The sequence below is a fragment of the Collinsella sp. CLA-ER-H7 genome, from assembly GCF_040092345.1.
Classification (GTDB): Bacteria; Actinomycetota; Coriobacteriia; order Coriobacteriales; family Coriobacteriaceae; genus Collinsella.
Genome location: NZ_JBBNLT010000006.1, coordinates 57672 through 115342, shown reverse-complemented (window position 1 = coordinate 115342; position 57671 = coordinate 57672). Strand labels below are relative to the sequence as shown.

The 57671-nt window shown below is 61.5% G+C and carries 41 protein-coding genes (1 of these 41 only partly in view); 7 read left to right on the top strand and 34 right to left on the bottom strand.

From position 1 onward, the window contains the following. The 5 genes from AAAX75_RS05170 to AAAX75_RS05150 all read right to left on the bottom strand — a co-directional run. Window positions 1–544: the 5' portion of a lipopolysaccharide core heptose(II) kinase RfaY gene (locus tag AAAX75_RS05170; protein WP_347478878.1), read on the bottom strand. Its footprint begins 1220 nt before the window's first position; 544 of the gene's 1764 nt are visible here — the first part of the coding sequence; the start codon lies at window positions 542–544; its stop codon lies off the left edge, out of view. A gap of 8 nt (window positions 545–552) precedes the next feature. Then, the gene (locus AAAX75_RS05165) at window positions 553–969 is read right to left on the bottom strand and encodes a hypothetical protein (RefSeq protein ID WP_347478879.1); all 417 of its coding nucleotides are present in this window, start codon (window positions 967–969) and stop codon (window positions 553–555) included. A 99-nt stretch (window positions 970–1068) separates the two neighbouring features. Then, window positions 1069–2592: a C69 family dipeptidase gene (locus AAAX75_RS05160; protein ID WP_347478881.1), complete on the bottom strand. Its 1524-nt coding sequence runs from the start codon at window positions 2590–2592 to the stop codon at window positions 1069–1071. Between the two features lie 352 nt (window positions 2593–2944). Further along, window positions 2945–3799 carry a bifunctional 5,10-methylenetetrahydrofolate dehydrogenase/5,10-methenyltetrahydrofolate cyclohydrolase gene (locus AAAX75_RS05155; protein ID WP_347478883.1) on the bottom strand — a complete coding sequence of 285 codons (855 nt, stop codon included), beginning with the start codon at window positions 3797–3799 and terminating at the stop codon, window positions 2945–2947. A 2-nt stretch (window positions 3800–3801) separates the two neighbouring features. Further along, window positions 3802–4434 carry a cyclodeaminase/cyclohydrolase family protein gene (locus tag AAAX75_RS05150; RefSeq protein WP_346978923.1) on the bottom strand — a complete coding sequence of 211 codons (633 nt, stop codon included), beginning with the start codon at window positions 4432–4434 and terminating at the stop codon, window positions 3802–3804. A 460-nt stretch (window positions 4435–4894) separates the two neighbouring features. Between AAAX75_RS05150 and AAAX75_RS05145 the strand changes: the two genes are divergently transcribed. Both AAAX75_RS05145 and AAAX75_RS05140 read left to right on the top strand, forming a co-directional pair. Then, complete coding sequence (locus AAAX75_RS05145) at window positions 4895–5488, top strand: hypothetical protein (protein ID WP_346978925.1); 594 nt, start codon at window positions 4895–4897, stop codon at window positions 5486–5488. Between the two features lie 305 nt (window positions 5489–5793). Beyond that, the gene (locus AAAX75_RS05140; protein WP_349091303.1) at window positions 5794–8277 is read left to right on the top strand and encodes a phosphatidylinositol-specific phospholipase C; all 2484 of its coding nucleotides are present in this window, start codon (window positions 5794–5796) and stop codon (window positions 8275–8277) included. A gap of 94 nt (window positions 8278–8371) precedes the next feature. Here AAAX75_RS05140 and AAAX75_RS05135 read toward each other — a convergent pair whose 3' ends face one another. The 3 genes from AAAX75_RS05135 to AAAX75_RS05125 form a co-directional block, all read right to left on the bottom strand. Next, the gene (locus AAAX75_RS05135) at window positions 8372–8641 is read right to left on the bottom strand and encodes a hypothetical protein (RefSeq protein ID WP_346978928.1); all 270 of its coding nucleotides are present in this window, start codon (window positions 8639–8641) and stop codon (window positions 8372–8374) included. A gap of 625 nt (window positions 8642–9266) precedes the next feature. Then, window positions 9267–9734, bottom strand: coding sequence for an SHOCT domain-containing protein (locus AAAX75_RS05130; RefSeq protein ID WP_347478887.1), 468 nt, complete (start codon window positions 9732–9734; stop codon window positions 9267–9269). A gap of 115 nt (window positions 9735–9849) precedes the next feature. Then, window positions 9850–11187, bottom strand: coding sequence for a hypothetical protein (locus AAAX75_RS05125; protein WP_347478889.1), 1338 nt, complete (start codon window positions 11185–11187; stop codon window positions 9850–9852). 218 nt (window positions 11188–11405) lie between these two features. Between AAAX75_RS05125 and AAAX75_RS05120 the strand changes: the two genes are divergently transcribed. Further along, window positions 11406–12587 carry a cation diffusion facilitator family transporter gene (locus AAAX75_RS05120; protein WP_349091302.1) on the top strand — a complete coding sequence of 394 codons (1182 nt, stop codon included), beginning with the start codon at window positions 11406–11408 and terminating at the stop codon, window positions 12585–12587. A gap of 12 nt (window positions 12588–12599) precedes the next feature. Here AAAX75_RS05120 and AAAX75_RS05115 read toward each other — a convergent pair whose 3' ends face one another. From AAAX75_RS05115 to AAAX75_RS05060, 12 genes are all read right to left on the bottom strand, one after another. Beyond that, complete coding sequence (locus tag AAAX75_RS05115; protein WP_347478890.1) at window positions 12600–13586, bottom strand: hypothetical protein; 987 nt, start codon at window positions 13584–13586, stop codon at window positions 12600–12602. A gap of 179 nt (window positions 13587–13765) precedes the next feature. Further along, window positions 13766–15433, bottom strand: a complete 1668-nt coding sequence (locus tag AAAX75_RS05110) for a formate--tetrahydrofolate ligase (RefSeq protein ID WP_347483834.1) — start codon at window positions 15431–15433, stop codon at window positions 13766–13768. 144 nt (window positions 15434–15577) lie between these two features. Then, the gene (gene ruvB / locus AAAX75_RS05105) at window positions 15578–16645 is read right to left on the bottom strand and encodes a Holliday junction branch migration DNA helicase RuvB (RefSeq protein WP_117769533.1); all 1068 of its coding nucleotides are present in this window, start codon (window positions 16643–16645) and stop codon (window positions 15578–15580) included. Next, the gene (gene ruvA, locus AAAX75_RS05100; protein ID WP_055310211.1) at window positions 16645–17265 is read right to left on the bottom strand and encodes a Holliday junction branch migration protein RuvA; all 621 of its coding nucleotides are present in this window, start codon (window positions 17263–17265) and stop codon (window positions 16645–16647) included. The genes ruvB and ruvA overlap by 1 nt, the downstream gene beginning before the upstream one ends. Further along, a complete protein-coding gene (gene ruvC, locus AAAX75_RS05095) occupies window positions 17265–17786 on the bottom strand; it encodes a crossover junction endodeoxyribonuclease RuvC (protein WP_035137351.1) in 522 nt (173 codons plus the stop codon). The genes ruvA and ruvC overlap by 1 nt, the downstream gene beginning before the upstream one ends. A 137-nt stretch (window positions 17787–17923) precedes the next feature. Next, window positions 17924–19909, bottom strand: coding sequence for a hypothetical protein (locus AAAX75_RS05090; protein ID WP_347478892.1), 1986 nt, complete (start codon window positions 19907–19909; stop codon window positions 17924–17926). Between the two features lie 117 nt (window positions 19910–20026). Continuing rightward, window positions 20027–20389 (bottom strand): desulfoferrodoxin family protein, encoded by a 363-nt coding sequence (locus AAAX75_RS05085; RefSeq protein ID WP_055285739.1) that lies wholly within the window; start codon window positions 20387–20389, stop codon window positions 20027–20029. Between the two features lie 165 nt (window positions 20390–20554). Next, complete coding sequence (locus tag AAAX75_RS05080; protein WP_349091301.1) at window positions 20555–24019, bottom strand: DEAD/DEAH box helicase; 3465 nt, start codon at window positions 24017–24019, stop codon at window positions 20555–20557. 161 nt (window positions 24020–24180) lie between these two features. After that, window positions 24181–27984: a DNA polymerase III subunit alpha gene (dnaE, locus tag AAAX75_RS05075; protein WP_349091299.1), complete on the bottom strand. Its 3804-nt coding sequence runs from the start codon at window positions 27982–27984 to the stop codon at window positions 24181–24183. 175 nt (window positions 27985–28159) lie between these two features. Continuing rightward, complete coding sequence (locus AAAX75_RS05070) at window positions 28160–31792, bottom strand: UvrD-helicase domain-containing protein (RefSeq protein ID WP_349091297.1); 3633 nt, start codon at window positions 31790–31792, stop codon at window positions 28160–28162. Between the two features lie 3 nt (window positions 31793–31795). Next, the gene (locus AAAX75_RS05065; protein WP_349091296.1) at window positions 31796–34894 is read right to left on the bottom strand and encodes a PD-(D/E)XK nuclease family protein; all 3099 of its coding nucleotides are present in this window, start codon (window positions 34892–34894) and stop codon (window positions 31796–31798) included. Between the two features lie 184 nt (window positions 34895–35078). Next, window positions 35079–35378: a YerC/YecD family TrpR-related protein gene (locus AAAX75_RS05060; protein ID WP_022094855.1), complete on the bottom strand. Its 300-nt coding sequence runs from the start codon at window positions 35376–35378 to the stop codon at window positions 35079–35081. 324 nt (window positions 35379–35702) lie between these two features. On the opposite strand from AAAX75_RS05060, the gene AAAX75_RS05055 reads away from it, so the two are divergent. Further along, window positions 35703–36068 carry a phage holin family protein gene (locus AAAX75_RS05055; protein WP_035137358.1) on the top strand — a complete coding sequence of 122 codons (366 nt, stop codon included), beginning with the start codon at window positions 35703–35705 and terminating at the stop codon, window positions 36066–36068. Window positions 36069–36209: 141 nt separating this feature from the next. On the opposite strand, the gene AAAX75_RS05050 is transcribed toward AAAX75_RS05055, so the two are convergent. Then, window positions 36210–36638 (bottom strand): Rrf2 family transcriptional regulator, encoded by a 429-nt coding sequence (locus AAAX75_RS05050; protein WP_022094857.1) that lies wholly within the window; start codon window positions 36636–36638, stop codon window positions 36210–36212. Window positions 36639–36891: 253 nt separating this feature from the next. Here AAAX75_RS05050 and cysK point away from each other — a divergent pair, with 253 nt between their 5' ends. Both cysK and mnmA read left to right on the top strand, forming a co-directional pair. Then, on the top strand, window positions 36892–37830 hold the full coding sequence (cysK, locus tag AAAX75_RS05045; protein WP_152068307.1) for a cysteine synthase A: 939 nt from the start codon (window positions 36892–36894) through the stop codon (window positions 37828–37830). Window positions 37831–37888: 58 nt separating this feature from the next. After that, window positions 37889–39112 (top strand): tRNA 2-thiouridine(34) synthase MnmA, encoded by a 1224-nt coding sequence (gene mnmA / locus AAAX75_RS05040; protein ID WP_349091312.1) that lies wholly within the window; start codon window positions 37889–37891, stop codon window positions 39110–39112. A 136-nt stretch (window positions 39113–39248) separates the two neighbouring features. On the opposite strand, the gene AAAX75_RS05035 is transcribed toward mnmA, so the two are convergent. The 3 genes from AAAX75_RS05035 to AAAX75_RS05025 all read right to left on the bottom strand — a co-directional run bounded on the left by AAAX75_RS05035 (window position 39249) and on the right by AAAX75_RS05025 (window position 42944). Then, on the bottom strand, window positions 39249–40292 hold the full coding sequence (locus AAAX75_RS05035; RefSeq protein WP_349091294.1) for a M42 family metallopeptidase: 1044 nt from the start codon (window positions 40290–40292) through the stop codon (window positions 39249–39251). Window positions 40293–40896: 604 nt separating this feature from the next. Next, on the bottom strand, window positions 40897–42063 hold the full coding sequence (gene fucO, locus AAAX75_RS05030) for a lactaldehyde reductase (protein ID WP_347478906.1): 1167 nt from the start codon (window positions 42061–42063) through the stop codon (window positions 40897–40899). Window positions 42064–42227: 164 nt separating this feature from the next. Beyond that, entirely contained in the window at window positions 42228–42944 is a 717-nt protein-coding gene (locus AAAX75_RS05025) for a YoaK family protein (RefSeq protein WP_052044066.1), read from the bottom strand. Between the two features lie 253 nt (window positions 42945–43197). On the opposite strand from AAAX75_RS05025, the gene AAAX75_RS05020 reads away from it, so the two are divergent. Then, entirely contained in the window at window positions 43198–45339 is a 2142-nt protein-coding gene (locus AAAX75_RS05020) for a YgiQ family radical SAM protein (RefSeq protein WP_347478908.1), read from the top strand. Here AAAX75_RS05020 and AAAX75_RS05015 read toward each other — a convergent pair. From AAAX75_RS05015 to AAAX75_RS04970, 10 genes are all read right to left on the bottom strand, one after another. Beyond that, window positions 45336–46247 carry a type II CAAX endopeptidase family protein gene (locus AAAX75_RS05015; protein WP_349091293.1) on the bottom strand — a complete coding sequence of 304 codons (912 nt, stop codon included), beginning with the start codon at window positions 46245–46247 and terminating at the stop codon, window positions 45336–45338. The two genes, AAAX75_RS05020 and AAAX75_RS05015, sit on opposite strands and share 4 nt — an antisense overlap. 50 nt (window positions 46248–46297) lie before the next feature. Next, window positions 46298–46519, bottom strand: a complete 222-nt coding sequence (locus AAAX75_RS05010) for a hypothetical protein (protein ID WP_195193203.1) — start codon at window positions 46517–46519, stop codon at window positions 46298–46300. Between the two features lie 215 nt (window positions 46520–46734). Then, complete coding sequence (locus AAAX75_RS05005; protein ID WP_349091291.1) at window positions 46735–48114, bottom strand: ATP-binding cassette domain-containing protein; 1380 nt, start codon at window positions 48112–48114, stop codon at window positions 46735–46737. A gap of 3 nt (window positions 48115–48117) precedes the next feature. Next, window positions 48118–49176, bottom strand: coding sequence for an ABC transporter substrate-binding protein (locus tag AAAX75_RS05000; protein ID WP_349091290.1), 1059 nt, complete (start codon window positions 49174–49176; stop codon window positions 48118–48120). A 2-nt stretch (window positions 49177–49178) separates the two neighbouring features. After that, window positions 49179–50933 carry a [FeFe] hydrogenase, group A gene (locus tag AAAX75_RS04995; RefSeq protein ID WP_349091311.1) on the bottom strand — a complete coding sequence of 585 codons (1755 nt, stop codon included), beginning with the start codon at window positions 50931–50933 and terminating at the stop codon, window positions 49179–49181. 50 nt (window positions 50934–50983) lie between these two features. Next, window positions 50984–52816: an NAD(P)-binding protein gene (locus tag AAAX75_RS04990; RefSeq protein WP_349091289.1), complete on the bottom strand. Its 1833-nt coding sequence runs from the start codon at window positions 52814–52816 to the stop codon at window positions 50984–50986. 256 nt (window positions 52817–53072) lie between these two features. Next, a complete protein-coding gene (locus AAAX75_RS04985; protein WP_349091287.1) occupies window positions 53073–54455 on the bottom strand; it encodes a 6-phospho-alpha-glucosidase in 1383 nt (460 codons plus the stop codon). 3 nt (window positions 54456–54458) lie between these two features. Beyond that, on the bottom strand, window positions 54459–56075 hold the full coding sequence (locus tag AAAX75_RS04980; protein WP_349091286.1) for a PTS transporter subunit EIIC: 1617 nt from the start codon (window positions 56073–56075) through the stop codon (window positions 54459–54461). Between the two features lie 99 nt (window positions 56076–56174). Then, window positions 56175–57029: a PRD domain-containing protein gene (locus tag AAAX75_RS04975; protein ID WP_349091285.1), complete on the bottom strand. Its 855-nt coding sequence runs from the start codon at window positions 57027–57029 to the stop codon at window positions 56175–56177. 18 nt (window positions 57030–57047) lie between these two features. Then, window positions 57048–57560 carry a PTS glucose transporter subunit IIA gene (locus AAAX75_RS04970; protein WP_349091284.1) on the bottom strand — a complete coding sequence of 171 codons (513 nt, stop codon included), beginning with the start codon at window positions 57558–57560 and terminating at the stop codon, window positions 57048–57050. Window positions 57561–57671 lie beyond the last annotated feature (111 nt).

Genomic DNA, 57671 nt, shown 5'->3' with positions numbered 1-57671 from the left:
GCACCTTGACGGCCACGTCCTCGCCCGTCACCAGACGAGCGCGGTGCACCTGCGCGAGCGATGCGCTACCAAGCGGATTGGGGTCGATCGCATCGAACATCTCCCCCAGGCGCAGGCCGTATTCCTCTTCCAAGCAGCGGAGCACTACCTCGTACGGCACCGGCTCCACGTCGGAGCGCAAGCGGCGCAGCTCATCGCAAAAGCGTTGCGGCAGAATCTCGGACCGGTTGGCCAGAATCTGCCCCATCTTGACGAACATGGGGCCGAGTTCCTCGAGCAGGCGGCGCAAACGAACCGGCGTGAGGTTATCCCACACGCGGTACTTTTTAACCAGGCGAACAATCTGCCCGATACGCTCGCGGCGACCCGCCGGCGTGAGCTGGTATTCCTCGTCCGGCGCCATCGCGTCGGGCTCCTCGGGCACCATATCGACAGCGCGCGGCTTCTTGCGAGCGCCCGAGACGGCGGCGTCGACCTCATCGACAACCGCCGCCTCGTCACCCAGGGGATCTAGTTTGTTGTAATCGGTGGTGGAATCTGCCATCTGCGCTGCTACTCGGCCTCTTCGGTATCCTTCGCATCGTCGGGCTCAACGGACTCGACGGGCACCGAGGTCACGTTGTCCTCGACCGAATCGACGATGTCGCGCACGTGGGCCAGGAAGGCCGTGCGCTCGGACGCGGTCATAACGCGGACGCGAGCAAGGATGAGCTCATCGAGCACGCGCTGGGCCGCGGTCTCGCCCTGCATGCCCAGACGCTCGGTCAGATCGGAGATGGTACCGCCGGCCTGCTCGAACATGTCGGACACACTGCGGGCGATATCGGGAGCGCCGGCGTCCTTGCGAACCTGCTCGCCCTTGGTATTAAGGTCGTCGAGAACCTTCTTGCCGCCTTCGACAGCAACGGCGGCAGCGCCAAAGCCCACGTTAATGGCGCCGTTAACAAGCTGATCGAGTTTCATAACCATGGTTGTCTCCAATCACAAACAACTGCATTGGCGTTCTTGTACCCAAGATTGAGCGAAAGCGACAAAGCGTTTTAGCGCTATTCAATCGACGGGAAATCCCTACCTCACGTTGTCGTTCATCGCGAAAGAGTTCTTCATGGCGCAGCTCGTGGTGTAGAGCACCTTGCCCAACAGGGCATCGGTCTCCACGCGCACGAGCTCGGCAAAGGCCTCGTTGGCGCGGGCGAGCTCGGCAGGCACCTCGGCCTCGGGCAGCGCGGCTACGACAGCGTCAACGTCGTGAATCTGCTTGTGGCCCATGCCGCCGACCTTCTCCTGGTAGTCCTCCACAGCGCGGCCGCACTCATGGAAACGGACGTCAGCCAGGGCGCCGATCAGGCGGTTGGCCCAGTAGAAGTTTTCGGACGTCACGCGAGCCTGCGTGTCGGCATAGTACTCGGGCATGGTCTCGACGTTGGCGTACAGCGGAACCAGCGCGTTAAACGAGTTGGAGCCAAAGGCCATCCACTGCACGGCACGGTAGGCCGGCTGCGCATAGGGGCGCAGCTGCAGCACGGCGAGCTGGCTGTTGCGATTGATGCCGATGGGGCGATAGGCGCCGCGCGTGGCGGGCGTGCCCTTGCTGCCGTAACAGTCGTACTCCGTGCCCTGGTAGTGGCTCGAAAGCACGTACTTGATGTCCTCGATGGTCACCTTACGCTCGGGCACGCGGCTCCAGGGGATATCGTCGCTCTCGGGCGTGTAGTCGGCGTCGGGGCCGTCCCACACGTCGCCGGGGTTGAGGCAGCGCTGCATGTACCAGGCGCGCGGCGTGTTGTAGACATGGTCGCTGTCGCTGTGCGAGCCAAAGGCCTCGCGCGGGTTAAAGACCGTTGCCGGACCGTCGCCCTCGACGCCCAACGTCAGGTCCAGATGCCACTCGGCCATCCAGGAGCGCAGGTCGGCCGAGCACATGTGGTCGGTCTGGGCGCCCTCGGCGTCGTCTAGGTCAAAGCTGTCGATACCCAGCTGGTTGGGCATGGTCACATAGGCGTCATCAGGCACACGCTTGGCGATCCAGTGGTGGCCGCCGATGGTCTCGAGCCACCAGATCTCGTCCACGTCACTAAAGGCGATGCCGTTGTTCTCGTAGGTGCCGTAGCGCTCGAGCAGGTCGCCCAGGATACGAACGCCGTCGCGGGCGGACTTGGCGTACGGCAGGACCAGGGTCACCATATCCTCCTCGCCCAGGCCACCAGGTTGCGCCGGCACATAGCCGTCCTCACCCTCGTTGCCCTTGGCGGGTACGTAGTCGACGAGCGGGTCGGCACCGCGGACGCGCTCGTTGGTGGTGAGCGTCTCGGTTGCGGACATGCCCACATTGAGCTCGTTGAAACCGGCCTCGGCCCAGATGCCGTGGCCCGGGACAACATCGGGGACGCTCGTGTAGCGCATGGGGTTATTGGGCAGTTCAACGGTCAGGTGGCTCAGGACGCTTGTGTAGACGCGCGGCTGCTCGTCGGGATGCACCACGCGTATACGTTTGGGCTCAAACACCCCGTTGGACGAGTCCTCGTTACGCGCGACCAGGGTCGACCCGTCGTAGCTTGCGTTTTTACCGACCAGAATCGTTGTGCACGGCATGCGCATCCTCCTTGAGCGAAGAAATCAAACGGCAACAGTGTATCGCTTCGGCGCAGAAAGGGCGAAACCACGGCGCTGGCAACCCCTGTGGTCAAAAAATGCCAAATATGAGTACTGTCACTAATTTAGTAACAGCAATTTTGCTACGCATGGGTGTCGAAAGTCTACATTTGTTCAAAAATTAGATGATGTACTTCCCCATAGGTCCAATAAAATAGGCTTCTATCGATAATAAATATCGTTAGAGAGCCAAATTAACCTAAAATATATGTGACTATCTTGGCAACAGTACTCATATTTGGCATTTTTTGTCCACGGGGTATAGAACTAACCCCTCAAACAGCCCAAACGTCTATTTCGATGCGCGCTCCGCCGCCTCAATCACGTGTTTGGCGAGAATCGCGGTGGTCACAGCCCCCACGCCGCCCGGCACGGGCGTGATGGCGTTAACGACCGGCTCCGCAGCATCAAAATCGATGTCCCCGACCAGCTTGCCAGCAGCCTCGTCCCAGTTAATGCCAACATCAATGATCGTCTGGCCCTCGCGAACGGCATCCGCGCCAATCGTGCTCGCGCGTCCAACGGCCGCAACAACGATATCGGCAGAACGGCACTCGGCAGCAAGATCGCGTGTATGCGTATGGCACGTCGTCACCGTGGCATTGCGAGCCGTAAGTGCGGCGGCAACGGGACGCCCGATCACCAGCGAGCGCCCGACCACAGCAACCTTAGCTCCATCCAGCTCAACGCCGTAATGATCCAGCAAAGCCAGCACGGCTTCGGCTGTGCAGGGGGCAAAACCCTCGCCGCGCCCCGAAAGCGTGGTGAGCAGCGAAGCCGGCGTCATGGAGTCAACGTCCTTGGCGGGATCGAGCGCTGCGGCGACGGCGTTCTCGTCAAGGCCGGCGGGCAGCGGGCGGAACATCAAACAGCCATGAACAGCCGAATCGGTATTGATGTCCTCGATGGCCGTCAACAGCTCGTCCTGCGAAACATCGGCAGAAAGCAAAACGCGACGAGCCTCAATCCCCACTTTTTCGCAGCGCTTGAGCGCACCGCGCTCGTAGGATAGGTCGTCCTCGCGTTCACCTACACGCACGATAGCCAACGTCGGAACAACGCCCCGCTCGCGCAGGGCTGCGCAGCGAGCAGCAAGTTCCTCAGTCAAAGCGCGAGCAACGGGAGCACCCTTCAGCAGTTCAGCCATGGCTATCCTCTCTTCCTTGCAGCGTCGGAGGCGCGGCGCGCCAGCGCATCGGCGCGCGGCAACCATGTGTCGAGCAACTCATCACACGCCGTCTCGAGCTCCTTAGCACGAGCGCGATCCTTCATAGACGTGGTGTTCGCAAAGAGCGTCAAGCTCGCGCCCTGCATAGCGGCACGGCAGAACACGGCGCCGCACGCCACATCGGACAGCAGTTGACGCGAACCCTTGTCGGCCATGTCCTCGAGCAGCGCCAGCGCACGCCCGCAGGCATCCATAATGCGATACGGCGGCAGAGCGGCCACATGCAGCGCATCCTGAATCGCGGTCGCTCGAGTCGGATCGTCACGCGGAATACCGTACGCCGCGGACACCTGGCCGTACGCACGAACGTCCTCGGCGACCAGACCCACAAGTTCCTGCGCCAACTCATCCGCCTGGGCAAACGCGCGCGTCAGATCGTCTGCGCGATCGGCAAGCGCAGGGTTTGTCGCCCCATAGCGAGCAACCATCCCGCAAAGCGAGGCGCCCAGTGCACCTACAAAGGCGCTCGCGCTACCGCCGCCGGGAACCGGCTCGCGTGCGGCAAGCGCCTCGGCAAACTCTCGACATGTTTTATCCATCATCTCTTGGCTCATACGCACGCACCTTCAAGTCATATACATCGGTCGGGTGGCAACCGCCGACCGACCGCATCAATCACATAATGGTGCTAAGTCTAGCCCATAAGTACATGAGCGTCAGCGCACCTGGCCATCGCGGATTTCTATGACGAACGATAGGCCTCGGCACCGCAAACATGGGACACATGGCCCACCTTTCGAGACTTCCGGACGTCAAAAACTGAGGCATATCTATAAACAAGGAACCTGTTGGGGCAACGCCCACGCACGCGCGCCCCATTAAATCAACGGGCACCTCACCCCGGGGAGGGCCGACAGCATCGGCCCTCCCCTCTTTTGCGACCGCACATATTGCCACTTGTCGGCGCAATTCCAGCCCCCAGAATGGGACACATGGCCCACCCTAGCGAGCCGTCCGCGCGTACAGTAAAGGCAGGTAATCCATGGGCGGTTACAGATCGAGGAGGACACGACCATGAAAAAGAAGGCCTTTGCGATTCTCACCCTCTGCATCAGTCTCTTTGCCGCGGTTGCCCTGGTGGGTTGTGGCGGAAACGGCGACGCTACCGGCAGTGGCGGTGACGGCGGCGCGGAAAAGCCAGCCGTGGATATGAGGACCGACTTCATTTGGTTTAAGGTCGAAGTCCCCGAGGGCGTCGAAATCACGGACGTCGCAGGCGATACCGCCGACAGGGCCCAGTTTAAGTTCACCGAGAGCGAGCATGCCAGCGACCGCTTCATCCCCGTCTTCGATCCTGACAAGAACGCCGATGAACTGTTTGACTACGAGGCAAAGTGGAAGGCCAACTCCGGATGGACCGAGAGCGATCCCGTTAAGTACAACGGCAAGACCTGGCGCAGCGCCTACTTTACGCACTCGGGCGGCGTGACGACCGAGTACTTCACTGACGTTGACGGCGGCAGTGTGTACGTACGTATCGACAATGTCGAGGAGCACAAGGACGCCGTCGAGACCATGATGAAGTCTCTGGAGTTTGCCGACGACATCGCCAAGGCCAAGACCGAGGCCATGGACGTCAAGCTCGAGGATATCGAGATCAAGCGCTAAGCGACTGGCGAGCACAACGGGAAACACGGACGCAGTGCAAACAAGCGACGGTATCCCAGCGCTTCGTACCCAGGGAGGGCCGGTAAGCCGACCCTCCCCATTCTTATGCCGGTAGCCGACGAACGCAGGATGCCGGGCTCCAAAACCATCCCAGACGTGATAACAACACAAATAGACAAGTGCCCCAACACGTCCGCCCGCCGATTTATAGCGCCGCGCAGGCAATTTAAACCGGCGTCTTTAAACATCTGGGCAGTATAGTGACCAAAACAAGTGCATAACCGCACCCTGCGAACGGAGGAGATATGACCGAACACCATGCCATCAGCCGCCGAGCGTTTACGCTGGGCCTAGGGCTTGCGGCGTTGTCACCACTTGCAAGCCTGCCTGAAACCGCAGCGCCGGGCATTCCCCTGCGAACGGCATTTGCAGACAACACACCCGCACCGTCGGACAGCCTCGACAATTTCGTCATTCGCCTTCGCCCCGCGGGCTATTTTCGCACCGCGAGCGTCAACCAAGACGGCAACGTTCGCGGCAACGTCTGCCACCTGTTTAACGACGGCACGTCCAGCAAGCTCATCCTTGAGAACGCAACGACCAAGAATGACGATACAAACTGGTATGCTATCCGCACCTTGCTCAATTTCGAAGAGCATAAAAAGACGGGCTACAGCATTTGGTCGGTCGACGACGACTCGGACAAAGATGGAAAGGTCATCCACGTATGGGGCGGCGAGTATGACAACAAGCCCAGCCGCGCTTTTGCGTTCGAACGTCAATCAAACGGAACCTATATCATTCGAGACCGCACGGTCGAGAAAGAAACCGAGAAAAAAGACATTAAGTACCTGGCAATAGAATCGGACGGCAAAGACCAGGACAACAATAAGATCTGCCATAAGAGTAAGAGCATTCCGTGGGAGCTAGAACTTGTCGGTTACGACATGGGCAAGATCAATACCACAGTTAGAAGTATCGACTGGACCACGTATAGCAGCTACGTCGACGGACCATGCTGGATGAAATACGTCGACGACAACAAGTACCTCGACGAGCTGAGTATCCCGGGCACGCATGATTCGGGCACCTGCAGCGTGGACAACGACACCGAGCCCCAATCCTCACAAGCAAAGTGCCAGCAGGATTACATCCCGACGCAGTTGCTCGAAGGCATTCGCTATTTTGATATCCGACTCGGAAGGAACGACGAGAACGGCGACCCCGGTATCGACCATGGAAGATGCTACCTGCTCAAAAAAGACGGGGGCTTTATGCATCTCTCCGATGTCATCGGTTACTTCAAAACATTTTTGAACGAAAACCCGTCAGAAGCGCTCATCATGCTTGCGTCACGAGGCAACGACGAGGCTACCGACGAAAGCGTTACGACGGCTTTCGCCAAGGTTATGCACGATAATCCCGATCTGTTCTACACGTCGAGCCGAATCCCCACACTGAACGAGGTGCGCGGAAAGATCGTCCTGCTGCGTCGATTTGTACTCGCCGGCAACAGCGTAAGCAGCCACACGTGGGGCCTCGATCTCACCCAATGGGACGACAAAATCAAGGCGCATTCCGGGCAGTCGATGTGCCTCGTCCAAGACGCGCGAGGCTTTGAGACTACGGGCAATGCGGGCGACAAAGAGCCCTATTGCACCAAGGTATACGCCCAGGACCATTTTGAATGCACCGGAACCGACAAGATTAGCTGGGTCGATATGGCGCTGCGAGAGACGACCAATCTCACGCGCAACAAGGTGGACGTCGAGGACAATGATGGCGCCAAGGTGCAAGTCCTGGAACGCTGCTGGTCTATCAACTACACCAGTTGCACGAATTACAAACAAGGAAGCAATCCTTTTACCGCGGCGCGAGTGGTCAACGAGCATCTGTACAAGAGCCAGTACATCAATCCCAGCGGCAGCGATAAAACAAAGTCAGATTGCCTCAAGCACGTTGGCATTATCGCGTCCGACTTTGTCGATTCGGCACTGGCCCGGAGCATCTACCAACGCAATTACGACGCGAAGCACAAGCCAACAGTTTCATGCTGCCTCCCGGACCGCATGCACATGACGTATGGAGACTCGCTGAGCGATGCCTCGCTCCAAGATGGCAAGACCGTTGGCGAGGGCCATTTCCGCCTTGTCGACAGCAGCAACGTACTCAACGTGGCCGCTTCTGGCAGCGCGTTTGCCATCGAATACGTGGATGTCGACGCCCTGGGCAACGAGACCGTTACGGGGCTGCAGGGCTCTGTGCCCATCGATATCGATCGACGCGCGCTGACGCCCCATTTTGAGGGACTCGAAGGCCTTAAGGCCGGCGAAGACGTGCGCGCCAAGATTGCGGCATCACTCGAGGGCAAGCTCGAAACCGATGCCTGCACGGCCCAGCTCGAGTTTGTGCACGACGCGAACGGCGCTCCGGGCACGGCAATGGCCGAGGGCGAAACATTTGCCGCAGGGACGTACTGGGTGCGCGCGAAAGACCTTTTGGGCGACGCGGCACAGAACTACATGCTCGCCAGCGATGGAGCCGTAAGCTTTACCGTAGCGGCCTCGGGCAGTGCAGGCGGCACCGGCAGCGGCACGGGTTCCAACGCAGACGGCGCCGACAAGAACGGCGGCGGCAACAAGAGCAAGGACTCGGGCGGAAAACTCGCCGACACGGGCGACGGCTCTGGTATCGCCGCCGGGCTCGCCGCTGCCGCCGTGGCGACAACGGTCGCTGGCGCGGCAAAGCTTGCCAGTGACCGCGAAGACAGCGAAGGCGCTAGCGAATAGGCAAGCCGGCCTTTTAAACACATCGACTCAATCGGGAGCGTAGGACACCGTTCTGTGCCCCCGATTTTTACCTTGGCCCGAACGCCGCCATAGGCTACATCACTATGTTCAGCACGTTGACGAATTCCTGAGCCTGGGAGCGGCTGCTCAGGCTAAAGACACAGGCAGTCAACAGCCTGTTGCGCAGAAAAACGTCGCGGCCCTTGATCCTGCTGACCCCCGTGATGTCCTTAAGGTAGACAATCTCGGTGTGCTTGCCGCCGAAAGTGCCCTTCTTGAGTACCTCAATGCGATTAGGGTAGATCTTGACGTCTTTAAACCTGCCCGAACCCTTACCCTGGAATAGCAAAGTGTTGTTGTCCATACACATCGCTCCCCATGGTTAGAGTTAAAACTGCCTCTATGGTCACATTTTAGTCACTTCGGGAATCCTGCACGAAGGCGCTAGGCGACATTGAAATTCGAGTCCGCGCGAGGCTTTAAGATAGGCATGATCAGCCGCATCGATGCGACTGGCAATGCTTCTAGGAGTACGCCTCGTATTATTCGCCATTAGAGGAGGTCTTACCTGGTTTACGCATGGGAATTCGAGTTCTTTGATTCGGACGGCATTGAACTTCCCGCGCCAGACTTCGGACATGAGCCGCGACACGGCGGCAAGATTATCGCCGTAGCCGTCAGCCGCGAACTCGCCGACATCCCCGCCGTCACCGCAGCGAATGCCGCGCGTATACTCGGTGTTAGCTCAGCGCGGGTATCGCAACTGATAAATGCAGGGCTGTTGGATTCATGGAAGGATGGCACCAAGTGAATGGTGTCCAAAGCTTCCATCGAGGCACGACTCGCCGACGCACCAAAGGCAGGGCGCCCAAAAGAGGTCCCTATTGCTGTATAAGGCGAGGCTACTGCGCACTTTTATTCCACACGATGTTTTCAGCCTGGTATAAACAAGTTCAATACCAGAATGCAAATCCAACCATCGTGTCTAATTACGAAAGAATTTTCGCCTTTTCTGCAGCAAACTCTTCCTCGGTAAGTACTCCACTTTCACGCAGCGCTGCAAGCCTCTCGAGCCTTGCAGCTACATCACCACTATCCACCAGCGTCTCAATAGTCTGTGAGACCTGCGGATACTGCTCGAGCTCCTTCGATAGGGCATCGACTATCTCGGCAATATTCTTTGCATTTTTGCCCCCGTTTAATACGTTTGCCCTAACCTTAGATGACGAGATGACAGTAACGCCAGATCCGCCTTCAACTGGAACAACCGAAATACTGATATTTTCACCCCAGGACCAAAGGCTCATACCAATCTCGGCTGCAACTGTTCTTGTTGTGGGCGATGCGCTATCAACTTTTACTTTAGGTAGCTTTTCCATAGCTGCCTTCAAGGCATTAAACGTGTCGTCAGGAGAATACGGTACCTGAATCTGAAGCTGCTGATCCGCAAAACCCATAATCCGGCCTCCGCTTCTACAAGATTAAGGCTATCGGCAATGTTAGCACGTTCCCAGCACTTTTAAATTCATCTAATGACCTTGTGATGCAGCCCGACACCCCGGCGCCACTCCCCTACTTCCCAAATAGCGCACCCAGCAGGCCGCGACGTTTGGGCTTCTCCTCTCGGTAGGAACCCTCGACGGCGGCTGCAACCTGGCGCGGTTGCTCGCAGCCTCCACGGCGTACGATCTGGTATAGGAACGGCGATTTAACGTATTTGACCTCGATGGGCGTGGCGTGCACGGTGCTTTCGCTCGACAGCATCACGTTGGGATTGAGCGGTGCCACCACATGCGTCTCGCGCTTGTCACTAAACACCACCGCAGCCGCGCGGCCCGTCTGGCCGTTCACGGCGATGCGCACCTGTTCTCCATCGCGACTATCCGAGGCAGGACGATCGACAAAGTACACCGGCACCATAACCAAGCCGTCCTTGTGCTTGCGGGCCTTGCGTGCCCACGTGCGGATGCTCTTTTTATTGAATCCCAGCACCGCCTCGGCGTCGTTGCCCGCAACGTCGAGCGCCAACTTATCAATAACCACCTGGTCCTTGGTAGACGCATCGACGGAGACAACGCGAAAGTCACCTTCCTGCATGGCCGGGTCAAACGGCCCAACCTTGGCAAAGTCCCACGGCTCCAAAATGCCCATGAGGCGAACGTCCAGGTAGTTTGCCCTGGGATATGCCCAGTCGAGCACCTCGTAGTACACCAAGGTCTCCTTGCTCAGGCCCTTGCCCGGGAAGGACGCCATCATGCGCAGGTCCGCCAGCGCCATGGGGAAATAGAAGAGCATCATGTCGTTTTGGATCGCATCTTCCACGTCGTGCCCGGCAAAGGATTCCGCATACTGGCGCACCAGCTGCAGTGCGTTGGCACGTGCCTGCTGCGGCGAGATTTCGCAGGGAATGCCCTGCTCCGGCACATACTCTGCACCCACGCCCATGGTCAGACGCTTGCTGAAGGTACCGGGCTTGAGCAGGTCGGCAATGCCGATCTTGTTGCCGCAGGACGGGCACTCAAACACGCGCTGCGTTGACTCGCCCTCAAAGGACGCCCCGCAGAAGGGGCAAGGAATGCTCACATGCGTGACCTCTTGGAACTCTTGCGCCGTGCCGCGATCCTCCCACAGCAGATGTTCCAGGACCGACTGATTGCGCCAGTGCGCGTTGAAGAAATACCAGTCCGGGTCCTCCGGGCGCTCGAGTTGCGACACATGCGTGAGTTTGAGCAGTCCATCCACCACCGTCAACGGCGTATGGCGAATACCCAAAGCGCTCTTGGGCTCTCCGGCGTCCGCCTGCCACGGAACGACCGTGCCGCAATAGGCGCACTCAAAGCTGCGCTTAGCTTGGTGCGAGTACATAGGGCCGCCGCAGTTTTGACATTTAATGGCAAACATCTCGTCCATGGAAACGTCCTCCTTTGCACAGGGGCTGTCGACATTAAGTATGTCGAGCAAACAGGCACATGCCCATACCCATGTGGCCCAAAATGGACCACCCAGGCAGACAAGAAGGCTCGCTCGTTAGCACCGGCAGACTATTGCTGCATTTTCTGAGCATCGGTGCACGGCGCCCCCGCGCGAGCTACACTATCCCCTTAAACATGATTGTGAGGACGACCGCTATGCTATTTGTAAATCGGCTGGTACATACGCTTGTTCCCGGCGGCGAGGACGAGCCGGTCGATGCATCTTGCCGCACCAACGCGGGTTTTGCCGCAAGCCTCATCTGCATTGGCCTCAACATCACCCTGTGCCTGGCCAAGGGCATCGCGGGCCTGCTCGCCGGTTCCGTCTCCCTCATCGCCGACGCTTTCAACAACCTCTCCGATGCCTCGAGCAACATCGTGAGCCTGCTCGGGTTCCGCCTTGCCAGCCGCCCGGCAGACGAGGGCCACCCTTACGGCCACGGCCGCTACGAGTACCTGGCTGGTCTGTTTGTCGCCGTCCTGGTTTGTGCCGTCGGCATCAACCTAATCCTCGAGTCGGTCACCAAGATCATCAAGCCCTCGCCCACCGTGTATTCGGCGCTCTCCATGGCTGCCCTTGTTCTGTCCATGCTCGTCAAATTCTGGATGGCAGCGTTCAACCGCACGCTGGGCGATCGCATCGACTCCGAAACGCTCATCGCCACGGCGCAGGACTCCAAAAACGACGTCATCACCTCGGGCTCGGTCTTGGTGGCGGCGCTTATTTCGCAGACGACCGGCTTTGATCTCGATGGCTGGGCAGGCCTGGGTGTGGGCATCTTCATCTGCATCAGCGGCCTGGGCCTGGTGCGCGACGCCATCAGCCCGTTGCTGGGGCAAGCGCCCGACCCCAAGCTCGTCCAGGCAATCCGCGACACGATCATGTCCTATCCGCAGGTCTTGGGCACACACGACCTCATGGTGCACGACTACGGCCCCGGTCGTCAGTTTGCCAGCGCCCACGTGGAGATGCCCGGCGAGGGCGACGCGTTTGAGCACCACGAGATTCTGGACACCATCGAGCACGACATCAAGCGCCAGATGGGCATTGGTATCACACTGCACTGCGACCCCATCGCGACAACCGGCGATGACTTGCGCGGCTGGGTCAAGCGCGGCGTCATGCAGATCGATCCCGCGCTCTCCATCCACGACCTGCACGAGCACGACGGGTTCGTTTCGTTTGACCTGGTGCGTCCCGACGGCTTTGACATATCCGACGAGGAGCTGCTGGGGCTCGTCACGCGCATCGTGCACGAGCGCCGACCCGATGCCTCATGCGTCGTCACCTTTGATTCGGGCTTTAGCTCGCCCGACCGTCCGGCCGAGCAACTGTAGCCTGCTTAACAGCTAGTTTCCCTGCGCGCCCGAGATGCCGTTTTGCAGCGCGTCCCAGGCATTGGTAGCCATATCGCCCAGATTCTGAGCAGTATCGCCGAGGTTTTGGGCTGTATCGCCCAGCTCTTGTGCCTTGTCTCCCAACTCCTGTGCCTTGTTGCTCAAATCCTCCAGCGTATTGGAGCTCGAGCTGTCGGTACCGCTTTGGCCGCCGGACGAGTTGCCATAGCTGTTCTTGTGCGTGAGCTGAATCTCCAGGTTGCCGTTGTCGTTATAGTAGGCATTCGTAACAACCCAGTTGGAATCGATGACGGGCGTTGAGCCATCGTCGGTCAGGATCACGGCGTTCGAAAGGTCGGCTCCGCGTGACTTGAGGAGCTTCTTGGCGTTGGACCAGTACTGTCCCGGGATATCGCTCAGGTCGACGGCAGCAGACTGGGTGGTCTCGGCCTGCTCGGTCGTGGCATCGGTCGTGGCGCCCCGCTTGTTGAGCATGCCCGACACGATGGCGAACACGACCGACAAGGCAAAGAAAATCGCCAGCACGATGAGGATCTTCTTGATCACGCTCGACGAACGCGACGGCTTCTTCTCCTCGTCCTCGCCATATTGCGGAATCGACTTGGGGTACTCGCGATACGGCTCGCGCGACTCGTAGCGAGGCTGCGCCGTGCGAGGCATATACGTCGTCTGCTGAGGCTGCGGAATGGGATTTTGCGGCAGGTTGTCATAGGGATTCGGCGTCGAGGCAGCATAAGAATCCTGCGGCGCGTAATCAAACGGATCCGGAGCTGCGTTGCCATAGGGGCCTTGCGAAGATGCAGCGTAAGAATCCTGCGCCGTGTCGCCATAGCCCATAACCCGGGTGGGCTCGGCAGAAGGCTGCGTCGCGGCGGGGTCGGTATAACCGGGGTTGGGAACAACGCGGGTCGCATCGGCGCTATCGCCAGCCTGCGCGGAACCGTAGCCGCCCATCACGGTTGTCTTGTCCTGATCCATGCAACGATTCCTTTCCGTCGCGCGTGAGTCTCAAGTTATCCATGCATTCTACCCGCGCAAAAGCCTATGATGGGCAGAGTCCGTCGGTATCTACAAGACATGCGCGGTCCTAAGGATCAAAAAGCCCCGCCGGGCCTTGTGGGCACGGCGGGGCGGGCAAGCGGCTATGAGCAGCAGGCTTAGAACAGGCCGGTGATGTTGCCGTCGTTGTCGACGTCGATGTTCTCGGCCGCGGGAACCTTGGGCAGGCCGGGCATGGTCAGAACGCTGCCGGTCAGCGCGACCACAAAGTGGGCACCGGCGGAAACCTTGAGCTCGCGCACGGTGATGTGGAAGCCCTCGGGAGCGCCCAGCGCCTTGGCGTTGTCGCTAAAGCTGTACTGCGTCTTGGCCACGCACACCGGCAGGTTGCCAAAGCCGTTCTCGCGCAGCTCGGCGAGCTGGCGCTTGGCAGCCGGCGTAAAGTCGACGCCGTCGGCGCGGTAGACCTTGGTGGCAACGGCCTCGAGGGCGTCGGCCACATCGGCGCCGTCCTCGTAGGCAAACTTGAGCTCGCTCGGCTGCTCAATCAGACGCATGACCTCATCGGCCAGGTCGAGCGCGCCCTCGCCGCCCTTGGCCCAGACCTCGGAAAGCTTAACGCTGACGCCGAGCTTCTGGCACTCGGACTCGATGAGCGCAAGCTCGGCCTCGGTGTCCGTCGGGAAGCGGTTGATGGCGACCACGCAGGGCAGACCATAAACGTTCTGGATGTTGTCGACGTGACGCAGCAGGTTGGGCATGCCAGCCTTGAGTGCTTCGAGGTTCTCCTCGTTGAGGTCGGCCTTGGCGACGCCACCGTTGTACTTAAGCGCACGAGCGGTAGCGACGATCACGACGGCGCTGGGGCGAACGCCCGTCATGCGGCACTTGATGTCGAGGAACTTCTCGGCACCCAGATCGGCACCGAAGCCGGCCTCGGTAATGGCAACATCGCCAAAGCGCATCGCCATACGCGTGGCCATGATGGAGTTGCAGCCGTGGGCGATATTGGCGAAGGGACCGCCGTGGACAAACGCGGGCGTGCCCTCGAGCGTTTGCACCAGGTTGGGCTTGAGCGCGTCCTTAAGCAACGCGGCCATGGCACCCTGGGCCTTGAGGTCGCGGGCACGGACGGGCTCGCCGGCAAAGCTATAGCCGACGACAATCTCACCCAAGCGTTCCTTGAGGTCGCTGATGCTCGTAGACAGGCACAGGATTGCCATGACCTCGGAGGCGACGGTGATATCGAAGCCGTCCTCGCGCGGCACGCCCTGGGCCTTACCGCCAATGCCGTCGATGACGTGGCGCAGCTGACGGTCGTTCATATCGACGACGCGCTTCCAAGTGATGCGCTTAACGTCAATACCGAGCTGATTGCCCTGCTGGATGTGGTTATCAAGCATGGCGGCCAGCAGGTTATTGGCGGCACCGATAGCGTGGAAGTCGCCGGTAAAGTGCAGGTTGATATCCTCCATGGGGATGACCTGAGCCCAGCCGCCGCCGGCAGCACCGCCCTTAACGCCAAAGACGGGGCCGAGCGAAGGCTCGCGCAGGGCAACGGCACTCTTGACGCCGCGACGACGCAGGCCGTCGGCCAGACCGATGGTCGTGGTGGTCTTGCCCTCGCCCGCGGGCGTTGGGTTGATAGCGGTCACGAGGACGAGCTTGGCCTGGTGATCAGTCGGCTCGTTGAGCAGTGAATAGTCGACCTTAGCCTTGTCGAAGCCGTACGGAATAAGGTGCTTAACGTCGACGCCGGCGTTCTTGGCCACCTCGGTAATAGGCAGTGGCGTGACAGAACGTGCGATTTCGATGTCAGTAGGCATGGGCGGTCCTTTCGTTACCGAATGAGAAAAAGACCAATTCAGCATAGCACGGGCGCGCAATAGTAAAACGCCCATAACCGATGAACGGCGATATGTTTACCCGATGCCCAGCGATAGTCCAACAGCCCGCCAAAACAAAGCGCCCTAAACGGTAGGTTCAATCCCCAGGTGCTCAAAGGTGCGAAGGGTTGCCTGACGGCCCTGCGGCGTACGAATCATCAACCCGCACTGCAGCAAATAGGGCTCATAGACATCCTCGAGCGTGCCCGGGTCCTCGCCCACCGCACTGGCAAGGGTCGTCAGGCCTACAGCACGGCCGGAGAACGTCTTGGCAAGCGTCTCCAAGATACGAATATCCATCCAGTCCAGACCGAGCTCGTCGATCTCGAAAAACTCGAGCGCCTGGCGGCAGATATCGAGCTCGATAGGGCCGCTGCCACGCACCTGTGCGTAATCGCGCACGCGCTTGAGAAGGCGGTTGGCAAGACGTGGCGTGCCGCGCGAACGCGAGCCGATCTCGAGTGCACTGGGATGGTCGATCGTCACGCCCAGGATAGTCGCCGAGCGCGTCACAATCTGCGCGAGCTCCTCGACCGTGTAGTAATCCAGGCGATACGAAATGCCAAAGCGGTCGCGCAACGGGCCGGTCAACATGCCTGAGCGGGTCGTTGCCGCTACCAGCGTAAACTTGGGAATATCCAGGCGAATCGAGCGCGCCGCCGGACCCTTGCCAATCACGATATCGAGGGCAAAGTCCTCCATCGCGGGGTACAGGACCTCCTCGACCGAACGGTTGAGGCGGTGGATCTCGTCGATAAACAGCACATCACCCGGCTGCAAGTTAGTAAGGATGGCCGCCAGGTCACCCGTGCGCGCGATGGCAGGGCCACTCGTGGTCTTGATCTGAGCGCCCAGCTCGTTGGCGATAACGGTGGCCAGCGTGGTCTTGCCCAGGCCCGGAGGACCCGAGAAGATCACGTGGTCGAGCGTCTCGCCACGGCTCTGCGCCGCTTCGATCAACACGCGCAGGCTCTGCTTGATGTGCTCCTGACCACAGTAATCGTCCAGGCGCTGGGGGCGCAAAGTGCGGTCGACATCGAGGTCCTCGGCCGTCAGCTCCGAGCCCACCATGCGCTCGCCGTGCGCCATGGATGCCGCCGGCGAGTTGCCGGGCGTCGCCCACAGGTCCTGAGAGTCATCGGCTTCCCACATCACGCATCCATTCCGAGTCGCTTAAGCGCCGCGCCGAGCAGATCCTCGACACGCATATTCTGCCCATCATACCCGCTCAGGGCAACATCGGTCTCCTGCGGGCTAAAGCCCATGGAAAGGAGCGCCGCACGGGCATCATCGATCGCCGAGGGAGCGGCAGCGGGCACGGGCATCGCAACCTGTCCGGGAATCACGTCGACCGGCACAAAGCCCTTATCCTTGGCAAAGGTGCTCTTGAGTTCCAGGATCAGGCGCTGAGCTGTCTTTTTGCCCACACCGGGTACCTTGGCCATGCCCTTGTCGTCCTCGGCCATCACCAGCGAATACAGCTGCCCCACGGTATAGGTGGAAAGCACGGCAAGCGCCAGGCGCGGGCCAACGCCCGAAACGGACACGAGCCGGTCGAACATCGTGCGCTCATCCTTTGAGGAAAAACCGAAAAGTGTCATGGCGTCCTCGCGCACCTGCATACGCGTGTAGAGGCGGACCTCGCCACCGGGCGTCGGCAACGTGGCCGCAGTGCTGCCCGAAATGCCGAGCTCAAAGCCAACGCCCGACACATCGACGACAGCAGAGCTCATCGTGGCCTCGACAAGCGTTCCGTGGAGCTGGGAAATCATCAGTATCCGGTTCCTCTCTGTTGATAGAACTCGCCACCGGTAAGGGCGCGGGTGCGGCTGAGGTTTACGTGGCAGATGGCGCAAGCCAGGGCATCGGCGGCATGGTCGGGATGCGGGTCGTGGTCGAGCTGCGTTAGCGTGCGTACCATGTAGGCGACCTGCCGCTTGTCCGCGGCGCCGGTGCCCACCACAGCCTGCTTGATCTGCATGGGCGTGTATTCGCCAATCTCGAGCGCGCATTCCGACAGCGCCACGAGTGCAGCCCCGCGGGCATGCGCCGTAGGAATTGCCGAGCGAACGTTAGCACCAAAGTAAATGCTCTCGATAGCAGCGGTATCGGGTCGATAACGCTCCACGACACCCTTGAGGTCGCGGGCGATATGCGACAGGCGCACCGCGAGCGGACTTCCGGCACTGGTCTCGATGCAGCCGTAGGCACGGCAGCGAACCTCGCCGCGCCGCTCCTCGATAATCCCCCAACCCGTATGGGCCAAACCGGGGTCGATACCCAAAATGACCAAGCCGACCTCCCCTCGCCACAAGCACAGCGCAAGACAAGGCCCCGCGCATCATTCACGAACGTCTGTTCTAGAATAACACAACGGGGCCGAAATGCTTAGTTGAAGTATCGGGGCTGGGAGCGAATCCTATCCCATAGTTAGTTCTGCGAGAAAAAGGGGAACTGCCTCGGATCCACCGGCGGATGCGGCATCGGACCACCCTGGGGCCCACCCTGCGGACCGCCCTGACCGCCCATCATCTTATCGATGGCGTCCTGAACCTCGCCCTCGAACTTTTTCATACCCTCATGCAAACGACGCTGGCCATCCTCAGAGCGCAGCTCCTCCATCTGCTCGGGCGAAATACCCAGTAGCTCGCCCAGCACGCCCATCATCTCGTTTCGCACGCGCTCGCTCGTATCCTCGTCAGCAAAACGGCGCACCTCGGCGCGCGCCAGCGAATCGACCGTCATACGCTCCTTGCCGTTAAGCCCCAGGTCGGACCACGCGAGCATATACGGCCAGGCACGCTCGGCAAACGAACGGGCCGAGACGATCGGCGCCATCGGCAACATGCGGCGGGCAGCCTCACCCTGTCGAACGAGCATCAGCAGCAGCGAGCAAGCCTCAGGCTTGCCAGCGGCCATCGGGATGTCGTCGAAAGATCGATTGCGGTCCACGTGCGCCTCGAGCGCGCCATCGACCTCACCCGGCTCAAGCCCGCCGAGCAGCTGTGCCGCGCGGTCGAGCATATCGACCGGACCGTCGAGCGTCGAGAGCGCTTGCGCCAGCACGCGCTCCATACAATCTTCCACCGCGTTGAGCGTCACGAGCTCTTGGGGCACCACGGCAGACGTGCGGTTGCGCACACGCGCCACAAACTCAAGCGTCGACAGGTACACATCGCCAAAGGGCGCGTAATCGCCCTGGTAGCCGCCGCAAAGCGCCGGCGCCGCCAGCGCGTACTCGGTTTTGGACAGCGGGCTCAGCGCCATCGCACCCAGCTCGAGCGCCGTGTCCTCCAGCATGAGGCCCAACGTGCGCGAGCGCAGACGCTCGGCATCGCCCGCCGACACGTCGCGATCGAGCACACGCGCCGCATCCGGTGCATCGCGCTCGACGGTGCGAATGTGCAGACGCTCGGCGATGGCGCGGACGGCGGCACAGCGGGCAGCCTCGGCCTCTTCCTGCGCCGGCGTAAAGATACGGTTGCGCCCCAGCACCAGGCCAATCACATTGCGCGGGCCCAGAGCGTCGACGGCCAGCGCCGCCAGCAGGGACGACGGCAAGTCACCCTCGAGTGTCACCACAGCACGCGACGCACCGTGGGCTCGGGCGTTGTCGCGCACGGCGAGCACCAGCGCCTGCCACAGCCACTCCTCGGAACGGAACTCGGGCAGTTCGTGATCCTCCAGGGCATCGAGCATCACGCCGCGCTGAATCTCCTGAACCAGCAGGCTCTCCTCAAAGCACGGCGCCTGGGCCACCACGCGACCGCAGTCGTCGAGCACAAACGAACCGCCGGTATACACCGACTCGTCATAGGCACCGACCGGCGCCATGCAGGCAAACCACACGCTGCGCTTGGATGCGATCTTGCGGTAGGCGCCGCTGCGAACGGCAGCAATGGCGGCAGTCTCGCGGTCGGTCATGTCAAACGCGTTGAATTGGAAATACGCAATGAGGTCAACACCGGTCGGCAACATCTCGAGTTCGCGGTCCAAGTCAAAAATCACGGCGATGCGCACGCCGTCCACGTCGAACACCGGCGGCGCCCAACGTGTGTCGTTGTTCTCGCCACGCTGCAGGGCAATGCTCGAACGCGCCGGCACCACATGACCGTCCTTGAGCATCATGTAGTCGAGCAGCGGCTGGCCCTCAAACGAAACCGCCGCGGGCACGATGCAGATCATGTCAAGCTCCTGGATACGCTCGGCGACACCAGTCAAACCGGCAAGCACGTCGTGCTCAAAGTCGGCAGCGCCCACCAGGCCACCGGGCATGGCGCCCATAAAGAGCGGAGCCGGAACGCACAGCACGCGCGCCCCGCGCTCGTGGGCCAGACGAGCCTGGTCCTCGATGCGGCCGCAAATGCCCTCAATATCACCCAGGCGCATATCGATCTGTGCAAGCGCGAGCTTCATGGCCCAGCCCTTTCCGTCGTAAACCATCGAAATCGTAGTAAAAGCGCCGGCCGCATAATGCAGCCGGCGCTTGCATGTGCATATGCTAGCTATGATACCCCGAGCGGGGGCGCGCTCCTAGAATGTCGCGGACCACAGCCCGTGCAGGTTGCAGTAGGCATAGACGGTACCGGTCTTGGAGCCGCCCGCGAAAAACGTCGCGGGTTTCATGCCGGGCTCAAGGTAATGAACCTCTAAGCGGCCCTCGGCCTCAAGCGCAATCCACTCAATGTAGTGTTCGGGCAGGCTGGGGTGCTCGACCGAGCCAACGCGTGCACGAATCACGTGACCGTCGCGCTCGGTCTCGACAACAGGCACGTGCTTCTCGTGCGCCGCGTCCTCAGTGTTTGCGGTCAGTTCCGTGCAACCGGCAGGGGTCGCAACGTCGTCGCCAAGGGCAGCGATGAGCTTACCGTCGGGGTCCTTAAAGAATTTCGCCATGATGTTCTCCTTTGCTGATGTGCCAATGTTCTTGATGGTTCTTATGCCCAAAGGCAGACAAACCATCCACGGCATTGCAAATGAACACATAACGGACCAGGCAAGCGGTCGGGCCAAAATGCGTCGACCGTCCTGCCCACTCCAGCAGTCCCACCCCGCGCGCGGCTAGCGCCCGTCGCCGCCGAGCAGCGCCAGAACATCCTCGCGCGTGAACAGTGCCGACGAGATGCCGTCGCCGCCGAGCACGCTGTTGACCAGGTCGCGCTTGGACTCCTGCATCTGCATAATGCGCTCCTCGATCGTGTCCTTGGCGATGAGCTTGTACACGGTCACGGTATGTTGCTGGCCAATACGATGCGCGCGGTCAGTCGCTTGGTCCTGCGCCGCCACGTTCCACCACGGGTCGTAGTGGATTACCACGTCGGCCGCCGTCAGGTTAAGGCCCACGCCGCCCGCCTTGAGCGAGATCAAAAAGACCGGCACCTCGCCCGCCTGGAACTGTGCGACCATCTTGGCGCGGCTCTCTTTAGACGATGCGCCCGTGAGCTTAAGGAAGGCGATATCCTCCTTGGCCAGGCGCTTACCGATAATATCGAGCATACCCGTAAACTGGCTGAACAACAGGATGCGATGTCCGCCGTCGAGTGCGCCGTGCACGAGCTCCATGCACGTATCGAGCTTGGCGCTCCCCGCCTTGTAATCCTCGTAGTGCAGACGCGGGTCGCAGCAGATCTGGCGCAGCTTGGTGAGCTCGGCAAGTACCTTGAGCTTGTCCTTCTTAAACTCCCCGGCCTCGCGGTGCTGCACCTGCTGGGCGATGCGGTCCTGGTTGGCCAGGTAGAGCTTGCGCTGCTCGCCGGTGAGCTGCGCCATGACCGTGTCCTCGATCTTTTCGGGCAGATCGGCCACCACGTCCTCCTTGACACGGCGCAGTACAAACGGCGACACGAGTGCCTGCAGACGAGCGGCGCTGTCGCCCTCGGCGTGCTCGACCGGGCTTTCGAAGCGCTTGGCAAACGACTCGCGCGTGCCAAGCAGGCCCGGCATCAAAAAGTCGAAGATGCTCCAGAGCTCGGACAAGCGGTTTTCGATGGGCGTGCCCGTCAAGGCAAAGCGCACGCCGGCAGGCAGGCGCTTGGCGGCACGCGCTACCTGCGTGAGCGGGTTTTTAATGTACTGGGCCTCGTCGAGCACCACGCGGGCAAAATCCTGCTCGACGTACTCGTCGATATCGCGCCGCATAAGGTCATACGACGTCACGACCACGTTATGCTCGGCAACGCCGGCAATCTGCACGCGACGCTGCGCCTTGGCGCCCACGATGGCGCACACATCGAGCGACGGGGCAAAGCGCTCCAGCTCGGCGGTCCAGTTGTACACAAGCGACGCAGGGCACACCACAAGCGTGGGCTTGGCGTCCCCCGCTTCCACGCGCGCCAGGATATGTGCGATCATCTGCAGCGTTTTGCCCAGGCCCATGTCGTCGGCCAAGATGCCGCCAAGGCCCAGGTGTTCGAGCGAGCCGAGCCACTGGTATCCGTCGACCTGATAGCCGCGCAGTGTGGCCTTGAGCGAGACCGGCACCGTAAAGTCCATCTTGCCGAGCGTATCCAAGCGCTCGACGGTGCGGCGGAACGCGGCGTCACGATCGGCCTCGAGCGCGGGCGTGCGCGCGAGCATGCTATCGACGAATAGGGTACTCGACGCGGGAAGCGACACGCCGTCGAGCAGGTCGACGGCATCGACACCCAGGTCCTCGGCGAGGCCAAACGCGGCTCGGGCGCCCTCGTCCAGGCGAATGATGTCGCCGGACGTGAGACGCGCAAACGTCTGGTGACGCTTGTACGAATCGAGATAGACGGCAAGGTCCGCGGCCGAAAGCCCGCTCGCACCCAGCTCGACATCGAGCAGATTGCTCTTGACGGTCGCACGCACCGAAAGCTTGGGCGCAGGGCGGACCGAGATCTGGCGCAGACGGTCGCTGAGCATGACCTCACCCAGCTCGGACAGGGCGGACAGGCCCTCGGTCAGCAAGCAGAACAGGCTCTCGTCGTCGCGCTCCTCAAACGCCAGGCCGCCCTCGTAAAAGTCGAAATACAGGGCCGCCGTGTCCATAACGCGAAACTCTGCTATCTCGTCGCGCGGCGGCACGCCCGGGCGCTGTTCTTCGAAGGGGCTTCCCGGAGCACCCAGGCTAAAGAGATCTGCCGACCAATCACCGTAGGCAACCGTAATCTTGCAGGTCACGAGCCCGTCGTCGACACCGATTGCCATGGCAAAGCTCGGCTCGGGCGCCACGGTGTCGAGCACGGCGGGAGCGGTGAGGTCAGTGTATTCGCACAGCACGGGCAGTGCCATGCGGCAGAATTCGCCCACCTGTTCGGCGGCGATATGGACCGGCGTGCGACAAGGCAGCAGACGCGACAGAAACGGTGCGGCATGCTGAGCAAACGCTGCATCGGCGCGGCGCGCGCGGTGCGTGTCGACCAGATAGGCCGCGTCGCCTGCGACAAAGCAGTACGTATCGGCCGGCAGGCGCAGGTCGTAGCTGCCACCGGCCGCCGGCGCGATCTTGGCGGCAAGGAGTGGCGGTTGTTTTGCCGAGGCCTCGTCCTCCCCCACCGGCAACAACTCAACCGCCACCTCGTAGGAACGATGCGTCGTCGTTCCCCGCGACCAGGCGGGCTCAAAGGAAATGGTCCGGCCACGCAGCAGGTCCAGCATGTATACGATGTCATGCTCGGACAGCGGCAGCTGGCGCTCGGCGACAAAGCCGCTGCGTGCAAAATCGTACGACGCCGAACGCGAACTTGTGATGTCGCTCAGATACACAACCGTTGCCACAACAAGGTCGAGTAGACGCACCGAAACCTCGTCGAAGGCCTCAGGTGTATGGAGGAATGTGAGCTTTTTGCCGTACGAGAACGTGCCGCCGCGCACGTAGGCGGCGGCCATGCCGTCGATGTCCTTGACCACGTAGGACACCGAGCCGCAGCGGATGCGAAGCTCGAGCGCCCAGCTAAAGCGGTCGGCAAACAGCGGATTGTAGTACGGTACCAGCGAGGGCTCCAACACCGCCTTGGGGGCATCGGGGTCGACAGTGCCGGCGAGCTTGCGGCGCATGCCCGCCAACTCATCCATGCGCGCGTCCGAAAGATCGGAGAGCGCCTTCATGAGGCTCGGGCTCGTGGGGACGGGCGCCGGGAAGGGAAAGTTAGGGTTGACCGCCGGTGCGGCAGACGCAGGACGCGCGGCTTGCTTAGGCGCCGCCGTAAACGTGCGGACCGGCGTGCGCAGGCCCTCGACGGGCTCAATGCCGCTTGCGTCCAGATACGCAAGCGCCGTGGCGATGGCGTGCTTGCACATGCCGGGGTAGCGATAGGCAGCGGGGCAATCGCAGTCGTAGTCGATCACCTCGTGCTCGTCCATGTCGAGCGCCACGTGCGTCTTGTACAGGTCGCCGCGCGAGCCGCGCACTGCACCCTCAACCGTCACGTTTTTGGAGAAGCGCGAGCCGCTGTCCTCGATCGACAGCACGGCGCCGTTGAGCATGAGCGAACGCCCCTTCATAAAGGTGCCGCTCAGCGCCGCCTCTTTCCGGAGCGCCTGCACAAACGTCCCCTGCGCCATCACTTCCTCCAATCCACACAGGGTAGCTAATTTGGGACGGGGCTATTTTAGCTACCCCTCATATGTCGGTTGAGATGTATTCCGACCCTGGCTTATTCGCCGTCAGTCAAAGGGTAGCTAAAATAGCCCCGTCCCAAATTAGCTACCCCGGCAAAATCATTTTAGATAACCGTCACTCTGCCCTGGTTACCCACGATGGCCTTGGCCTCGGCCAGCAGCGGAATCGAACGCGCGTTGACCTTGGCAGGCACCTCGGCGCGCAGCACGCGCCCGTCCACCTGCTCGATAAAGATCTCCACGCGGTCGCCGCCCGGGTTAGTGGTGAGCACCGTGGCCAGGCGCGCCATGTTGCCCTGGCTAAAGCGGCTGTTGGGCACCATGACCTCAAACACCTTGGGCTTGTTGTTCTCCTCGTTGAGCTCCAGCGGCACGATCTCCTGCGCGATGATCTGGTCGCCGCGGTCCGAGCGCTCGAGTTTGCCCTTAATACGAACAAACGCATCGGACAGCTGTGCGCCGGTCTCGGGATCGACCTCGCCGTACAGATACCCCTCGGCCTCCTTGTAGGTCTTGGGGAACACCACGACGGTGGCCTCGCCTTCCATGTCCTCGAGCTGCACGATGCCCATGGGGTCGCCGTTTTTGGTCACGCGCTTGGACACGCTCGAGACCATGCCGGCCCACCACAGTGCCTTGCCCTCGGGGATCTCCTGGTTGATGGTGCCGCCCGTGGGGTTTTGCACTTCGTAGCCGGTATCGATCTGCGAGAACGAGAAGTCGCGCGCTTTGCTGAGCGCATACTCAAACGGGCGCAGCGGGTGGTCCGAGACATAGATGCCCAGAACCTCCTTCTCCTGGCTCAGCTTGAGGTGGCGGTCCCATTCCTGGCCGTCCGGATCGGGCACGCTGACCTCGAAGCCCGAGCCCTCAACATCACCAAACATGTCGAAGAACGAGGTCTGGCCGCTCGCGCGGTCCTTCTGGCGCTTTACCGCGGCATCGATGATGTTCTCGGGGTTGTTCTTGTCCACAAAGTGCATCATCTGGCGGCGCGGATAGCCCGTGGAGTCGAAGGCGCCTGCCTTGATCAGCGACTCGATCACGCGGCGGTTGGCCTGGCTCGAATCCACGCGCTCGACAAAGTCGTGCAGCGTCTTAAACGGGCCGCCTGCCTCGCGCTCGGCGATAATCGCCTGCGCCACGCCGGTACCCACGCCGCGGATGCCGGCCAGACCAAAGCGCACGCCTTCCTTGGTAGCCGTGAACTCGGTGCCGGACTCGTTGACATCTGGCGAAAGCACGGGAATGCCGTCGTGACGGCATGCCGAGACGTAGTGCACGATCTTGTCGGTCTTGCCTGTGTAGGACGTCAGAACGGCCGCCATGTACTCGTGCGGATAGTGCGCCTTGAGCCACGCCGTCTGCATAACCAGGATGGCGTAGCCGGCGGAGTGCGACTTGTTAAAGGCGTAAGACGCGAACTCGAGAACATCGTCCCAAATCTTCTGGGCGACCTCGCGCGTGTAGTTGTTCTTGATAGCGCCGTTCATCCAGTGGTCGTAGGTGGTCTCGTCCGAGCCATCCTCCCAGTGCAGCACCGTCGACGTGAGCAGCTTAATCTTTTTCTTAGCCACGGGCTTACGGATACGCGAGTCCGATTCGCCCTTGGAGAAGCCACACATCTCGACGGAGATGAGCATAACCTGCTCCTGGTAGACCATGGTGCCGTAGGTTTCGCCCAGGATGTCGTCCAGACGGTCGTCGTAGGAGACGGCCGGCTCCTTGCCGTTCATACGGTTGATGTAGGACGAGACCATGCCGGCGCCCAGCGGGCCCGGGCGGTACAGGGCGATCAATGCTACGACGTGCTTGTACTCGGTGGGCTTCATGTTCTTGATCGTGGCCGTCATGCCGGCGGACTCGACCTGGAAGACGCCGGCGGTGTGGCCGGAGCCCATGAGCTTAAAGATCTCGGGATCGTCAAAGGGAATCTCTTCCTCTTTGATGTCGATGCCGAAGTTCTTTTTGATGTTGGCCTTGGCCTTGGAGATAACCGTCAGCGTGCGCAGGCCCAGGAAGTCCATCTTGAGCAGGCCCATGTCGGCAACGGTATGGCCCTCGTACTGGGTAATCTCGACGCCGCCCTTGGTGTCGAGCTTGGTGGGCACGTGCTCGTTGACGGGGTCGCGGCAGATTAGAACGGCACACGCGTGCACGCCCTCGCCGCGGGTGAGGCCCTCGATCGAGAGCGCCGTGTCGATGACACGGCGGGCGTCGTCGTCCTTTTTATATGCCTCGGCAAAGTCGGGGTTAAACAGATCCTCTTTGCCAGGTTGTTTGTCGAGCACCTGCTTGAGCTTGACCTTGGGGTCGCTCGAGACCATCTTGGACAGGCGCTGGCCCATGTAGACCGGATAGTCCAGGACGCGCGCAGCGTCGTTGATGGCCTGCTTGGCCTTGATGGTCGAGTAGGTGATGACGTGGGTGACCTTCTCGGGGCCGTAGAGCTGGCGAACGTGCTCCACGACCTCGAGGCGCCGCTCATCGTCGAAGTCCATATCGATATCGGGCATCTCGGTACGCTGCGGGGACAGGAACCTCTCGAACATCAGGCCGTTCTCGAGCGGGTCGAACGCGGTGATGTTCATGGCGTAGGCGACGATAGCGCCGGCGGCAGAACCACGGCCGGGGCCGACGCCGATGCCGTTGTCCTTGGCCCATTGCACGTACTCGGCAACGATCAAGAAGTAGGCGGCAAAGCCCTTGTCGCAGATGACCTTGTATTCGTACTCAAAGCGCTCTTTGATGTTGACTCCGCCGATCTCGCGCGTGGCCCAGTCGTCACCGTAGTGCTGGCGCAGGCCCTTCTCGCACTCGCGGCGGAACTGGCTCTCGTGCGTCTCGCCGGGATCGAGCAACGGGAAGCGCGGCAGGATGATGGAGTCCCAGTCGAGCTCCACGTAGCACTTGTCGGCAATCTCGAGCGTGTTGTCGCAGGCCTCGGGGCAATACGGGAACATCGCCCGCATCTCCTCCTCGGTCTTCATGTAAAACTCCGAGCCGGTCATGCGCATGCGGTTGGGGTCATCGACCTTGGCGTTCATGCCGATGCACATGATGACGTCCTGCACGGGCGCGTCCTCGCGGCGCAGGTAGTGGAAGTCGTTGGTCGCGATGACCTTGACGCCCACCTGTTTGGCGATGTCGATGAGCGTGCGGTCCATCTGCTCGTCGGTCAGACCGTTGTCGGTGGTGATGCCGTGTTCCTGGATCTCGATGTAGAAGTCGCCGGGGTCGAAGGTGTCGCGGAAGGTCTCGGCCCACTTGATGGCGCCTTCCATGTCACCGCGGTCGATGTATTTGGGGATGATGCCGGCGATACAGGCGCTGGTGCAGATCATGCCCTTGGCGTGGCGGCGCAGGTTGTCGAGCGTCACACGGGGCTTGTAGTAAAAGCCCTGTACGGCGGCCTCGGAGACCGTCTGCATCAGGTTGACGTAGCCCTCCTGGTCCTTGGCCAGAAGGATCATGTGGTAGAGCTCGGGCTTGTGGTCGCGGGCGAGCGTCTCGTCCGGCGTAAAGTAGACCTCGCACCCAAAGATGGGTTTGATGACCAGGGGCGGCTTGAGCTCGTCGATGTTGCCCTTCTCGTCCCACATGGCCATGTCCTTCACATACTGGGCATGCTCGCGCGGGTTTTCCTCGGGATCGGGCTCCACCAGCTCGTCGCGGCGGTCCTTTTCCAAGAAGGCCTTGTCGTGGCTCCAGGTTTTGTACTCGGGCGTGTTGTGGTTGACGGCGTCGCAGGCCAGCGCCAGGTCGGGCACGCCGTACATGTAGCCGTGGTCGGTGATGGCCACGGCGGGCATGCCCAGCTCAACGGCACGGTTGACCATATCCTGGATACGGGTTGCGCCGTCGAGCATGGAGAAAACAGTGTGATTGTGCAGATGGACGAATGCCATGTGATGAGCTCCGATGCGGGTTCGTGTTCTGACTGAACGATTTTACCCCACGGCACGGACAGCACCCGAACCTAGCCAAACCCACACGGCTCCTCTTGCAGTTGCGGTGGAATAGTTCCCGCCTGGGCCACCTGGGCCGCAATACAGAACTATTCCACCGCAAGTTATCTGAGGGCTAGAGATTGTAGGTGACTACTTGAGGTTCGGCGGGTTCGACGAAGATGGCTGGATTCGCCTGCTCCACGCGAACGAACTTGACCGTCACCGTCTCAAAGCCCGCCTTGTGCAACACGTCGGCGTAAACGCGCGCCTGCAGGGCGTGCTTCTCGAGCAGTTGGTCCGGCGTCTCGTCCGGTGTGCCGCCCGTCTTGTAGTCGATGACCAGTGCGCGTGACGGATCGGCCGGGTCGGTCGCCAGTGCATCGATGGCGCCTTCGGCATAGGCGCCGTAGCGAGCGATGTCCTCGTCCTCGCAGCCCAACGAAAAGAACGGCACCTCGGCGCGAACGCACGGCCACGCGAGCAGGTCGGCACGAACAGCCGACTTGAGCCAGCGGTCCAGGGCAACATCGAAGCGTTCGCGCTGCTCCGGCGTCAGACACCACAGGCGAGCCAGGGCGTCAGCACGCTCAGCGGGCAGCGCATCGGCACCCATCTCGATGAGCCACTGGCAGGCGGCGTGGAAGGCCGAGCCCAGCGCCATGGGATTGCCGGCGGGCTCGACAGCGGCCACGTCTGCATCCGTCATCTCCGAGCCATCCGACTCTGCATCATCGCCGGACTCGTCCATGGGAACACGAGCCTCGGCGGCACGGTCTTCCGTCTCGGCATGGAGTGCCGCGGCGATTGACGAGTAGCTATACGAGTCACGCATCGGATACGGACAGATGCCCATGCGCACGCCCACTGCCTGGGGATACACAAGCTCAAACGAATCGGGCTTGGGGTCGGCAGGACCGGGGACGATTGTACTGGCCGAATCGTCGGCAGCATCCGTATCGGCATCGCCACGAACAAGCCTGCCCTCGGCATCCAGCGAAGCGTTGGCCTCAAACGCCTGCTCGCCAAAGGTAAAGCCCGCGAGCGAAATGAGCTCGTAGTCGCCCGGCTGGGAGTTGTCGAACACCAGGCGGTCGGCATCGAGCTGCGGCATGTCCAGAGCGTCGGTCGGCAAAATACGGCGCAGCACATCGTAGGTCAGATCGGTCTCGACGTCGAAGGTCGGCGCCGTCACCTTGCCGCGGCTCACGCCGGCATCCATCGCCAAGATCACTAGCTCGCGCGCACGCGTCATGGCAACATAGAGCAAGCGGGCCCGCTCCTCGAGCGAAAGCTGCAGGTCGGCGTTGCGCAGGCGAGCAAATGCCTCGGCGGGAGAACCCGTCGCACAGACGTCCTCCATGAGCTCCGGCGGCAGCCACAGCGACGTGCCCTTGCCCTTAAACGCGTGCTCAAACTGCTTTTTGACGTCGTCGCCCTTCACAAAGGTACCGTCGGCAAGCTTAACGCCGTCGAAGCGTGCCGGCAGTGCCACGACCTGCGCTCCGCCCTCGACGCGACCCATCTGTGCCGCACCCGAGGACTTACGCACGCCAAAGCACTCGGCGACCGCCACGACCGGATATTCCAGACCCTTGGAGGCATGCACCGTCATGATGCGCACCGCGCCGTCGCCTTCCTCGTTGAGGGCACCCGGGGCTTCCTTGCCCGCCAAGAAGCGGTCGAAGGCAAGCGCGATGGAACGCGGCGAGTTGCCGAACTCGGCCTCAGCCTCAGCCACGGCGTCGAGCGCCTTGAGCACGTTGGCGGCAATGGCCTTGCCCTCGGGACCACGCTGTCCCAGACGCACAAACCAGCCGGAGGCGTTGACCACGTCGCGCGCGATGGCGGCGAACGAATCGCGGCCCACGCGACGAAGCGCATACCGCAGCACCTCGCGGGCGCGCGTCACAAGCGGCAAGTCTTGCAAACCCGGCACGTCGAAATCGCTCATGATGCCCATGTCGATATTCCGGCGCGAGGTCTCCCCTGTCTCGCTATCGAGCTTGGTCGCCAGCGCCAGGAACTCCTGGGCACCGAGCGCAAACATCGGCGAGGCGAGCAGTGGCATAAGGCCCTGCGCCGTATCGGCCGGATTGGCGAGCGCGCAGACCAGGGCACGCACCGTCTGCACCTCGGCTGCCTGGGCAAAGACCGAGCCGCCTGCGATCACGCAGTCGAGCCCCTGATCGCGGAAGGCCTGGGCGTAGACGTCGGCGTTGGTCATGCGGCCCAGCAGCAGTACCATGCCGCCCTGGGGCTGGCCCGCTTTGACGAGCGCTTGGAACCGCTCCGCAATCGCACGAGCTTTCGCCTGCGTTCGCTCCTGGGTGCTGCCACCGGCAACGAACAGCGCCTGGCGGCGCGAAGCCTTCGCCTTGAGCTTGTCCTCGCGTTTGTCGCTCGGTTCAAGATCCAAGAACCCCTGCATCAAACCACCGGTGTTGCCGTCAAAGACGCGTGCTACGTAGCGCAGCACCTCGTCGTGGCTGCGGAAGTTGCGCACGAGTTTGACGAGCTCGCCAGCGGGGGCATCGGATGCGACAGCCGTCTCGGGCGCAGCAGAGGAGCCCACCTTGCGCTCCTGGCGGCGAAACACCTCGACCTCGGCGCCACGGAAGCGATAGATGGACTGCTGTGCATCGCCCACGGTGCACAGCGCGCGCTCCCCCGCACCCGTCAGGTAGCGTATCAGATCGACCTGCATCTGGTCGGTATCCTGAAACTCATCGATCATGACCATCTTAAAGCGGCCCTCGTACGCAGCACGGATGGCAGGGTAATCGCGCAACGCCTCGTAAGCCATACGCAGCAGGTCGTTATTATCGAGAGCGGACTGGGCAGCCTTCAGCGCGCGATACTCAGCCTCCACGGAACGGGCCAGGCCCACCAGCGCATCGAGCGCCGGGCCACCGCAGGCAAGCACGATATTGATAAACGCATCGGCGGCCTCGGCCTTGAGCAGCTCGACCTGCTCCTTAGGGAATGCCTTGCTCGCGCGCGGCATGGTGCACGACATCATGAGTCGCGCTGCATCGGCCATGGTCTTGCCGCTCGCCTCGAACGCGTCAATGGCGTCGAGTGCCATCTGCGCCTTCTCGGTCGCGGCCTTGCTTGCGCCCAGCGCCGCGCGATAGGCATCGGCGAGTGCCGAGGTATCGGCCTGGCCGCGCGCCACGCACACGTCGTCCATACCGCCCGGCAACTGGCTCGACAGCTCCAGCAGGTCGCGCACCAGGCCCTTGATGGTCGTGCCGGTGCCAAAGGAACCGCCCTCGCCCGCCATGGGATACCAGGCATAGAGGGCCTTGAGCGATGCCGCGAGCTCGGGGGCGGCATCGGGCGCCGTCGCGCGGGCCAGCACATGCTCAACAGCCTGGTCCATAAGCTCGTCGGTATCGGTGAGCACCGTGAACTCGGGGTCGATGCCCAGCTCCAGCGCATGCGCGCGCAGGATACGCGAGCACATGCCGTGAATGGTCGAAATCCACGCGTCGTCGACGGTCAGTGCTTCCTCGTCCATGCCCTTGTCGATAAGCGCACGGCGCACGCGGTCGCGAATCTCGGCCGCGGCATCTTTGGTAAAGGTAATGGCGAGCACCTGGTCCAGATGCTCAACGAACGGACCGGATTCGGGCGAGAGCGCATAGACGATGCGACGCGTGAGGGTAAAGGTCTTGCCCGAACCGGCGCCCGCCGAGACAAACAGCGGACGGTCGAGCGTCTTGACGATCTGCAGCTGTTGCGGCATCAAGGTCGAAAGATCCATGGTCTACACGCCCCTCCTTACAAACGTACCTTCGTGGTTATACGAGCAGCGGCCATGCGCGGCCTTTGTCGACGCCGGGTCGACAGCAGCGACGTTGCCCGCCTCGAGTTCGCGCAAGCGCTCGGCGATGCCGGCCTCCACGCGATCGAGCAGTGCATCGAAGTCCATGTTGCCGCCCTCACCGGGAAAGCCCTTCTTAAGCCCCGGGATGCGGCCGTCACCACGCTCCTCCTCGAGCAGCTCGGCACTCGCGGCGCCTCGCAGCGCCGGTTTGCCACCCTTGGTCGAAAAATAGAGCGCCGCGCGGGTATCCAGATCCAGCGCCCGGCGCATGGCCTGCGCGTAGATGAGCGTTTGGGTATGCGTCGGCAGCCAGCGCGGATCGTCGATGGGAGCCTCGCCCGACTCCTCGTCGCGCACCGTGGGGTCGGCGAGCTTAAACTCCTCGACGCCCGAACGATGCTTGTAGTCGATTACCACGGCGCGATTCTCGGCATCCACATCCACGCGGTCGATACGCCCGCCGAGCGGCCAACCGGCATACTCGACTTTAAGATCGTTAAAGGCAAACTCCAGGTAGCGTGGAGCAAAAGGAGTCAGCGCCTCGGCTTCATAGGCAAGCACACCCTCCAGCTGCGGCAGAATCTCGGCCACCTGGCGCTCCTCTACCGGAGAGAGCGGCACGAGCGGACCCTCGTTGCCACGCTTGGAGGCATGCTCGGCCAATGTCTCGTCAAAGACCTCGCGCAGCAGCTCCTGAGCGCGCGGCAGGTTCTCGGGCGTCACGCGCTCCATGCCTTCCTGGGGCAGACGGGCGTGCAGATGCTCCAGCACGTCGTGGACAAAGTTGCCCTTCTCCATATTGCCAAAGCCGGCGTCGATCGACTGGGGCTTCACGCGGTACGAGACGAACCAGCATAGCGGGCAGGTCGAATAGGCCTCGATCTGCGAGGCAGACGTCAGGCGCGGCACCAGCGGCGCATCCTCGCCCTCGCCATCGCGACGGCGCAGGACCAGATACGGAATGGCTTCATCGCTCAGATGCTGAGGAGCTTCGCAGGTCACGCGCTCGCGCCTAAGACCTTCGCCTGCCGCGGGATCAAAGTCGGCGATGATATCGCCCTCGCCCACGCGCGTGGGCTTGGCAGCGCCAGCGGCCTCGGCATGTGCCCGCAGCTCTGTCCATACGGCTGCCGGGTAGCATTCGCGTGCCTGTCGATCGTGCGTCACGCGGGCGAGCGCGACCGGACCGCTCGCCGCCTGCATCGCACGGCCAAAGCGCACGCGCAGCAGGGCGGCGGGCTCCAAAGACACGCCGTCGCGGCGCAGCTCGGCCGTCAACGTGGCAAGCGGGCCCTCTTCGTGCGAAAGCGGATAGCTGTCCAGGTCGACATCGGCAAACAGCACGGCATCGTAGCCGCCAGGACGCAGAACCGACGCATCGGCAAGCGACACGAAGCGCACTTGCGCCCGTGGCGTGCGATCGACCTCGTAGGTCTCGTAATCGTAAGCGGCGCTGCGCTTATCCACCTTGGTGCGAACGCCGTCGAGCACGGGCACGGTCGCTGTCTGCGACACATCGAGCACGCGGGCTTCGTTCATAAGAATGTCGATGGCGTGGCGCAGTAGGGCCGTTTCAGCCTGGCGACGGGCCTGACCGTCGAGACCGCCAAACGCGCGATCGGGCAGCGCCTCGGCGGCGGCAAGCATGGCCTTGAGCGCCGTCACGGGCTTGTCGCGCCACAGCGCCTGGAACACGTCCGAGACCACGCACGGCACGTTCTTAAACCAGTTCTCGTCACTCGCCGCTTTACGCGCGCCCCTGATCTGGCCCTGCACGCTCTGCAGCAAGCTCTTGACGCCCGCGGTAGTCTTGCTGCGCGAGAGACGCATATTCTTGTCGAACGTGCGCGCGCTGGCGGCGTCGGCACCCGAAAGCGGGCTGTAAATCCAGTCGGTAAGCTCCGGAGCGGGCCACCACTCAGTCTTAGAAGCTGCCCCTTCGTCGGCGGCCTTCATACGCTCGATCAGGTTGGCGAGCGCCGTGAACTGCCTGCCCACAATGGATTGAGAAAACGCCGTGAACTCGGTCGTCTCGGCAGCAACGTGGCGCGCCGCCAAACGAGCGGCGAGCTCACCGAACAGCTGGGGTGCCCGGGCAGAAACAACGAGCACGCGCACGGGATCGGCGGGCGCGGAGGCGGCATCGTTGACATTGGACTCCTTGTGCGCTTTCACCATCTTATCGATGACGTCCGCATAGACACGGGCACGAGCATGGGGGCCGGCGACTTCCACAAAGGCAGGACGTACGACGGACTTTGGAGCAGTCGCGGGAGCGCCAGCATCCTCGTCCAGCGGTGCAACCTCAAACAGCACACCGCGGGCATCAAGGGCCGTGGCCAGCTCCTCACGCATCGCCGCTTGCTCGCGGGCGAGCAGCACGACAACCTCTCCCCCGTTGTTTGCCACGGCGGACAGCAGCTCGAGCAGGCTATACGTAAATGACGTGACGCCGCGCACGCAAACGGCGCGGGTGCACGCCGGCAGGCTGTCGGTCAAAGCGCCGGCCATAATGTCAGCTGCCTCGCAGGGCTCGACCATGTCTCGACGGTCCAAGCCGCTCGCGTAGGCGCGCAAAAGCTCGAACACGCGAGCCTCAGCATCGCTTTTTGGCTCAGGCTGGCAATTGTTGCCACCGCATCGCTCGGCACCCGTCCCTGCCACACCCGGAAGCACATCGCGAGCCATGCGCGCGAGCATGCGCACCGTGCCCTGGCCACACGAAAGCGGCTGAAGATCGGCATCATCGCGGCGGGCAATCATATCCGAAAACAGCATCTGGCGCTGCAGGTTGTCGACGAAATCGCGCCCGTCGCCCAAAAGCTCCCAAAGCGAGCGAAGCCACGACGAAGGCGTCTTGTAGTCGATACCCAGTGAAACCCCGGCTTCCGCCGCATCATGACGGCACAGGTCGAGCTCGGCAAACGTTGGTGCCAGCAACACGGCACGCCCGTGACGGGCAATAAGGTCGGCAAGCAGCGCCGACTCGGCATCGCTCAAATCCGTGCCGGTATTGGTGGTATAGATTCGAACAGGCATGGTCCTCCGCTCAAACCGTTCGCAATAATCAATGCATCCATCCTACCCGCCCAAGCGGACACATTGCCACCGCAGTTCCATCTTTTGGTACAAAGCAACCTGAACCCAACGCACCAGCCGATTGCAGGCATATAAAAACCGCCCCCGGAGGGACGGTTCTTCGTAATTCAATGTTGTCGCTGGCCTACTCGCCATCCTCCAACTTAATGAGGATCTTGCGGTAGCCACCGTACTCGCCGTTCAGCGCCTTTGAAACGCGGCTCACCGTGGTGGACGAAGCGCCGGTACGGGCCTGAACCTCAACATAAGGCTCGCCCTCGTCCAAATAGCGCGCAACCTGCAAACGCTGAGAAAGGTCGCAAATCTCGCGCGGCGTGCAGATATCGGTCAAAAACGCTTGGATATCCTTCTCGTCGTCCAAAAGGCTAAATGCGTGGACCAGCTGCTTGACATCAGGCTTGTCAAACATGTTCTCGATATTCATCGATCACCGCCAAACCCGCCAAAAGGCATCGAAGTTGATACTGACATCGGGCATCGTTCGCCCGTTCTATGCAATAGGGCAACGCCTGTGGCTTTTGCCCGTAGCAGTGTAGCACACCACCAAACTAAAGCGACAAGACTCTCTGCCAGCGGCGCGTTTTTCAGGACGAACGCCGTTTAGAAACCATATGCGCACGTAAGCTCCACGAATATTTGAGACAATGGGCGCCCAAACACCGCGGCGCGCCCGCGCAACCATCCAGGTCGCCGCCGTAAGCCGCTTCACGCGACGCCAGCAATCCCGGCGCAAGAAAGGATTCACGCCATGCGCTTTATGCTTAACTGGCTCTTCACCTCGATCGCCATCGCGATCGCCACGTTCCTCGTCCCCGGTATCCAACCCTTCGGCTTTGCCGAGACCTGGGTCTGCTTTGCCTTTGTGGGACTGTTCCTGAACATTGTCGATTCGTTCGTCAAACCGTTCCTTACGGTCATCTCGCTGCCGCTCACGATCATTACGCTGGGCATTTTCCAGCTTGTCGTCAACAGCTTTATGCTTGAGCTCGCGAGCTACCTGTCGGTCAACCTGCTGGGCGTCGGCATCTCCATCGCCAGCTTTGGATCGGCCTTTATGGGCAGCATCCTGGTGTCCATCACGCGCAGCATCCTCGACAGCATCGCCGAGGACTAAAACGGCCATTCCGGCCATGTCCGTCTCAACAGCCCAAAACGAAGGCCGCCCATCGCAAAAATGGGCGGCCTTCTTATTTTTCAAGTCTCAAAGGGCGAGAGAATCTACCATTTCCACCCCGTCCCCAAATGCAGGTGTGGGTTAGATGACGTAGTCGTAGCCATGATTGGGAGCGACAAGTTGATCAAGCGTCACACCGTCGAGGTAGTCGTTGATGAGCTTGTCCAGGTTCTTCCACACGTCGAGCGTGGGGCACTCATCCGAACGCGAGCAGCCCTTGCAGTCGCCATCCAGACAGGCGACCGGCGCCAGACTGCCCTCGGTCAGGCGCAAGATCTCGCCCACCGTGTACTGCTCGGGCGGGCGCGTGAGCACATAGCCGCCGCCCTTGCCACGCATACCCGAAAGCATGTTGGCGCGCACGAGCGTAGCCAAGATGTTCTCGAGATATTTCTCGGAAATCCCCTGTCGCGCCGCGATCTCTTTGAGCGGGATGCGACCGGCCGCCTGGTGCTCGGCCAGATCGACCATAACGCGCAGGGCATATCTGCCCTTAGTAGAAACCAACATGTATAGTGCTGCCTTTCGGTCATTTAGTCCGTAGAAATTCTAGCCGAAAAATTGGTTTTGAAAATACCCATTCCCGTCAAGATGGTTAATCGACTCGTAATAATCTTCTATTTCCTATTGCGTTACTAGGCTTTACTGTCTACTATGCTTGCCAACAGCAAAACAAACAACCCATAAGGTTTGTGGGTTTAGCTGTTATACACACCGTAAAACCACACGGTATCCAGTCATTTGAACACTTTGGAGGTTCACCATGAGCAATGTTTACACGTCCATCGATCAGCTTATCGGCCACACCCCGCTTCTGGAGCTCACTCACTTTGAGGCCGATGAGGACCTCAAGGCCCGCGTGCTCGTCAAGCTGGAATACTTCAACCCCGCCGGGTCCGTTAAAGACCGCGTCGCCAAGAACATGATCGACGAGGCCGAAAAGGCCGGCAAGCTCGTGCGCGGCGGCGACTACACCATCATCGAGCCCACGAGCGGCAACACCGGCGTCGGCATCGCCTCGGTGGCGGCGGCTCGCGGCTACAAGGTGATCATCACCATGCCCGAGACCATGTCCGTCGAGCGCCGCAAACTTATGCAGGCATATGGCGCACAGCTCGTGCTCACCGACGGTTCCAAGGGCATGAAGGGCGCCATCGCCAAGGCCGAGGAGCTGCAGAAGGAGACGCCCAACAGCATTATCGCCGGCCAGTTTGTGAACCCCGCCAACCCCGCCATCCACAAGGCCACGACCGGCCCCGAGATCTGGGATGACACCGACGGCAAGGTCGACATCTTCGTCGCCGGCGTTGGAACCGGCGGCACCGTGACCGGCGTGGGCGAGTTCCTCAAGGAGCAGAACCCCGAGATTAAGGTCGTCGCCGTCGAGCCCGCCACCTCCCCGGTGCTCTCCAAGGGCCAGGCCGGCCCGCACAAGATCCAGGGCATCGGCGCCGGCTTTGTGCCCGACGTCCTCGACACCCAGGTCTATGACGAGATCATCCCCGTCGAGAACGACGACGCCTTTGCCACCGGCCGTGCCGTGGGCCACAAGGAGGGCGTGCTCGTGGGCATTTCGTCCGGTGCCGCCGTGTGGGCCGCACTGCAGCTGGCCAAGCGCCCCGAGAACGAGGGGAAGACCATCGTGGCCCTGCTTGCCGACACCGGCGAGCGTTACCTGTCCACGGCACTGTTCCAGGACTAGAGCTTCTCGTTCTTAGAACGAGTCCAAGGCACGCCGGCCTTCCCTCTCTTCTGGCAGCCTGGGCTCATCCCAACAGGGCGTCCCACATGACACCCGAACTTGCTACAATGTCTGCGGCGCGGAACCAGCCTCCCGCGCCGCTTTTCTTTTTTGGCCACATGCCACCAAGGAGAACCTCCCCATGCACAACAAGCGCGTGCTCGTCGCCATGAGCGGCGGCGTCGATTCCAGCGTGACTGCCTATCTGCTCAAGCGCCAGGGCTACGAATGCGTCGGTGTCACCATGCGCCTCACCTGTCCCGCGCCCGATCCCGTCACGGGCATGAGTAAGGTCGACCGCGACATCGCTGATGCAAAGGCCGTCGCCGAGCGCCTGGGGATACCCCACCATGTGCTCGACCTGCAGCAGACCTTCGACCGCAACGTAATCGAGCGCTTTGTTAACGCCTACCAGGAGGGGCTGACGCCCAATCCGTGCATCATCTGCAACCGCCATATTAAGTTTGGCGCGCTGCTCGATGCGGCACTCGATATGGGCTGCGACTACATCGCCACAGGTCACTACGCCAAAACGAGCCAGGCGTCCGACGGCACCTGGCAGCTGCATCGCGGCGAGGACCCCAAGAAGGACCAGAGCTACTTTTTGTATTCGCTCACGCAGGAGCGGCTGTCGCGCACAATCTTTCCGCTGGCCGGGCTGGACAAAGAGCGCGACGTGCGCCGCATTGCCGCCGAACAGGGCTTTGCCAACGCCAAAAAGGCCGAGAGCGAGGATATCTGCTTTATTCCAGACGGCGACTACGCGGGCTATATCGAGCGCCGCTGCGGACATGCCGCCGAGCCGGGCGATATTGTATGGCGCGACGGCAGCGTGGTCGGGCGCCACAACGGCGCACTGCGCTATACCATCGGCCAGCGCAAGGGTTTGGGCGTAGCGATGGCGCATCCCGTATACGTGACAGGCGTCGACGCCGTCAACAACACCGTGCATCTGGGCGAGGCCGAGGACCTAACGGCCACAGCACTCACGGCCGACGACTGGATCTGGAGCGCCCCTGCCGACCGCATGGAGGCAGAACTCGATGCCGGCGGCATTCGCGTGGGCGCCAAGTACCGTTACCGTCAGAAAGACCAAGCAGCGACCCTTACGCGCGGCGAAGACGGGCAAATGCTGCTGACTTTTGACGAGCCGCAGCGAGCCATCGCCCCCGGCCAAGCCGTTGTAGTCTATCGCGGCGACATCGTCCTCGGCGGCGGTACCGTGACCGGCGCCATCAAGTAGTCCCATCCCCTTCATAAGTTGCGGTGAAATAGGGACTGTTTAAGCGTTTAAAACCGCCAAACAGTCCCTATTTCACCGCAACTTAGAGAGGACGGCCTCGGTCGGTACTGCCGTATCAGCCGAGGCCGCTGCATCGCTAGCGCTGTACGTAGGCGCGGACGAGCTCGAAGGTGTTGCGCACGCCGTCCATGTGGCTACGCTCGTAGTTGTGGCTCGCATACACGCCGGGGCCGATCAGACCATGGCGAATGTCGTAGCCGGCAGAGAGCGTGGCTTCGACGTCCGAACCGTAATGCGGATACACGTCGATAGCGTAATCGAGCTCAAGCTCGCGCGCGATATTGGACAGCGCCGTCACCAGGTCGTAGTTGTACGGACCGCCCGAATCCTTGGCGCAGATCGACACCATGTGCTCGGTGCAGCCTAGGTCGTCGCCCACGCAGCCCATGTCAACGCTGATCATCTCGCGCGTGTCGGCCGGCACGAAGGCGCCGCCGTGGCCCACCTCCTCGTACACGGTAAAGAGCAGCGAAACCTTACGCGAAAGCGTCACCTCGCCAGCGGCGACGGCACGCGCCAAGCCCAACAAAATGGCGGCCGATAGCTTATCATCCAGGAAGCGGCTCTTAATGTAGCCGCTCTCCGTCACCGTCGTGCGAGGATCCATAGCGATGATGTCGCCGGTCTGAATGCCCAGCTCAAGCACATCGTCCTTGCTGTCGACGTTCTCGTCGAGCAAGATCTCCATGTTCTTCTCGATGGTCTTGACCGGCTCGTCGGCCACGTGCGCCGAAGGCTCGGTGTTAAGAACCACGCCCGTGTAGACATTGCCGTCGCGCGTGTAGACGGTGCAGTTCTCGCCATCGGCCGTAGACCACTGATGCCCACCGAGCGTCGTGGGGCGCAGGCGGCCATTGTCCTTAATGGAACGCACCATGGCGCCTAGGGTATCGACATGGCTCGCCAGTACGAGCGGCTCGCCCTCGCCGCCAAGCTCAACGAGCACGTTACCCTTATTAGAACGCTCGGGCCCAAAGCCCATATCGCGCAGGGCCTCCATCAGATAATCAGTAGCCGCACGGGTATAGCCCGTAGGCGAGGCGATAGAAGTCAGCGTCTTAAGCTGTCCCGCGATATAGGAGAGCGTCCCCCCTAGAGAAGCATCAACATTAGAAGCCATATGCATCCTTCCAAGTAAAACTAAGACCGAGTCCCGATTTTAACCGTTCTGCACGGTCAATGCCCTAGGAGCCGAGCCGCCTCCCGACGTCCCCGCACCGGTTTTGTGCACGCGCACGGTTTACAACCCGAATCTTGCATAAATCCTATCAGTATCTGCATAAATATGAGACATCTTTTTGCTTCGTCTCAGGGTACCCCACCTTGGACCGTGCAAAAAACGGAGTATTCAGCACCGTGGGCCCCAACGACCCCATCACAAACGACAAAACGACGCGGTTACAGCAGTGTTGTAGACCGTCGCAAACCAAAAACGCGGCGACAGCCATCTCCGTCCATCGATAGCCCGCCCACAGGGGCTGTCGATGGGCGCCCGCGGGCCACTACGGCCCATTCACAACGTTATGCATTTTTCAGAGCTTGCTGAATACTCCCAAAAATGCACGCTGGGAAGTGCACCACCTATCCGCAGCGGGCAGCATGCTTTGGTTTTACCCGTCTCAGGACATTGACGCAGCACAAAAAGCCCCGCCGTGCGCAGCACGGCGGGGCCAGCAGCAAGTCAAAAGACCATACGCCTACGGGCGAAGGACCACCAAACTGGGTTAGGCAGCCGGGCAGATCTTCTTGAAGAGCTCGATGACGTCGTCGAGCGTCGCCTCGCGCGGGTTGCCCGGGAAGCAGGCGTCAGCCATGGCGTCCTTGGCCAGGATCTCGATCTCGTCAGCCTTCATGGCCTCGCAGACGTGTGGGATGTTCACGTCGGCAGAGAGCTGCTTAACGGCGGCGATGGCGGCATCGGCGGCCTCGGCGGTGCTCATGCCCGTGGTGTCAACGCCCATGGCGACGGCAACCTTGGCCAGGCGCTCAGCGCAAACCGGCTTGTTGAACTCCATGGCGATCGGCAGCAGCATGGCGCAAGCGACGCCGTGCGGGGTGTCGTAGTGAGCGGACAGGGTGTGAGCCATGGCGTGGTCGATGCCCAGGCCAACATTGGAGAAGCCCATGCCGGCGACATACTGACCAAGAGCCATGCCCTCACGGCCGGAGCCGGGCTGGCCGGACTTGGCCTCGGCGACGGAGTCGCGCAGGTTCTCGCTGATCAGCTTAATGGCCTCAAAGTGGAACATGTCGGAAAGCTCCCAGGCGCCCTTGGTGGTGTAGCCCTCGATGGCGTGGGTCAGTGCGTCCATGCCGGTGGAAGCGGTCAGGCCGGCGGGCATGGAAGCCATCATGTCAGGGTCGACGACGGCGACCTCGGGGGCGTCGTTGGTGTCGACGCACACGAACTTGCGGACCTTCTCGGGGTCGGTGATGACGTAGTTGATGGTCACCTCGGCAGCGGTACCGGCGGTCGTCGGCACGGCGATGGTGAACACGGCATGGTTCTTGGTGGGAGCAACGCCCTCGAGGCTGCGGACATCGGCGAACTCGGGGTTGTTGATGATGATGCCGATGGCCTTGGCGGTGTCCATGGAGGAGCCGCCACCGATGGTCACGATAGCGTCAGCCTCGGCGGCCTTAAAGGCCTCGACGCCGTCCTTGACGTTCTGGATGGTGGGGTTGGGCTTAATCTCGGAGTAGAGGCTCCAAGCGATGCCGGCAGCGTCGAGCTCGTCGGTCACCTTAGCGGTAACGCCAAACTTGACCAGATCGGGATCGGAGCAGACGAAAATCTTCTTGTAACCGCGACGCTGGAGCTCGCCGGGGATCTCCTTGATGGCGCCGGAACCATGATAAGAAATGGTGTTGAGAACGAAACGATTAGCCATTGATAGCCTCCCATCGTGTGCGGGGCACCCATTACGCCCCACGCTATGAGTCCCATCCTAACGCTTTTGAAACGAAAAATGCGTGAGAACGTCAAAAGTGTTAAAGCGTTTCAACAGAAGATGAAAAAACTGCGGCAAAGGGACAGTCCCTTTGCCGCATTCGGTTACTTTCGGCAGCCCTCTTTCCAAGCCTCGGCCGCAACCTTCCAGCGTAAGCGCAAGTCGCGCTCGCGGTCGATGAACATGATGGCAAACGCGACAAACAGCAGCAAGCTCGCCACGACGATGGCGTGCAGGCCCATGCGTTCAATACACCAGTTGCCCAACACGGCGCCAAACACAAAGATAAAGATCACGCCAAAGTACAGCAGGCCGTTTTCCAAAAAGCCGCGCCTGTGGGTGATGATGTAATCGTCCACGTTTTGCAGCGCGTTGCGCAAGTTGCCGATGCACATGGTCGTAGCGATACCGTGACCGTGAATCTTGCGGAAGCTCTCGACCTGCATACCGCAGGCAAACGAAGTGAGACAGTTGGCGAGCAGGTTGTAACCGCCACCGGGGATAAAGCTCACGCCCAGCAAGATGACGGCTTCAAAAAACACCGTCACCTGGCGCCAGTGAATCACGCTGCCGAACCGCTCGTGAACCAGGTCGGCAAGCATAATGCCCACGGCAAACGACACCACGGGGAAGAAATAGCGTCCCGCCAGCTGCCAGTTGCCCTCCGAGATGCTTACACCCACGAGCAGGATGTTGCCCGTCTGCGCGTTGGCGAAAACATGGTCGCGCCCAATGTACGAATACACGTCCATAAAGCCACCGGCGAGCGCCAAGATGATGCCCAGCTCAATAGACTCCGATATCTGTTTGGCACGCTGCATCGTCGTGCATCCTCCTTGTTGACGACTCTCTCGTGCGTTGGCGGAAACATAACCGCCGTTCATACTGTAACCCATTGACAACATGGCGTGCGCGCGAGACGGGTTCTCCAACGCGCAGATACACAGTCTGGAAACAAACGATCCCCGTATCGACGCGCCGATCCCCCAGCTCATGTACTCCCCCAGTCTTTTTAGCCCCGTCCCAAAAAGACTGGTTACAATTACGTGCAGCATACAGACACCGGGAGGGATCGTGGCAAAAAAGCCTCAGCACGCTCAGAACAACCAGCGCAGTCAGCAGGGCAAACAGGGCCAGCAGCAAAAGCGCGGCGGCAAGGCGCAGGCCACGGTCGCCCGCACCAAGCATTCCCAAGCGACGCCCGCCCGCCCCTGGCGCCCGGGCCGCGATAAATTCCTCCCCGTCAGTCGAGCCGACATGGATGCACGCGGCTGGGACCAGTGCGACTTTGTCTACATCTGCGGCGACGCCTATGTGGACCATCCCAGCTTTGGCATGGCCATCATCAGCCGCGTCCTCGACGCGCACGGCTACAAAGTGGGCATCATCTGCCAACCCGACTGGACCGACCCCACCAGCATCACCGTGCTCGGCGAGCCGCGCCTGGGCTTTCTCGTCAGTGCCGGCAACATGGACTCCATGGTCAACCACTATTCGGTGACCAAGCACCGCCGCCGCACCGACGCCTATACCCCCGGTGGCGAGGAGGGGCGCCGTCCCAACCGAGCCGTCACGGTCTACGGCAACCTCATCCGCCAGACGTTTAAGGACGCCCCCATCATTATCGGTGGCATCGAGGCAAGCCTGCGTCGCCTGGCCCACTACGACTACTGGCAGGACAAGCTCAAGCGCTCGGTGCTGCTCGACTCGGGCGCCGACATCCTCATCTACGGCATGGGCGAGCACGCGATTGTCGAGATCGCCGACGCGCTCGACGCGGGGCTGCCCGTCGATCAGATCACCTATATCAACGGCACCGTTTACCGCACGGGTTCGCTCGACGAGGTCTACGACTACGACCTGCTGCCCAGCTGGGACGACCTTGCCGCTGACAAGCTCAACTACGCCCGCAGCTTTAACGTGCAGCAGCAAAATATGGACCCTATCACCGGCCATCGCTTGGTAGAGCCATATCCCAACAGCGTGTACGTGGTGCAGAACCCGCCGTCGGCAACACTCACCACCGACGAGATGGACGAGGTTGCCGAACTCCCCTACGCACGCGATTGGCATCCCGACTACGACGCGGCGGGCGGCGTGCCAGCCTTTGCCGAGATCAAGTTTTCCATTAGCTCCAACCGCGGCTGTTTTGGCGAGTGCTCGTTTTGCGCCCTTACCTTCCACCAGGGCCGCGTGTTGCAGATGCGCAGCCACGACTCGATCATGCGCGAGGCCGAGCTGCTCACGCGCGATCCCGAGTTTAAGGGCTACATCAACGACGTGGGCGGACCGACGGCAAACTTTAGCCGCCCTGCCTGCGACAAGCAGCTCAAGCACGGCGTGTGCAAGAACAAGCGCTGCCTGTGGCCGAGCGTGTGCAAGAACATGGTAGTCGACGAGAGCGGCTACACGCAGCTGTTGCGCGACCTGCGCCAGCTGCCGGGCGTCAAGAAGGTCTTCGTCCGCAGCGGCATCCGCTTCGACTACACCATGGCCGACGCCTCGGACGAGTTTTTGCGCGAGCTGCTGGAGCATCATGTCTCGGGCCAGCTACGCGTGGCACCCGAGCACGTGAGCGACGCGGTGTTGTCCGTGATGGGCAAGCCGAGCCGAGCCGTCTACGATGCGTTCTGCCGTAAATTTGAACGCCTGAACCGCGAATACGGACTCAAGCAGTATGTGGTGCCATACCTGATCTCGAGCCACCCCGGCTCGACGATGAAGGAAGCCGTAGAGCTCGCCGAAGCCGTGCGCGACATGGGCTATATGCCCGAGCAGGTGCAGGACTTCTACCCCACGCCGTCCACCATGTCGACCTGCATGTACTACACCGGCGTGGACCCGCGCACCATGGAGCCGATCTACGTGGCGCGCGACCCGCACGAGAAGGCCATGCAGCGTGCGCTCATCCAGTATCGCAAGCCCGAGAACTACAAGCTCGTGCGCGAGGCGCTGGAAAAAGCCGGCCGCCGCGATCTGATTGGCTACACCAAGCATTGCCTGATTCGTCCCGTGCCCCCGCGCCCGGGCGAGACGTCTGCTGGCGGCGGGCATGGCACCGGCAAGAAGGGCGGCAAACCGCATGGCGGCGCCGGCGGCAAGGGGCCCAAGGGTAGCAAGGGGCACGGCGGCATGTCGCGCGCACAGAACACTGCCGGTCGCAATCGCGCGGCCCAGGGACGGCAGGGCGCCAACGGCGGCGGACGTCGCAACTAGGGCAGCGGCGCGCTCGCTGCGTCCATCCCACACGCGTGGCGCAGCGAGCGCATCGCCCCTACCAGCACAAAGCCGGCGATGGCAACCGTGACCACCACGTCGAGCGGAGTGTTCACAAACCACAGCAGCCCCATGAGATACGACCCGGCATTAAAGGCAAAGTGCAGCAGGATCGTGTAGCGGAGCTTTCCGGTCGTCACGAGCACCCAACCAAAGATGAGGCCGGCGGCACCCGCGTAGCAACCCTGCACCCAGTTCATGTGCATAAAGCCGAAGACCGCCGCCTGCAGCACGATTGCCGCGGCGATGCCCCAGGTACTCGGGGCCGACCAGGGCACCATGGCGCCGTCCTGCGCGCTCGCACGACGCCGGCGCTTCCAAAGTGGGCGGCACTGCGGATTAAACGCTCGGAGCGAAAACTCAAAAATAATGCCGCGCACCAGCAGCTCCTCACAAAATGGGGCGCCGAGCACCGTAGTCAGGACGGCGAGATAGCTGGTGTCGCCCATGCCTGTTTCCTCGACAAGCTCGCTGTAGTCGGCCGCGGCATCGGGCAACAGCGACAGCACGGCGTCGGTCACGTAGCCAACGACCACCTGCAGGGCCAAGCCAATCACGATAACGCAGGCGATGCGTTTCCACGCCCCACGCGCTCCCCCGCCGAGCGGATGCTCGCTTTGCCGGCGTGCCATAAACGAACGCGGCCACAGATAACGCCACCACAGTAGCGCCATCAAAAACGATGCCGTCTGCGCGACGGCCTGAAGCAATTGAATGTCGAGGCCATCGATCGAAAAACCCATGAACACCGATGCGACGCCAAGGGCGGAGAACAAAACGACGCTCAGGGCAATATCGGCAGCGACGACGCCAAAACAGGCAAGCGCCCAAATCATCGCATTGAGCATGCCAACCTCCTCCCGACAGGTAGTCGTTAAAGAACGTCCCCAACGACTAGTCATTGGGGACGTTCTTTAACGACTAGTTGCTGGGGACAGTCTTTGCCAAAAGCCCCGTTGGGCGAGATGTCGAACGGGAAGGTGCCGCAGCGATTGAAGGCGGCGATGAACATGCGGATGGCGTTGGACGGCGTGGTGCCCACGAGCTGGGTTGCCGCCGCGAAGGCCGCCTTTTCCTCGGGCAAGACCTTCGCGACAACCGGGGTCATGTGTTCTGCCATGGCGCTTCCTTTTTGAAACGACGGTGGTGCGGATGGATGCGGGCCACGCGGCTGGGCGACGGGCTGTGAAGGCAACCCGATTGGCCCGCATCTGGAGTTTGTTCTACGGCGTTGGTATTACTTGGTATTCCTAAGTATTACCCCGCAGATAGAATACCATACCCGATCCCATGGGGACGGAGAAAAAACGGATCAATTTGTTGCTGAGTAAGTATTTAGAGCGTGATGATGTCCGAGATATTGAGGGCCTGAGCGTCGACGGCATCGTGCGTAGCAAGCAACAGCATGCGGCCGTCGAGCAAGTCGCGCACGACCTCGGCGCATGCGTCGCGCGCAGCGATGTCTAGACCGGTAAAGGGCTCGTCCAGAATCACCGCGTCGCCTGGGCACAGCAGAGCTCGGGCAATCTCGACGCGACGGCGCTGCCCGCCCGAAAGCTCGGCCACACGAGCATGCACATCGACCCCCGGCACCAGCAGGCGCAACAGGGCTGCGGCACTCGAGGCGTCCATGTGCGCGTCGGCGCACACCAGCACGTTATCCAGGGCAGAAACGTCCTCGACCAGGTGCACATCCTGAAACACCATCGAGCACGGTGCGCACTCCCCCGCCGCCAGCGCGAGCAACGTCGACTTGCCCACACCCGAGGCGCCCATCACGCAGGCGCGCCCACCCGCGGGCACGCGAAGCACCAGTCCGTCGAGTGCCGGCGCCCAGGGCGCCCGGTCGCCCACCGCGAGCGCAAGCTCCGCAGCAGCGCCGGCGCCAGCAGAGTCGCCCGAACGCCCGCGAGTACCACGCCCATGTGCCCACACGGCAGCACGCCACGCCGCGGGCCCCGAAGCCCGCAGCAACCACACCAGCACACGCTCGCATGCCCACGATGCCGCCACGACTAGCACGGTCCAAGCCAGCAGGTCAGCCGTCTCGATGAGCAGCTTCGCCTGATAGATGCGCTCACCCACGGTGCCCACCGCCATGCCGATCAGCTCCGCCGCCACGCCGGCCTTCCAGCTCATGCCGATCACAGCGCGGGCGCACGAAAGCACAAACGGCAGGACCTCGCGCCAGGTGTGGGCGCAAAACAGACGCCAACCCCGCACGCCATGCAGACGAAACATCTGCTCCAGCGGCTTATCCACTTGCGCCAAGCCCTCGACCAGCGAAAAATATACGCCCGGCAGCGCCATCAAAAAGACCGCCGCAATGCTCACGCGCGCCGACCCCAACCAAATGAGCAGCAGGACCACCACGCAGGCAACCGGTGTCGCCTTAACAAACGAAAGCGCCGGCGCCACCAGGCGGGCAAACGTCCGCGACCGCACCGAGGCTCCCGCCATCACGCCGCCGCACACCGCGGCAAGCGCCAAACCGCCTAGAATCCGCGCACCCGAGCCCGCCAGAATCGCCCACGTGCCGACATCGCACACCAGCCGCAGCAACGCCACCACGACAGCGCCCGGCCCCGGCAAAATCAACGGCTGCGCCACGAAACCCGCCATCAGCACCCACACGGCAAGCCAAAAGGCGGCAACGGCACCTGCTGCCGCCACCGCCTTCATACGCTCTGTCATGTGTCGAGCAAACGCACGCACGGGCTACTCCATGTAGTAGAAATCGTCAGCCGGGAGCTTGCCGCCCACGGCGCTCGCGTCCGCATCGGCCAGCACCTGCAGGTATCCACCGAGCGCCGCCTTCATATCCTTCCCCGTCTGGCACACGAGCATGCACCCGGGAATCGCCTTTTCGGCAATCGCGGCGTTATCCACGATACCCGCATCGACCACGGCCTGAGCCCAGTCCGCCGGCGCCGCGTTCACGGCCTCAACGCTCGCAGCATGGCAGCTCAGGAATTCCGCCACGGCCTCGGGATGCTCCTCGGCAAAGGCACGGCGCACCACGGTCACGCCCGTCAGCAGGCGCGAACCCGTGTCACTTGCCAGCTCATCCCACACATCGGTCAGACTTACCGGAGCCGACAGCTTGCCTTCGCTCTTTGCGATGGCAGCGGTCTTGAACGGCTCGGGCAGCACGCCCACGGCAGACGGATCGGCAAGCAACGCCGACAGCACCTCGGTGGGCTCGCTCTTAAACTCAAGCGCCACCTGGCCGGTCAGGCCCGCGCGCTCCAGCAGGTAACTCATGACGTACTCCGGCGTGGTGCCCTTGCCCGTCATGTAGACAGTATGGCCCGCCAGATCGCCAAACGAGGCCACACTCGCGTTACCCGTCACCACGTTCAGCACGCCCAGCGTGTTGATGTCGATGACCTGCACCGCGCCCTCGGTCTTGTTGTAGAGCACGCTCGCCACGTTGGCCGGCACCAAGGCAATGTCGATATCGCCCTGAATCACCTTGGGCGCGATCTCGTCGGCGGCAGTGTTGATCGCAAAGTCGAACTCATTGTCCGTCTCGCCATCGGCAGCCTGGTCCATAAACTGCACCAGGCCAATCGAGGTCGGCCCCTTGAGCGAGGCGACGTGCACCTCGACCGGCTCGGCAGCGGCACCGTCAGCGACAGACCCGGCAGCCGAGCCCGCGGCAGACCCGGCCCCGGCAGACCCGCCGCCACAGCCAGCCAGCGCGAGCGACAGGGCGCCCACGGCGAGCGCCGAGGCAAACCCCCGGCGCGACATCTCAACATCAAACACACGCATGGCTAGCACGCCCCCTCGTTGGGCATCGACCAGGCGTGATGGTCGGTATGCAGCAACTCCTCGGCCAGCGGCGAGAGCGGCTCGCCCAAGAACTCGCGGTAGCAAGCCTGGACATCGGGATTCTCGTGCGAGAAGCGAATCTCGGCGTTCGCATCCAGGCCCCAGAGTACCTGACCACGCTCGGCCGCCAGCTCGCAGCCGTCATGGATGGGCTGACCGCCGCCACCGACGCAGCCGCCGGGGCACGCCATAACCTCAACGAAGTCATAGCTCGCACGACCGTCGCGAATCGCGTCGAGTAGGCGGGCGGCGTTGCCCAGCCCGTGCACCACGGCGACGCGCACTTTGGTGCCCTCGATATCGGCCGCGGCTTCCTTCCAGCCGTCCAGGCCGCGCACGTCAGTAAAGAAGTCCGCATCGGGGTTCTCGCCCGTCACCAGGTAATAGGCCGAGCGCACGGCGGCCTCCATCACGCCGCCCGTGGCGCCAAAGATCACACCCGCGCCCGTGCCAAAGCTCAGCGGCGTATCGAGCGGCTCCTCGACCAGCGTGTCAACACTCACGTGGCTCGCGCGGATCATGCGCACCATCTCGCGCACCGTCAGCGCAACGTCCACGTTGGGCGTGCCGTCCTCGCCCACCATGCTCGGCAGCGCACACTCGGCCTTCTTGGCCGTGCACGGCATCACGGACACCACGAACAAGCGCTCGGGCTCAACGCCCAGCACCTTGGCGTAATATGTCTTGGCGATGGCGCCGAACATCTGCTGCGGCGACTTGGACGTGGACAGGCTGTCGACAAACTCCGGATAGCGCGCCTTCACAAAGCGCACCCAACCCGGGCAGCAGCTCGTAAACATGGGCCAGCCGCGGCTGTCGCCTTCGCCCTTAGCGGCGGCGCCTAGGCGCTCGAGCAGCTCGGAACCCTCCTCCATAATGGTGAGGTCGGCCGAGAAATCGGTGTCGAACACGTACTCAAAGCCAACGCGGCGCAGTGCGCAGGCCAGACGCTCGACGGTGGCCTCCTCGCGCTGGATGCCGAGTTCCTCGCCCCAGGCGCTGCGCACGGCAGGCGCGATCTGCACCAGCACGATCTTGTCGGGATCGGCGAGAGCATCGAACACGGTCTCGGTGTCGTCGCGCTCGCGCAGCGCGCCCGTTGGGCAATGCGTGATGCACTGGCCGCATGCGACACAATCGGTCTTGCCGATCGGTGCGCGCCCGCGGGTACCCACGGCGGTATGCGTGGCGCGGTTGGTCAGGTCCCAAATCCCTAGGCCCTGCACGCTCTCGCACACCTTGATGCAGCGCATGCATTTAATGCACTTGTCGTTTTCGCGGATGATGGGAAAATCGAAATCCCAGCCCTCGCCCGTCAAGTGCTTTTGATACGGCAGGTAGAAAATGCCCAGATCGTTGGCGATGGTCTGCAGGTTGCAGTTGCCGCTGCGCACACAGCTCGTGCACTGCGAATCGTGCTGGGACAGCAGCAGCTGCACGTTGGTGCGACGGGCCTCGCGGGCCTTGGGGCTGTTGGTGTGCACCACCATGCCGTCGAGCACGTAGTTGTTGCAGGCTGCAACCAGCTGGTCGCAGCCCTCAACCTCGACCACGCACACGCGGCAGCCGCCGATCTCGTTCAGGTCGCGCAGATAGCACAGGGTGGGAATCTGAATGCCGACGGACTTGGCTGCGTCCAGGATCGTGGTGTGCTCGGGTACCACGACCTCGCAATTATCGATAGTGAGCTTGACCATATTGTGCGCTCCGTTTTCGGTGTTGTCGCTGGCGGTGGTTTTGTTGGGCTCTACCATTCCAGGTTCCTCCCTCCGCGGAACGCGCCAAAGCCAAAGTGGTCGCAGCGCAGGCAGCGGCTCGCCTCCTGGCGCGCCTCCTGCTCGGTGAGACCCTGCTCGACCAGATTCCAATCGTGAATACGCTCGCCGGCCTCGCGCTCGCCCAGCTCGCAGCGGCCGCACTCATGCTTGCCCTTAAACTGAACGGTCGGCAGCTCCACGTCGAGCTTAATCTTGTGGTCGAAGCCCAGGTAGCGGTCGATGTTTGCCGAAGCCACGCGGCCGGCATTGATGGCGCGGATGACGGTGGCGGGGCCGGTCTGACAGTCGCCGCCGCTAAAGAGGCCATCAAAGTTGGGCACGGCGCCGTCCGAATCGGTGACGATGCAGCCCCACTTGCAGGCAATGCCCATCTCCTCAAACGGCTTGGAATCGATGTCCTGGCCAATGGCGACGAACACGCGCTCGCAGGGGATGACGCGCTCGGGCGTGGCGGCGGCACGCGGAGCCGGACGACCGCGGCGGGGCTCACCGATAATCTGCGGCTGCACGCGCAGGCCGTTCACGCGACCGTCCTCACCCGTCTCGATGGCGAGCGGGGCTGTCAGCTCCAGCACCTCGCAGCCCTCGGCCTGGGCACCGGCGATCTCGGCGTCCTGGGCCGTCATGTCGCAGATGCGACGGCGGTAGACGATGCTTACCTTTTCGGCACCACAGCGCACAGCAGAGCGTGCCACGTCCATGGCAACGTTGCCGCCGCCGATGACGCACACGCGCTGGCCGCTTAGGTCGGGCAGCTCGTCGTCGCCGATGGCACGCAGCATCTTGACGGCCGACTCCACGCCGAGCGCCTCTTCGCCCGGAAGGCCGAGCTTCTTATCGCTGTGGGCGCCAATGGCCAGGTAGACGGCATCGAACTCGTCGCGCAGGCGGGCAAGCTCCTCGCCGTTGACGGAGTGGTCGAGTTCCACGTCGATGCCGGCGCTCAAGATCCAGTCGATCTCGGCCTGCAGGCGCTCGCGTGGCAGACGGTAGCTGGGAATGCCATAGCGAAGCATGCCGCCCAGGTGGTGACGCTGCTCAAAGATGGTCACCTTATGGCCCATCACGGCCAGGTAGTAGGCGCAGGAAAGGCCAGCCGGGCCGCCGCCAATCACGGCGATGCGCTTGCCGGTGTTGTCGGCCACGCTGGGCTTGTAATCGTTGAGGTCGCTGTGCTCAACGGCAAAACGCTTCAGGGCGAGGATGTTCATGGGATCGTCGACCATGCCGCGACGGCAGTGCATCTCGCAGGGATGCTCGCACACCAGGCCGCAAACGAGCGGCAGCGGGTTGTTCTTGCGGATGACCTTGACGGCATCGGAATAGCGGCCGGCCTCGACCAGCAAAATATAACCGGGAATGTCGACGTGCGCCGGGCAGCCCGAGACGCACGGGACGCGGGCCTCGCGGTCAAAGCCGCAGGAGTGCTCGCGGATGTGGTGCTCAAAATCGTCGCGAAAACCGCGGATAGCCGTAAGCGCCATGGCGCCGGCCTCGTAACCGATGGCGCAGTCGCTCGAAAGATAGATGGTGCGGGCCGTGCGCTCAATCAGGTTGAGCGTGGACTCATCGGCACGCCCTTCGAGCACGTCGGCGAGCAGATCGCTCAGCGCGCTCAGGCCCACGCGGCAGGGCGTACACTTGCCGCAGCTCTGGGTGGAGCACAGGTTGACGAGCGCTGCCGTAAACTCAACGGGACACGGAGCGAGCGAGCTCACCGCCAGACGACGTCCGAGCGCATCGTGCAGGTCGTCCATGACGGCCTGAGCGTGGCTGCGTTCCATTACGTGCAGTCGTGCCATAAGATCCCCTCTCATGTGGCAGCCCGGAGGCGAGGCCGGGCGAAATTGCTACACGCACAACACTGAGCTAAAAAGTTGTTAGGTCTCCACACGGTTCGGCAGGCGGTATAAAATGCGACCCTCAGCGGTGAAATAGAACATTACCGCAGATAAATGCCATATTTGATAAAACGCGTTACCAAATGACAATGCCCCGCCCACGCAATCACGTGGACGGGGCATTGCTCATGGTATGCGGTCAGCGACCCTGTTGCTTTTACTTAAGCTCGGGCCAGTAACCCTTGTTGGCCTCGATCATGTCGTCGAGAACCTCCTTGGCGACCTTCATCGACGGCACGGTCTTGTTCAGCGTAAAGGCCTTGAGCGCCTTCTCGTACGAACCCTCGATCGTAGCCTCGACCACGAGCTTCTCGGAATTCAGCTGCTGCATCATGAGGCCCTGCTGGAACAGAGGAATGTTGTCGCGGCTGATGACCTCGGGGCCGTTCTTGCCAATGTAGGCAGGCAGCTCGACCATAGCGTCGTAGGGCATGTTGGGGATAGCGCCCTTGTTCTCGCAAATGACCAGGAAGCGCTGCTTGGTGTCGTTCTTCAGAGCGATGGCCAGATCGGCAATCCAGTCGCCGTGGCTGCCCGCATAGAACGTGCTCTCGTCGATCTCGCCCGTCTTCTCGTAGTGATCGATACCGTCGAAGAGGTTCTTCTCGCGCGTCTCCTCAACCTCGTTAGCACGGGTGCGCTCGGGGTTGGAGTGCTCGACGAACTCCTTCTGCTGCAGGTAGTAGTTCAGATACGTGTTGGGCAGGTACTCCGGGAAGCACTCCATGATCTCGTACTCGCCCTTCCAGACGTAGTACCAGCTGCCCTTAGTGTGGCGGTTCTGCTCGGGATGCTCGTCGGCGGTCTCCTCGGGCTTCTTTGCCATGAGCGAGCCCATGCCCTTGAGGTAGGAATCGGGCAGCAGAATCTCATGCTCCTTGATGTACTCGCGCAGCTGCGGGAGCACCTCCTCGCCCTTGTGGCGGATCGAGGTGAACCAACCAAAGTGGTTGAGGCCAAAGTAATCGTACTCGACATCCTTCTTGTCGATATCGAGCGCGGCGCAAACCACGTCGATGATTGCGATCGGCATGTCGCAGATGTTGATGATGCGAGCGTTGGGACGCAGCACGCGGCAGCCCTCGGAGACGATGGCGGCAGGGTTGGAGTAGTTGAGAATCCAGTAGTCCTTCTTGGCGTACTTCTCAACGTCATCGATCAGCTCGACCATGGGGAAGATAGTGCGCATGCCATAGGCAAGGCCACCGCAACCGCAAGTCTCCTGACCCACGCAGCCGTGACGCAGAGGGACCTTCTCGTCCTGCTCGCGCATGGCATAGCCGCCCACGCGCATCTGGGCAAACACGAAGCTCGCGTCGGTGAAAGCCGTCTCCTTGTCGGTGGTCACCGTGAGCTTGATGTCCAGACCGAGGTCCTCATGCAGAATCCAGTCCACGAGCACGCCGATCTTGCGCTGGCGCTCCTCGTTAATGTCGTACAGACGAATCTCGTCAACATCGAGCTCGTCCTTGCGCAGAGCGATGGACTTGACGATGCCGGGGGTAAAGGTGGATCCGCCACCACACAGAGTAATGATCATTGTTTACTGCTCCTTCTCAATTGCGTTTTCGACCTTGTCGCGCATCTCGGCGACTTTCATGCCAAAGATGATCTGGATATTGTTGCCGTTGCGGTTGATGCCGCTGTTGGGCACGTGGTTGATGAGGTTCTCATCAATGAGGTCCGGGTTCTTAACGTTCACGCGGAGACGCGTAAAGCAGTTCTCGAGCTCCTCGATGTTGTCCTTGCCGCCAAGACCTGCGACCAGGTCGGCAATACCTGCATCGACGCCCTCTGCGGGAGCCGCGGCAACAGCGCCCTGCTTCACCGCGACAGACGCGGCGGCCTCGCCCTCGGCAACGGACTCGGCGAGCTCGGACTCCTCCTCGCGACCAGGCGTGTGGAGGTTGAGCTTCTTGATGAGGAAGGTGAAGAGGAAGAAGTACAGAGCGGCGTTGACGACTCCGAGCACCAGCATAACCGGCCAGTTGGTCTTGTCGACACCCAGGACCAGGTTGGAAACCACGATGTTGATGATGCCGCCTGCAGTCGAAGCGGGCACGGAGAGGACCTTGAGCAGGACCAGGAAGATGCCGGAAAGAACCGAGTGAACGACAAAGAGCACGGGAGCGGCAAAGACAAAGAGGAAGTCCATGGGCTCGGTCACGCAGGAGAGCACGGCGGTGATGATCAGCGGGATGATAACAGCTTTGGTCTTATCCTTGTTCCCCTTGTAAGCGGTGACGATAAAGGCGAGACCGATACCGATGTAGGGCCACAGGTTGTTAAAGGTATAGCTGTTGAAGTAGGTGCTATCGGAGAAGGGCTGGCCCGTCATTGCCATCTCGGCGACACGGATGGGGTAGGCACCGGCGATAACCTGATCACCCAGCGTCAGGGTGCCGCCCACATCGGAGAACTGGAACGGGGTGTAGATGAGGTGGTGCAGACCGGTGGGAACGAGCAGCTTGTTGAGCATGCCGTAGATAAACAGACCGATGTTGCCCGACTCCTTAATGATGCCGGCAACGGAGGAGATGGCACCCTGAACCGGAGGCCAAACGATGCAGAAGCCAGCGCCCATGATCCAGGAAATGATGATCATAATCAGGAACGGGAAGCGAACGCCCGAGAACATCGAAAGGGCAATGGGGAACTGCTTGTTCGAGTACTTGTTGAACACGGCACCGGTGATGCAACCAAGGATGATGCCGCCAAACACGCCGGTATCGAGCACCTGGATGCCCATAACGGTGGCCTGGCCGGTTCCGGTAAGGCCGAGCATGCCGCTCGCATCGGCAAGAGAGCCGGTGGCGTTGAGCACGATGTTGTTAGCCTGCAGGAACAGGAAGAACGACATCAGGGCGATCAGCGAAGCATGGCCCTTGTTCTTCTTTGCCATGGCGCCGGCGATGCCCACGCAGAACAGAATCGAGAGGTTGTTGATGATAAACATCAGCGACTGATAGACAACGGCGCCCACGAGTTGGAACGGACCGAAGCCCAGCACAGGGATCATGGCGCAGATGGTCTTGTTGGTCAGAATGATGCCCACGATGAGCAGGATGCCGGCAACCGAGAGATACATCATCGGCTGAACGATCGACTTCGCGAACACCTCCAACGGCGCTTTGAAATTGAACTTCTTTTTTGCGGTCATAGCGGTACTCCCCTTCCTTTTCCGCAAATTAAGACAGATGTGCCCTAGACAAGACCGTGAGCCTTGCCTTATATCAATCGATGTGTGGGCACGTTATGCCTAGAGACCAGGTTCTCCAAGCAGGTTAACAATGTGATATGCGAGATAACTCTTCTCGGCATCGGTAACGACAACGTTATAGGTAGACGACAAGTGGGCGGCTATGGCATCCGCACACGAGAATGCACACGGATACGCCGTTTCATCGATTCGGAACAGCGCGTCTCCGTTGATTTGCCCGGCCGTAGGATCGAGCGCTCGCTGTGCGAAAAACTGCAGGTGACGAACGAAGCGTTCATAAGGCAGCGAGGTGTCGTCGAGGGTCGTGGCATAGCGCTTGGAAACAATCGCGAGCACGTCGCGAACAAGCTGGACCGAAACAATCAAACGATCGGAGCGTTGCGGCATGGTGGCGTTGACGATATGCAGCGTAATGAAACCCTGCTCTTCTTCGCTCATCTGGATGCCCATATACTCCTTGATAATCTGCAGCGCACGGCCCGCAAGTGCATACTCCTTGCGATAGAACTGCTGGATCTCGAGCAGCAACGGATTCTCACAGGAGACGCCCTTGCGCTCACGCTCCAAAGCAAGGCTGATGTGGTCTGCGAGAGCAATGAGAATCTTGTCATTGATATCGACATTGAGCTCTCGACGAAGCATCTGAACGATGTCCTCGGAAATCACGAGGTTGACGGTGGGGATGGACTCCAAAAGATGTGCCAAGCGGTCGATCGTACGCGAATCCTGAGAAGTTCCCTCCTGCAACGCGTAGGTCTTTTCGATCGACGCCTCGTCGATGGCATCGCCGGCATGACGGCCAAAGCAGAGGCCTCGACCGATGAAGATGAGCTCGGAGCCATCGTCCGAAGTGCCCATTGCGACGTTGTTGTTAAAAACTCGCTTGATAACCACGGTACCCACCACAAGAATTTACTCGGAAAGCCAGACGACAGGCTCTTTAACAGCAACAGGGCCGGAAGCATGCTCGCAAAGAGTCGAGTTCTCCGAACGCTCGCACACGATAACGAAGACCGTAGGATCAAAGCCGGCAGCGCGAACCACGTCGAAATCGACCTCGACGAGGGGCTGGCCCGCGTCAACGTGATCGCCCTGGGCAACAAGCGCATGGAAGCCCTTGCCCTCAAGTTTAACAGTGTCGATTCCGATATGCAGCATCACCTGAGCGGAGCTGTCGTCGGACATGATGCCCAGCGCGTGCTCAGTCGGAAACAGCGCCGCGACGGTGCCGGAAACAGGAGCGCACACCGTTCCCTCTTGGGGAACCACGGCAACGCCATCGCCCACTGCACGGCTGCTAAAAGCGGGGTCATTGGTTTTTTCTAGATGAACAAGCTCGCCGGAAACGGGAGCGAGGATTTCGAACTCGGAAGCCGCAGTCGTCTGCTTATCCGAGCCACCCATTAGGCGAGAAAAGAAACCCATGGTGACATGTCCCTTCATAAATATAGCCCAACCAAAATCAATCGAATGCGCCCATTGAGACACACCCGTTCAAAGACTTTGGTTAGGCCCACGTCCGAGGGGACTCGGTAA

Bases quoted from the DNA above. Each gene is read 5' to 3' on its own strand.
- AAAX75_RS05135 (WP_346978928.1), bottom strand. From the start codon at position 8,641: ATGGACAACAACACTTTGCTATTCCAGGGTAAGGGTTCGGGCAGGTTT.
- AAAX75_RS05155 (WP_347478883.1), bottom strand. From the start codon at position 3,799: ATGGCTGAACTGCTGAAGGGTGCTCCCGTTGCTCGCGCTTTGACTGAG.
- AAAX75_RS04970 (WP_349091284.1), bottom strand. From the start codon at position 57,560: ATGGGTTTCTTTTCTCGCCTAATGGGTGGCTCGGATAAGCAGACGACT.
- AAAX75_RS05010 (WP_195193203.1), bottom strand. From the start codon at position 46,519: ATGGCAGAACACATGACCCCGGTTGTCGCGAAGGTCTTGCCCGAGGAA.
- AAAX75_RS05145 (WP_346978925.1), top strand. From the start codon at position 4,895: ATGAAAAAGAAGGCCTTTGCGATTCTCACCCTCTGCATCAGTCTCTTT.
- AAAX75_RS05060 (WP_022094855.1), bottom strand. From the start codon at position 35,378: ATGAATATCGAGAACATGTTTGACAAGCCTGATGTCAAGCAGCTGGTC.
- ruvA (WP_055310211.1), bottom strand. From the start codon at position 17,265: ATGATTTCCCAGCTCCACGGAACGCTTGTCGAGGCCACGATGAGCTCT.
- AAAX75_RS05055 (WP_035137358.1), top strand. From the start codon at position 35,703: ATGCGCTTTATGCTTAACTGGCTCTTCACCTCGATCGCCATCGCGATC.
- AAAX75_RS05130 (WP_347478887.1), bottom strand. From the start codon at position 9,734: ATGGGTTTTGCGGATCAGCAGCTTCAGATTCAGGTACCGTATTCTCCT.
- AAAX75_RS05120 (WP_349091302.1), top strand. From the start codon at position 11,406: ATGCTATTTGTAAATCGGCTGGTACATACGCTTGTTCCCGGCGGCGAG.
- AAAX75_RS05070 (WP_349091297.1), bottom strand. From the start codon at position 31,792: ATGGATCTTTCGACCTTGATGCCGCAACAGCTGCAGATCGTCAAGACG.
- AAAX75_RS04995 (WP_349091311.1), bottom strand. From the start codon at position 50,933: ATGGTCAAGCTCACTATCGATAATTGCGAGGTCGTGGTACCCGAGCAC.
- AAAX75_RS05050 (WP_022094857.1), bottom strand. From the start codon at position 36,638: ATGTTGGTTTCTACTAAGGGCAGATATGCCCTGCGCGTTATGGTCGAT.
- AAAX75_RS04990 (WP_349091289.1), bottom strand. From the start codon at position 52,816: ATGGCACGACTGCACGTAATGGAACGCAGCCACGCTCAGGCCGTCATG.
- AAAX75_RS05025 (WP_052044066.1), bottom strand. From the start codon at position 42,944: ATGCAGCGTGCCAAACAGATATCGGAGTCTATTGAGCTGGGCATCATC.
- AAAX75_RS05035 (WP_349091294.1), bottom strand. From the start codon at position 40,292: ATGGCTTCTAATGTTGATGCTTCTCTAGGGGGGACGCTCTCCTATATC.
- AAAX75_RS05080 (WP_349091301.1), bottom strand. From the start codon at position 24,019: ATGGCGCAGGGGACGTTTGTGCAGGCGCTCCGGAAAGAGGCGGCGCTG.
- AAAX75_RS05090 (WP_347478892.1), bottom strand. From the start codon at position 19,909: ATGAAGCTCGCGCTTGCACAGATCGATATGCGCCTGGGTGATATTGAG.
- AAAX75_RS05160 (WP_347478881.1), bottom strand. From the start codon at position 2,592: ATGCCGTGCACAACGATTCTGGTCGGTAAAAACGCAAGCTACGACGGG.
- AAAX75_RS05125 (WP_347478889.1), bottom strand. From the start codon at position 11,187: ATGGACGAGATGTTTGCCATTAAATGTCAAAACTGCGGCGGCCCTATG.
- AAAX75_RS05115 (WP_347478890.1), bottom strand. From the start codon at position 13,586: ATGGATCAGGACAAGACAACCGTGATGGGCGGCTACGGTTCCGCGCAG.
- fucO (WP_347478906.1), bottom strand. From the start codon at position 42,063: ATGGCTAATCGTTTCGTTCTCAACACCATTTCTTATCATGGTTCCGGC.
- AAAX75_RS05150 (WP_346978923.1), bottom strand. From the start codon at position 4,434: ATGAGCCAAGAGATGATGGATAAAACATGTCGAGAGTTTGCCGAGGCG.
- AAAX75_RS05085 (WP_055285739.1), bottom strand. From the start codon at position 20,389: ATGGCGAAATTCTTTAAGGACCCCGACGGTAAGCTCATCGCTGCCCTT.
- AAAX75_RS05110 (WP_347483834.1), bottom strand. From the start codon at position 15,433: ATGCCTACTGACATCGAAATCGCACGTTCTGTCACGCCACTGCCTATT.
- cysK (WP_152068307.1), top strand. From the start codon at position 36,892: ATGAGCAATGTTTACACGTCCATCGATCAGCTTATCGGCCACACCCCG.
- AAAX75_RS04980 (WP_349091286.1), bottom strand. From the start codon at position 56,075: ATGACCGCAAAAAAGAAGTTCAATTTCAAAGCGCCGTTGGAGGTGTTC.
- AAAX75_RS05000 (WP_349091290.1), bottom strand. From the start codon at position 49,176: ATGCGTGTGTTTGATGTTGAGATGTCGCGCCGGGGGTTTGCCTCGGCG.
- AAAX75_RS04985 (WP_349091287.1), bottom strand. From the start codon at position 54,455: ATGATCATTACTCTGTGTGGTGGCGGATCCACCTTTACCCCCGGCATC.
- dnaE (WP_349091299.1), bottom strand. From the start codon at position 27,984: ATGGCATTCGTCCATCTGCACAATCACACTGTTTTCTCCATGCTCGAC.
- AAAX75_RS05015 (WP_349091293.1), bottom strand. From the start codon at position 46,247: ATGCTCAATGCGATGATTTGGGCGCTTGCCTGTTTTGGCGTCGTCGCT.
- AAAX75_RS05165 (WP_347478879.1), bottom strand. From the start codon at position 969: ATGGTTATGAAACTCGATCAGCTTGTTAACGGCGCCATTAACGTGGGC.
- AAAX75_RS05140 (WP_349091303.1), top strand. From the start codon at position 5,794: ATGACCGAACACCATGCCATCAGCCGCCGAGCGTTTACGCTGGGCCTA.
- AAAX75_RS05065 (WP_349091296.1), bottom strand. From the start codon at position 34,894: ATGCCTGTTCGAATCTATACCACCAATACCGGCACGGATTTGAGCGAT.
- ruvB (WP_117769533.1), bottom strand. From the start codon at position 16,645: ATGTGGGAAGCCGATGACTCTCAGGACCTGTGGGCGACGCCCGGCAAC.